This is a genomic window from Empedobacter sp. UBA3239 (assembly GCF_002362875.1).
In the GTDB taxonomy this organism is placed as follows: domain Bacteria; phylum Bacteroidota; class Bacteroidia; order Flavobacteriales; family Weeksellaceae; genus Empedobacter; species Empedobacter falsenii_B.
Map to the genome: position 1 here is coordinate 1 of NZ_DEVJ01000001.1, position 57,671 is coordinate 57,671.

The 57,671-nt window shown below is 32.7% G+C and carries 47 protein-coding genes and 1 pseudogene (1 of these 48 running past the window's edge); 27 read left to right on the forward strand and 21 right to left on the reverse strand.

Annotated features, from left to right (window positions below; all coding sequences use genetic code 11):
* Positions 1 to 118: 118 nt before the first annotated feature.
* Positions 119 to 706: a hypothetical protein gene (locus tag B4G36_RS00005; RefSeq protein WP_280062382.1), complete on the forward strand. Its 588-nt coding sequence runs from the start codon at positions 119 to 121 to the stop codon at positions 704 to 706.
* 172 nt (positions 707 to 878) lie between these two features.
* Here B4G36_RS00005 and B4G36_RS00010 read toward each other — a convergent pair whose 3' ends face one another.
* The 13 genes from B4G36_RS00010 to hisG all read right to left on the reverse strand — a co-directional run bounded on the left by B4G36_RS00010 (position 879) and on the right by hisG (position 16,817).
* Complete coding sequence (locus B4G36_RS00010) at positions 879 to 1,883, reverse strand: FAD:protein FMN transferase (RefSeq protein ID WP_219033868.1); 1,005 nt, start codon at positions 1,881 to 1,883, stop codon at positions 879 to 881.
* Positions 1,884 to 2,011: 128 nt separating this feature from the next.
* Complete coding sequence (locus B4G36_RS00015; RefSeq protein ID WP_286495328.1) at positions 2,012 to 4,201, reverse strand: PepSY domain-containing protein; 2,190 nt, start codon at positions 4,199 to 4,201, stop codon at positions 2,012 to 2,014.
* Between the two features lies 1 nt (position 4,202).
* Complete coding sequence (locus tag B4G36_RS00020; RefSeq protein WP_125349871.1) at positions 4,203 to 4,694, reverse strand: DUF2271 domain-containing protein; 492 nt, start codon at positions 4,692 to 4,694, stop codon at positions 4,203 to 4,205.
* An 8-nt stretch (positions 4,695 to 4,702) separates the two neighbouring features.
* On the reverse strand, positions 4,703 to 6,166 hold the full coding sequence (locus B4G36_RS00025) for an ankyrin repeat domain-containing protein (protein ID WP_291061083.1): 1,464 nt from the start codon (positions 6,164 to 6,166) through the stop codon (positions 4,703 to 4,705).
* Between the two features lie 160 nt (positions 6,167 to 6,326).
* Positions 6,327 to 6,956, reverse strand: coding sequence for a bifunctional phosphoribosyl-AMP cyclohydrolase/phosphoribosyl-ATP diphosphatase HisIE (gene hisIE / locus B4G36_RS00030; protein WP_221854285.1), 630 nt, complete (start codon positions 6,954 to 6,956; stop codon positions 6,327 to 6,329).
* The gene (gene hisF / locus B4G36_RS00035) at positions 6,953 to 7,705 is read right to left on the reverse strand and encodes an imidazole glycerol phosphate synthase subunit HisF (RefSeq protein ID WP_221854283.1); all 753 of its coding nucleotides are present in this window, start codon (positions 7,703 to 7,705) and stop codon (positions 6,953 to 6,955) included. Before hisF ends, hisIE begins: the two co-directional genes overlap by 4 nt.
* Position 7,706: 1 nt before the next feature.
* The gene (gene hisA / locus B4G36_RS00040) at positions 7,707 to 8,420 is read right to left on the reverse strand and encodes a 1-(5-phosphoribosyl)-5-[(5-phosphoribosylamino)methylideneamino]imidazole-4-carboxamide isomerase (RefSeq protein WP_291061086.1); all 714 of its coding nucleotides are present in this window, start codon (positions 8,418 to 8,420) and stop codon (positions 7,707 to 7,709) included.
* An 82-nt stretch (positions 8,421 to 8,502) separates the two neighbouring features.
* Positions 8,503 to 11,622: a S41 family peptidase gene (locus B4G36_RS00045; RefSeq protein WP_291061088.1), complete on the reverse strand. Its 3,120-nt coding sequence runs from the start codon at positions 11,620 to 11,622 to the stop codon at positions 8,503 to 8,505.
* A 19-nt stretch (positions 11,623 to 11,641) separates the two neighbouring features.
* Positions 11,642 to 12,220 (reverse strand): imidazole glycerol phosphate synthase subunit HisH, encoded by a 579-nt coding sequence (hisH, locus tag B4G36_RS00050; protein ID WP_291061090.1) that lies wholly within the window; start codon positions 12,218 to 12,220, stop codon positions 11,642 to 11,644.
* Between the two features lie 111 nt (positions 12,221 to 12,331).
* Complete coding sequence (gene hisB, locus B4G36_RS00055; protein ID WP_291061092.1) at positions 12,332 to 13,465, reverse strand: bifunctional histidinol-phosphatase/imidazoleglycerol-phosphate dehydratase HisB; 1,134 nt, start codon at positions 13,463 to 13,465, stop codon at positions 12,332 to 12,334.
* Between the two features lie 75 nt (positions 13,466 to 13,540).
* Complete coding sequence (gene hisC, locus B4G36_RS00060) at positions 13,541 to 14,587, reverse strand: histidinol-phosphate transaminase (RefSeq protein WP_291061094.1); 1,047 nt, start codon at positions 14,585 to 14,587, stop codon at positions 13,541 to 13,543.
* Between the two features lie 14 nt (positions 14,588 to 14,601).
* On the reverse strand, positions 14,602 to 15,888 hold the full coding sequence (gene hisD / locus B4G36_RS00065) for a histidinol dehydrogenase (RefSeq protein ID WP_291059679.1): 1,287 nt from the start codon (positions 15,886 to 15,888) through the stop codon (positions 14,602 to 14,604).
* 71 nt (positions 15,889 to 15,959) lie between these two features.
* The gene (gene hisG, locus B4G36_RS00070; protein WP_291059680.1) at positions 15,960 to 16,817 is read right to left on the reverse strand and encodes an ATP phosphoribosyltransferase; all 858 of its coding nucleotides are present in this window, start codon (positions 16,815 to 16,817) and stop codon (positions 15,960 to 15,962) included.
* Between the two features lie 404 nt (positions 16,818 to 17,221).
* Between hisG and hflX the strand changes: the two genes are divergently transcribed.
* Positions 17,222 to 18,445: a GTPase HflX gene (gene hflX / locus B4G36_RS00075; protein WP_221854272.1), complete on the forward strand. Its 1,224-nt coding sequence runs from the start codon at positions 17,222 to 17,224 to the stop codon at positions 18,443 to 18,445.
* A 356-nt stretch (positions 18,446 to 18,801) separates the two neighbouring features.
* A pseudogene (locus tag B4G36_RS00080) lies at positions 18,802 to 19,445 on the forward strand (DNA alkylation repair protein).
* Positions 19,446 to 19,503: 58 nt separating this feature from the next.
* On the opposite strand, the gene B4G36_RS00085 reads toward B4G36_RS00080, so the two are convergent.
* Complete coding sequence (locus tag B4G36_RS00085; RefSeq protein WP_125349884.1) at positions 19,504 to 20,211, reverse strand: Crp/Fnr family transcriptional regulator; 708 nt, start codon at positions 20,209 to 20,211, stop codon at positions 19,504 to 19,506.
* A gap of 75 nt (positions 20,212 to 20,286) precedes the next feature.
* On the opposite strand from B4G36_RS00085, the gene B4G36_RS00090 reads away from it, so the two are divergent.
* From B4G36_RS00090 to B4G36_RS00140, 11 genes are all read left to right on the forward strand, one after another.
* Positions 20,287 to 22,683: a heavy metal translocating P-type ATPase gene (locus tag B4G36_RS00090; protein ID WP_286495317.1), complete on the forward strand. Its 2,397-nt coding sequence runs from the start codon at positions 20,287 to 20,289 to the stop codon at positions 22,681 to 22,683.
* A gap of 79 nt (positions 22,684 to 22,762) precedes the next feature.
* Positions 22,763 to 22,927, forward strand: coding sequence for a cbb3-type cytochrome oxidase assembly protein CcoS (gene ccoS, locus B4G36_RS00095; protein ID WP_019974626.1), 165 nt, complete (start codon positions 22,763 to 22,765; stop codon positions 22,925 to 22,927).
* Entirely contained in the window at positions 22,927 to 25,194 is a 2,268-nt protein-coding gene (gene ccoO / locus B4G36_RS00100) for a cytochrome-c oxidase, cbb3-type subunit II (RefSeq protein ID WP_291061096.1), read from the forward strand. Before ccoS ends, ccoO begins: the two co-directional genes overlap by 1 nt.
* Positions 25,195 to 25,390: 196 nt before the next feature.
* The gene (locus tag B4G36_RS00105) at positions 25,391 to 26,338 is read left to right on the forward strand and encodes a cbb3-type cytochrome c oxidase N-terminal domain-containing protein (protein WP_114997968.1); all 948 of its coding nucleotides are present in this window, start codon (positions 25,391 to 25,393) and stop codon (positions 26,336 to 26,338) included.
* A 103-nt stretch (positions 26,339 to 26,441) separates the two neighbouring features.
* Positions 26,442 to 27,923 carry a cytochrome c oxidase accessory protein CcoG gene (gene ccoG, locus B4G36_RS00110; RefSeq protein ID WP_221854265.1) on the forward strand — a complete coding sequence of 494 codons (1,482 nt, stop codon included), beginning with the start codon at positions 26,442 to 26,444 and terminating at the stop codon, positions 27,921 to 27,923.
* Positions 27,924 to 27,927: 4 nt separating this feature from the next.
* Positions 27,928 to 28,371, forward strand: coding sequence for a FixH family protein (locus B4G36_RS00115; RefSeq protein WP_286495315.1), 444 nt, complete (start codon positions 27,928 to 27,930; stop codon positions 28,369 to 28,371).
* A complete protein-coding gene (locus B4G36_RS00120; RefSeq protein WP_280051212.1) occupies positions 28,356 to 29,072 on the forward strand; it encodes a sulfite exporter TauE/SafE family protein in 717 nt (238 codons plus the stop codon). The genes B4G36_RS00115 and B4G36_RS00120 overlap by 16 nt, the downstream gene beginning before the upstream one ends.
* 531 nt (positions 29,073 to 29,603) lie before the next feature.
* Positions 29,604 to 30,185: a Holliday junction branch migration protein RuvA gene (gene ruvA / locus B4G36_RS00125; protein WP_219033851.1), complete on the forward strand. Its 582-nt coding sequence runs from the start codon at positions 29,604 to 29,606 to the stop codon at positions 30,183 to 30,185.
* The gene (gene sprA, locus B4G36_RS00130) at positions 30,185 to 37,378 is read left to right on the forward strand and encodes a cell surface protein SprA (RefSeq protein WP_291061103.1); all 7,194 of its coding nucleotides are present in this window, start codon (positions 30,185 to 30,187) and stop codon (positions 37,376 to 37,378) included. The genes ruvA and sprA overlap by 1 nt, the downstream gene beginning before the upstream one ends.
* 21 nt (positions 37,379 to 37,399) lie before the next feature.
* Positions 37,400 to 37,780 carry a glycine cleavage system protein GcvH gene (gene gcvH / locus B4G36_RS00135; RefSeq protein WP_038335019.1) on the forward strand — a complete coding sequence of 127 codons (381 nt, stop codon included), beginning with the start codon at positions 37,400 to 37,402 and terminating at the stop codon, positions 37,778 to 37,780.
* Entirely contained in the window at positions 37,773 to 38,153 is a 381-nt protein-coding gene (locus tag B4G36_RS00140) for a VanZ family protein (RefSeq protein WP_221854263.1), read from the forward strand. The genes gcvH and B4G36_RS00140 overlap by 8 nt, the downstream gene beginning before the upstream one ends.
* Before the next feature lie 228 nt (positions 38,154 to 38,381).
* Here B4G36_RS00140 and nadE read toward each other — a convergent pair whose 3' ends face one another.
* Entirely contained in the window at positions 38,382 to 39,176 is a 795-nt protein-coding gene (gene nadE / locus B4G36_RS00145) for an NAD(+) synthase (protein WP_291061105.1), read from the reverse strand.
* Between the two features lie 100 nt (positions 39,177 to 39,276).
* Between nadE and B4G36_RS00150 the strand changes: the two genes are divergently transcribed.
* From B4G36_RS00150 to B4G36_RS00175, 6 genes are all read left to right on the forward strand, one after another.
* Entirely contained in the window at positions 39,277 to 40,326 is a 1,050-nt protein-coding gene (locus B4G36_RS00150) for a gliding motility protein, GldB (RefSeq protein ID WP_219033845.1), read from the forward strand.
* Positions 40,327 to 40,343: 17 nt separating this feature from the next.
* Positions 40,344 to 40,670 (forward strand): gliding motility protein GldC, encoded by a 327-nt coding sequence (gene gldC, locus B4G36_RS00155; protein ID WP_038335027.1) that lies wholly within the window; start codon positions 40,344 to 40,346, stop codon positions 40,668 to 40,670.
* A gap of 97 nt (positions 40,671 to 40,767) precedes the next feature.
* On the forward strand, positions 40,768 to 42,090 hold the full coding sequence (locus B4G36_RS00160; RefSeq protein ID WP_291061107.1) for a TolC family protein: 1,323 nt from the start codon (positions 40,768 to 40,770) through the stop codon (positions 42,088 to 42,090).
* Between the two features lie 152 nt (positions 42,091 to 42,242).
* Positions 42,243 to 42,914, forward strand: coding sequence for a tRNA (adenosine(37)-N6)-threonylcarbamoyltransferase complex dimerization subunit type 1 TsaB (gene tsaB / locus B4G36_RS00165; RefSeq protein ID WP_291061109.1), 672 nt, complete (start codon positions 42,243 to 42,245; stop codon positions 42,912 to 42,914).
* 18 nt (positions 42,915 to 42,932) lie between these two features.
* Positions 42,933 to 43,316 carry a DUF423 domain-containing protein gene (locus tag B4G36_RS00170; RefSeq protein WP_291061111.1) on the forward strand — a complete coding sequence of 128 codons (384 nt, stop codon included), beginning with the start codon at positions 42,933 to 42,935 and terminating at the stop codon, positions 43,314 to 43,316.
* A 35-nt stretch (positions 43,317 to 43,351) separates the two neighbouring features.
* Positions 43,352 to 43,885 (forward strand): hypothetical protein, encoded by a 534-nt coding sequence (locus tag B4G36_RS00175; protein WP_291061113.1) that lies wholly within the window; start codon positions 43,352 to 43,354, stop codon positions 43,883 to 43,885.
* Between the two features lie 33 nt (positions 43,886 to 43,918).
* On the opposite strand, the gene B4G36_RS00180 is transcribed toward B4G36_RS00175, so the two are convergent.
* The 3 genes from B4G36_RS00180 to B4G36_RS00190 form a co-directional block, all read right to left on the reverse strand.
* Positions 43,919 to 44,479, reverse strand: coding sequence for a cytochrome b/b6 domain-containing protein (locus B4G36_RS00180; RefSeq protein WP_280051221.1), 561 nt, complete (start codon positions 44,477 to 44,479; stop codon positions 43,919 to 43,921).
* A gap of 57 nt (positions 44,480 to 44,536) precedes the next feature.
* A complete protein-coding gene (locus B4G36_RS00185; protein WP_291061115.1) occupies positions 44,537 to 45,037 on the reverse strand; it encodes a hypothetical protein in 501 nt (166 codons plus the stop codon).
* Between the two features lie 161 nt (positions 45,038 to 45,198).
* Positions 45,199 to 45,885: a YceI family protein gene (locus B4G36_RS00190; RefSeq protein WP_291061117.1), complete on the reverse strand. Its 687-nt coding sequence runs from the start codon at positions 45,883 to 45,885 to the stop codon at positions 45,199 to 45,201.
* Positions 45,886 to 45,985: 100 nt separating this feature from the next.
* On the opposite strand from B4G36_RS00190, the gene B4G36_RS00195 reads away from it, so the two are divergent.
* Both B4G36_RS00195 and B4G36_RS00200 read left to right on the forward strand, forming a co-directional pair.
* Positions 45,986 to 46,999: an ABC transporter ATP-binding protein gene (locus B4G36_RS00195; protein WP_291061119.1), complete on the forward strand. Its 1,014-nt coding sequence runs from the start codon at positions 45,986 to 45,988 to the stop codon at positions 46,997 to 46,999.
* Positions 46,990 to 47,529 carry a GNAT family N-acetyltransferase gene (locus B4G36_RS00200; protein WP_291061121.1) on the forward strand — a complete coding sequence of 180 codons (540 nt, stop codon included), beginning with the start codon at positions 46,990 to 46,992 and terminating at the stop codon, positions 47,527 to 47,529. The genes B4G36_RS00195 and B4G36_RS00200 overlap by 10 nt, the downstream gene beginning before the upstream one ends.
* A gap of 83 nt (positions 47,530 to 47,612) precedes the next feature.
* Here the strand turns inward: B4G36_RS00200 and B4G36_RS00205 are convergent, their stop codons facing one another.
* Genes B4G36_RS00205 through B4G36_RS00215 form a run of 3 tightly spaced genes read right to left on the reverse strand, consistent with a single transcriptional unit; the run spans position 47,613 to position 50,387 of the window.
* Positions 47,613 to 48,389 (reverse strand): alpha/beta fold hydrolase, encoded by a 777-nt coding sequence (locus B4G36_RS00205; protein ID WP_291061123.1) that lies wholly within the window; start codon positions 48,387 to 48,389, stop codon positions 47,613 to 47,615.
* Positions 48,390 to 48,392: 3 nt separating this feature from the next.
* Complete coding sequence (locus B4G36_RS00210) at positions 48,393 to 49,118, reverse strand: pyridoxine 5'-phosphate synthase (protein WP_291061125.1); 726 nt, start codon at positions 49,116 to 49,118, stop codon at positions 48,393 to 48,395.
* Between the two features lie 9 nt (positions 49,119 to 49,127).
* Entirely contained in the window at positions 49,128 to 50,387 is a 1,260-nt protein-coding gene (locus B4G36_RS00215) for a mechanosensitive ion channel family protein (protein ID WP_221854250.1), read from the reverse strand.
* A 65-nt stretch (positions 50,388 to 50,452) separates the two neighbouring features.
* Between B4G36_RS00215 and B4G36_RS00220 the strand changes: the two genes are divergently transcribed.
* The 5 genes from B4G36_RS00220 to B4G36_RS00240 form a co-directional block, all read left to right on the forward strand.
* A complete protein-coding gene (locus tag B4G36_RS00220; RefSeq protein ID WP_291061128.1) occupies positions 50,453 to 50,938 on the forward strand; it encodes a DUF456 domain-containing protein in 486 nt (161 codons plus the stop codon).
* A gap of 110 nt (positions 50,939 to 51,048) precedes the next feature.
* The gene (rimP, locus tag B4G36_RS00225) at positions 51,049 to 51,510 is read left to right on the forward strand and encodes a ribosome assembly cofactor RimP (RefSeq protein WP_221854248.1); all 462 of its coding nucleotides are present in this window, start codon (positions 51,049 to 51,051) and stop codon (positions 51,508 to 51,510) included.
* 15 nt (positions 51,511 to 51,525) lie between these two features.
* Complete coding sequence (gene nusA / locus B4G36_RS00230) at positions 51,526 to 52,761, forward strand: transcription termination factor NusA (protein WP_114997920.1); 1,236 nt, start codon at positions 51,526 to 51,528, stop codon at positions 52,759 to 52,761.
* Between the two features lie 63 nt (positions 52,762 to 52,824).
* The gene (infB, locus tag B4G36_RS00235) at positions 52,825 to 55,887 is read left to right on the forward strand and encodes a translation initiation factor IF-2 (RefSeq protein ID WP_286495297.1); all 3,063 of its coding nucleotides are present in this window, start codon (positions 52,825 to 52,827) and stop codon (positions 55,885 to 55,887) included.
* Positions 55,888 to 56,126: 239 nt separating this feature from the next.
* Positions 56,127 to 57,671, forward strand: the 5' portion of a protein-coding gene (locus B4G36_RS00240; protein WP_291061131.1) for a TonB-dependent receptor. It continues 1,257 nt past the right edge of the window; the window shows 1,545 of its 2,802 coding nt (coding positions 1-1,545); it begins with the start codon at positions 56,127 to 56,129; its stop codon lies off the right edge, out of view.

Sequence of the window (57,671 nt, forward strand, 5' to 3'; positions counted from 1 at the left end):
GTTCATTGTAAATGTTTTGTGGTTAAAGCAATTTACTGATTTTCAATCAAATGAACAACTTTATTATTTAGTAATCAAAATGCACAACGGGTAAATTGTAATTATATTTAATAAAAAAATGAAATATTTGATTTATCTATCATTTGTTATATTCTCTTCATGTTTAGTTACGCCTAAATATTATTTACATACAGAAAAAAACTTAAATAATTTTTCTATAAAAGAAGAAGATAAATTTGTTTTAATAAAGAATAATTTTTATTCAGTAGGAGTTGATTTTTCTAATAAAGTAGATTCAGATTTTTCTAATATTATTAAAAATATTTTATTGAATCCAAGTTTTCTAGAATTTAGTAATGAGAAATTTATTTTTCATTTAAATGATGAACAATTGGATATAATTAGAAATGAAACAAAAAGTGAATATATATTACTAATTCAAACTATTTTAAAGCCTAGTATTTTAGCTCAAAAAAATTTCACATCTATAACTACATATGAAAAAAATAAAGAGAGAGAGTACCACGTTATTTTACAATTAATAGATATAGAAAAAAGAAAAGTATTATACTCTAAAGAGTCGATGTCTAGAATAAAAATATCATATGAATATTCAACATCGTCGACAACACAAGATGAGCAATTATTAAAAACATATAACATTTTATATAAGGATTTTAAAGAAGAATTATTAAAAATGAAATAATACTTTTTCAATAAAAATAATCTACTAAACATTATTATACACCTAAATAATTTAGGCTAAATTATTGATATTGCGAAAGTGCTGTTTTGGATAAATAAAATTGATTCAGAAACTTCTTTGTAAGGAGCATTTTTACGTTGAAACTGCATATCTAAATCACCATTTTTAAGTGTTATTTCTCAAGTTTTCGTTTAATCTTCTTGTAGTTTTTTGAACGAATAATTTTTCCTTTATCTGTAATCAAAAGAGCAGCGTAATCTTTTTGTTGATTGATAAAATTCAATCCTTTTTCTTTTCCTAAAACCATGATAGAAGTGCTAAAACCATTACACATTTCAGCATCCGTCCCAATAACTGTAACCCCTGTTAATCCTGTTGAAGGATAACCAGTTTTGGGATTAATAATGTGTGAATAGCGAACTTCATCAATCAAAATAAATTTTTCGTAATCACCAGAAGTCGTAACAGCAGCATTTTTCATTGAGAGAATATCCAACATTTTATGTCGATTAAATGGATTTGTAATTCCAATTTTCCAAGGTTCTCCATTTGGTTGATTTCCCCAAGTTGTCATATCACCAGAAGCATCAATTATACCCGCTTGTATTCCTAAGTCTTGCATGAAAGTTCGTGCTTTTTGTGCTGCATAACCTTTTCCTGTTGAACCAAAACCGATTTTCATTCCAGCTTTTTTTAAGAATATTGTTGAATTTTCTTCATCTAAAATAATGTTTTGATAACCGATTTTTTCGATGGCTTTTGAAATCTCTTCCTGAGTTGGAATCTTTTCCATTGAACCATCAAATTTCCATATTTTGTCCATTGCCGCAAAGCTAATGTCAAAAGCACCATCGGTTAGTTGCGAAAAATAAATCGCACGCTTTGTTAAGTCAAAAACTTCTCGATCTACTTTTATCGCCTTTATTCCTGCATTTTGATTGACAAGAGAAACTTGCGAAGTTGGTTTCCAGTCAGAAATCAAATTCTCAATTCTAATCATTTCATCAATTGCTTTATTGATGTTTTTTTCAACGGAAATAGAATCGGAATCAACCAATGTAATTTTGAATTTACTTCCCATTAAAATTGTATCTCTAACTCCAACCGTTTGAGCATTCATCGGAGTTAGAACATACAATAGTATAAAAGTGAATATATTTTTTAGAATGAATTTCATTTTGGTTTATTCATTTGTTATTCTGAGTTTATCGAAAAGTATAAAGCTTAAAGATACCTCGACAAGCTCGGTATGACAGGTATTAGGTTATTCTGAACTTGTTTTAGGATTGCATCAAAATTATTTTTCTAGTAACAATCCGTCAAAAATTGCCCATTTGTTTTGAATTCTTCGAATGATTTATTCAAATGTTCTTGACAGATTTGTTCCAAAACTTTCTCTACATCATGTTGCATTGTGAGAGCACCACAAATCATAAGAATTCCACCATTTTGTAATGTTTCAGCAAAGAATTTAGCATCACGATTGACTAAATCCATCACATACTGTTTATTTTCTTCACGAGAAAATGCAATGTGAAATTGACTCAAATGATTCGTAAAAATTTGTTTCGTAGCAAATTCTTGATAAGATTTTGTTGTTTCATTATCATGTCTGAAACCACAGTATAAATGCGTTTCAATATTTTTTGAATTCTCATCAATCATCCCAAGAAAAGGTGCAATTCCTGTTCCGTTTGCAATCATCACAACTTTTGAAGCTTTTGGAAATCTAAAGGCTTTATTTTTTACAATTCGAGCTTTAATCGTAGAATTTTGAACCAAATTATATAAATATTGAGAACCTAATCCAAACTCATGCAATTTTACAATTAACTGTAATTTATTATCTACTTTTCCAACCGAATATAAGCGTTCTTTGTGATCACTTTCGGGATAAATTGCTAATAAATCTCCAGATTTGAATTTCTCTTTTACATCTAAAATAACTTTAAATGTAGCATCTTCTTGTGTGATTTTAGTGGTAGAAATAACCTTAACATTTTTCAGTTCTGGTGCTTTTCCAACATACATCGCAGGCGTTGTTGCTAACGGAATATCTGTCGTTTCTTTGTATGCAATGACCCAATTTGTGAATTCTTCCGGCGATTTATCATTTACTGTTTTCAAATCCAATAATTGAGTAGCCCATTTTTGATCATTCAACCATTTGTCAACTTTAACTGCATAGCCACAATAATCTGAATATGCTCTTGATCCAAATCCTACAACAGAAAATTCGATGGATTGGTTTTGTGGAAATTGTGTGATTAATTGTTCAAATTTCTTAGCATTCGCAGGCGCATCACCAATTCCATAAGTTGAGGTAAAAATGATGAGTTGTTTTGCTTTTGGATAAATTTCATATTGATTCATCTGAGCAATGAATGATTTTTTTCCGTTTGCTAAAAATTGCTCTTGAATTTTTGAAGCAAATCCAACAGTTGCACCATTTTCTGAACCAACTAAAAGGATAATTTCAGCTTCGTTGGCTTTATATTTATTTTTGCCAATTTTCGTTTTTGTACGTTTGAACGTAATTACAAATCCTGACCAAATAAAGAATAAAATGTTAAGCGAAGCAATTCCTAAAATCGCTGCCCAAATAACATTGGTGCGACCTGTATGTAAATCGATATTGAATTTTTCTACAATTGCTGAATAAGGATTCAACGATTCTGAAATAATCGCTCCATTTACTTGATTAACCGAAACCGATTTTTTTCTTAAATGAACGATAAATGGTTCTGCTTCATCATCTGGAATAAAAGGAAATTCAATCTTTTCAACACTACTTAATTTTGTGTTTTTGAAGAATTCAATGTCTTTTAAATCTTTTGGTTGTAAATTTTCTTTGACTTGATGCTCAATTTCTTTTGGTTGACCAACTAAAGGTTCTAATCGCGCTAAGAAAATCAATGTTCCTGTTAATGCAATGATTAAAACTGGAATTAATAACCAACGTCCAGTTACAACATGAAAATATTGTGAAAAGGAGTCTTTGTTAACTTTTATAAAGAAATTTAGAATTCCTTGTTGACGTTTTACGATTAAGATTAATCCACTTATTGAAATTAACATCAATAAAAAAGATACGACACCAACAATTGCTCGTCCTGTTTCTTTTAGAAATAATGAACGGTGCAAGGCTGTGACCCAATTGATGAAATCACTTTTTGGAACAATCTCACCAATCTTTTTTCCTGTTGTAGGATCAATGTAAGATTTGATCGAATTTCCATCTTCGTCCATCGCATCAATTGTCACAAAATCATTGTGATCAACTTTTACTTCTATTATTTCAAAATAATGCTCGCGCAAAGTTGGTAAAACTTGCGCGAGTGTTATGTTATCGAAATTTTCTACTTTGTATGCGGGCGATTTTTCGTTTATTGCATCAACAGCCAAAATTACTCCTGTGATAGATAGAATAACTAAAAATGCTGAAGATAAAATTGCAAGACTCAAATGCGCATATCTCCAAATAGATAATGTCATTTTATTGAACTTTTATAAAACGTACGGCTTTAATATAAACTGAACCTTTGATACCTGCTTTGTTGTCTAAATCCGAAGAATTTAATGCAACTTCAGCATCTTTTGCGACGTATTTTTGAGTTTCTACAGCAGATTCAAAACGTAATTTGTATCCTTTATTCAATTTTGCAGTATCAAACTCGATGACACGTGTCGCTCTCGCTCCTCCAGCAACTGAAGCACCTGTAATTCCGTTTAATTTTTCTTTTTTCTTACTATTAAATTTGTGCCATTCTTTTAACGTGTTATACCACTCGTTATCTGTTCCCAAAACACCTAAAGTTTTTTCGTATTGTCCTTTTGGATTGATTAATGAAATCACTACATAGGCTTCTTTTCCCGTGTAATTATTCATCTGAATCATTGTTTTGTATTTTGTTGTTTGTGCAAAAGTGGCAGTTGCCATTAAGATTACAACTAATCCAACTAATTTTTTGATTAAGTTAAATTTCATCTCCTTTATTATTTTAAAAAGTCAATAGACACATTATTTTTCTTTAAGAATTCGTTTTCTCCAGCCAAATCATAAGCTGTTTCGTCAAATTCTGTTTTAATATCTTTTTTCGCTCCAGCAGCAACCAAAGTTTTTAAGATTGCATCATCTTTCGCAATCAAAGCTGCTTTGTGTAACGCTGTATTTCCGTCTTCATCTTGTGTATTAAGATTCACACCTAATTCAATCGCTTTTTTCACCAAATTTACATTTCCTTTATCAACAGCGATGTGTAACAAAGTTGCACCTTTGCTTTGAGTAGCTTTAAAATCAACTTTTGCATTTGTTAATAAAGCTTGTTTTTCTGCGAATGATTCATCATTTGGTTTGAAAGAATTGAACCAATAATAAGCCAAATTATTTCCATCTTTATCTACAATATAAGCTTTAGCGCCTTTTTCTAACAATAAAGAAACGATTTGAGATGTACCAGAAGCAACAGCTTTCGTTAAAGCTGACTCACCATTTTTATTAACCGCATTTACATTGTTTGCTTTTGATAAAAATGTATTGATTAAATCTGTATTTTTTCCTCCAGCAACCACCATTAATGCAGTGTTTGCTTCTTTATCAGCAATTTTCGCATCAACACCTTTTGATAAGATAAAGTTGATTGTTTCTGAGTTTCCTCTGCGAGACAAAGCGTGTAATAATGTTTGTCCGTCTGGATTTAACGCTTTCGGGTTTAATTTATATTTTGTAATTAATTCTTGGAAAACTTCTACGCCATTTTCTTTTGTTCTCGAACCTTGTGTGGCAAAAAATAAAGCTTGATCAGTAGGTTTAATTCCTTTCGCGATTAATTTATCTATGATTGATAAGTTTCCTAATTTTGCAGCATAATCTGCTACAGTACGTCCATTAGCGTCTTTATCACTTAATGATAAACCTTTTGAAATAAAATATTCTGTAACTTTTAAATCATCATCATTCGCAATCGCTTGCATGATTAAGTTTGAACCATCTTCTCCTTTAATTTTTGGATTGGCACCAGCTTTAATCAACGCATCGTAAACTGCGATATTCTGATTTCCAGCACTTGCTGCATATGTAATTACATCGTAACCATGGCTATCTTTGTAATGAACATCAGAACCTTTGGCTAATAAATAATTTACTAATTCTAAATTCCCCGCAGCAGCAGCCCATTGAAGATAAATTCTTGAGTGATGCGTTTTTTTATCAACAGAATTTCCTTCTTGTTCAATTAAAAATTTAGTCACATTAAAATCTGCTTTGTTGTTAATCGCTACTACAACTGGATCAAAGAAACCACCATTTTGAAAAGAAGGACTATTTCCTTTCGAAATTTCAGTTTTTACAGTTTCTATTGTAGGATTATTTTTCCAAAAACCAGCGTCCATCAACGTGTTCGTTTGAGCTTGAATAAATGAAGCGACAAGGATAGCAGCAGAAATGAATAATTTTTTCATATGAATAGAATATATTGTAATGATTATTTAGACTAATTTTAATTTGATTTCAAAAGTATTATTTTTATTTATATTAATTCTAATTAAATCAAATAAATTTGGCTAATTCTGCTAAACATCAGTTTTTTGAAAACAAAAAAGATTGCTAATCTGCAATCTTTTATATTTCTAAACGACTTAATTCAGCTCGTCTTGGACGGTTTTCTCTTGATTTCAAAATGTTTTCAACATCTTCTAATTTGAAACCTTTGGCTTTTAATAAAATTAAATAATGATACATTAAATCCGCGGCTTCATTAATAAATAAATCATCGTTGTTGTCTTTGGCTTCAATTACCAATTCGACTGCTTCTTCACCTACTTTTTGCGCAACTTTATTGATTCCTCTTTTGAATAATTTGTTAGTATACGAATCTGGATCGTTGTCTAAATCAATTCTATCGTTAATGGTTTGTTCTAATTCATATACAAATCCGTGGTTGGTTTCTTCTTTAAAACAAGTCGTAGAACCCGTATGACAAGTTGGTCCAAAAGGTTTTGCTTTGATTAAAATCGTATCGTTATCGCAATCAACTGCGATAGATTTTACTTCTAAAAAGTTGCCTGATTCTTCACCTTTTGTCCATAATCTATTTTTTGAACGAGAATAAAAGGTCACTTTTCCAATTTCTTGGGTTTTGTTAAAAGCTTCTTCGTTCATATAACCTAACATCAAAACCTTGTTGTTAAGATAATTTTGAATAATAACGGGAACTAATCCGTCGTTACTTTTATTGAAATCGATGTTCATCGTATCGGAATATTTTGTTCTTTTAAATAACTTTTAAGTGTTGGAATCGAAATTTCACCAAAGTGAAAAATACTTGCAGCCAATCCACCACTTGCTTTGGTTTGGGTAAAAACTTCTGTAAAATGCTCCATTTTTCCTGCTCCACCAGAAGCAATTACTGGAAGATTTACAGCATCAGCAACCGCTTTTGTAATATCAATTTTGAAACCAGCTTTTGTTCCATCGCCATCCATAGACGTTAACAGAATCTCGCCAGCACCTAATTCTTCTACTTTTTTGACCCAATCTAACGTTTCCCATTCGGTTTCAATTTTTCCACCGCTTACGAAAACTTTTTGTGTCCCATTTCCATCGCGAGTATCTACTGCAACGACTACACATTGCGATCCAAATCGAGCTGCTAAATCTGCAATTAATTGAGGATTTTTGACAGCCGAAGAATTAACGGAAACTTTATCTGCACCAGCTTTGATGACCGCCGAAGCATCTTCCACAGAATTAATTCCGCCACCAACTGTAAACGGAATATTAATCGCTGAAGCAATTTTTTCAACCATTTCAGCTAAAGTTTTACGCTTTTCTAATGTGGCTGTAATATCCAAAAACACCAATTCATCAGCGCCTTCTTCTACATATTTTTTTGCCAATTCCACTGGATCTCCCGCATCGCGTAATCCAACGAAATTTATACCTTTTACTGTTCGTCCATCTTTGATGTCGAGACATGGTATGATTCTTTTCTTCAGCATATTAGTACAATTTTTTTAAGTCTTTCAATTGAATTCTCCCTTCGTAAATCGCTTTTCCAAGAATTGCTCCTTCGCAGCCTAATTCTTTTATTTTGATTAGATCATCGATTGAAGAAACGCCACCAGAAGCAATTAATTTGACCTCCGAAGTCGCTAAAATTTCTGCATATAAATCGTTTGAAGTTCCTTCTAACATTCCGTCTTTCGCGATGTCTGTACAAATCACATAATCAATACCTTTGGTTTTATATTCTTGAATAAAATCTATCACATCTAGTTCTGACGTTTCTAACCAACCATGTGTTGCTATTTTTCGATCTTTAGCATCTGCACCTAAAATGATTTTATCGCTTCCATACTGTGAAATCCATTCTTGAAATAATGTTGGATTTTGAACCGCAATACTTCCTCCAGTAATTTGGTTTGCGCCACATTCAAAAGCAATTCTAATATCTTGATCTGCTTTAATTCCACCTCCAAAATCAACTTTTAAATTGGTTTTAGAAGCAATTAATTCTAACGTTTTATAATTAATGATTTGTTTTGATTTAGCTCCATCTAAATCTACCAAGTGCAAATATTCGATACCATAATCCTCGAACTCTTTTGCTACTTCCAACGGATTTTCGTTGTATATTTTTTTTGTATCGTAATCGCCTTGTGACAATCGTACGCATTTTCCGTCGATAATATCTATAGCTGGGATGATTCTCATAACTGTTATGTCAGATTTACGATTTTGGAATTACGAATTACGATTAAGAAACAATCGTAATTCGTAAATTAACCTTCGTAAATTATTTTAATTCTTTCATGATCTCTTGGATTGCACGTTCCAATTGTGGGTCTTTATTTTCTAATCGATCTAAGAACGTATTTTTAATATAAATGTCAGGTTTAACTCCAGTTTTTTCTAAATTTTGTCCGTCCAAAGTATAAGTTCCCCAACTTGGTAAACGATAAAATGAGCCATCAACTAATCCTTTTCCAGAAGTGAAAATGATCCAACGATACGTTTCTTGACCAATGATTTTTCCTAATTTTAAGGCTTTGAATCCTGCAGCTGTCATTTCAGCATCGCTTAATGAGTATTCGTTAATTAATAAAACAATTGGTTTTCCTGAAGGTGCAAAATTCGGTTGAACAGTTAATTGTCCTTCACGATATTTCCATTTCAAATAAGGTCTTTGCGATAAAAAGTTCAAGACTTTATCATGCACATTTCCACCTGTATTGAAACGTAAATCTAAAATGACACCATCTTTTCTATTCTCTTGTTCTACCATGTCTAATAAAAACACATCCAATTCAGAAGTAGACATATTTTTCATATACGAATAAGCGATTCTATCGTTGCTTAATTTTTTTACACGCTGACGATTTTCATAAATCCATTCATCATATAAAAGCGATTTCAATTCATTATTTGAAATAGGATGAATCTTCGTCGAAATTGTTTTTCCTTTTCGGTCAAATTCAAGAGTTAATTCTTCTAATTTTTTAGGTGTTGTAAAATAAGTTTCACGATTTTGGTTTTGATCGATTTTTTGTCCATTCACACTTACTAAAATATCACCTTCTTGAACATCAACATTTTTAAGGAAAGCAGGAGATTTTCGTAAGATTTTTTCAACTGTAAAAGGTTGATCTTTCTTGAAAATAATTCCCGTTTCGTTTGTGAAATAATTCAATTTTCGACTTTCTTCTTTTCCGAAAGATGAAAAACCTAAATGCGAAGAATTCAATTCACCTAGCATATCATTTAACAAAATTCTTAAATCATTTCGATTGTTAACATAAGGTAAAAACGTTGCGTATTGCTCTTTTTTCGCTTTCCAATCGATTCCGTGAAAATTCTCATCATAGAAATTTTCTTCTACTCCAGCCCAAGCTTCTTCGTACATTTGATTGAATTCTGAAGCCAAGTTTTTATTGAAATTATATTTAATACTAACTTTTTCAGGATTTGTAGAACTAATGCCAAATTTGTAAACAGAATTATCGATTAAAGCATAAAGATTTTTCTCATTTTTTACGATAAAATCAGCGCCTTTGTTGAATATTTTATCTGTTTTATCTTCTTCAAAATCAGTGGTTGTTTTTCTGTATAACTGAAATTTACCATTTTCTTGATTGGTTTTATAGAATAAAAATTGCTTTTTATCATCCGCAAAAACAAAAGGATTTGTCTGATATCCAAAACGGTCTGTTACCAATTCAATTCGTTCCAAGAATCCTTCTGGATTAATAGTTAATGCTTTAAAGTCGTTCTTTTCTTCTTTTTTCTCTTTCTTCTCAACCTTTTTTTCTTCTACAAATAAATTATCAAATTTTTCTGATTTATAAGCTTGGTCAAACCAATCTAAAGAAGCGCGATAAATACTTGATTCTTGCATTCCCAAAGGATAGGATGGGTTTTTTCTATCACTTGAAAAATAAATGTATTTTCCGTCTGGAGACCAAGTAGGATCGACTTCGGAAACACCAGTATTAGTTAAATTAACAGTTGTATTTTTTTTGATGTTGTGAATAAAAATATCTAACTCGAAATTGCGTTTTGCAGAGAATAACACATATTCATCATTTGGAGAAAAAGATGGTTTTGAATTTTGGAAAGCCCAAATTTCATCTTTAACAATTGTTGATGATTTAAGTGATTTCAAATCTAATAATCTTACTTCATCGCCTCCACTTAAATAAACAGCTTGTGATAAATCATTGTTGAATGTAATGTCTCGATTATTTCTTAAATCAGAAGTTAATTGTTCAACTTTTCCTTTTCCATCTGCCGAAATTTTAAACCAATTTTGGTAACCTTTATAGGTTTGGTTGAATATTAAATTTTTATTGTCTTTTAACCATTTTACTTCTAAAACACGTTCTTTTCCATCAGAAATTTGATTGATAAACTTTCCTTCATTATCCGAAACAAAAATAATTCCTCTGCTTACAAAAGCCATTTTATTTCCGTCGGGAGAAATATCAAAATAATCAATATTATTTTCAACTTCAAAATTTTGTTCTTTTTCTAAAGATTTATTAGAATTAACATTAATTGTAAGTGGTTTCGAGGTTTTAGCTTTTACATCGTAAACAAATAATTGATAATCTTTTTCGAAAACAACTTTTGAACCATCAGCCGAAACAAAAGGTTTCTTGATCGAAGTTTCAAATTTTGTTAACGCTTCTTTTTTACCATTTGTTAACTGATATAAGTTGTATTCGCCATTATTTTCGTCCGAAATAAAATAGATAATTCCATTTTTATCAACTGTTGGATTAAAATCTTTTCCGTTGTAATCGGTATATTGTTTATAACTTTTTGTGGTTGGATTATATCCTAATAAATCTGGATTATTTTCTCCTTTGTATCTTTTTCGTGTAACTTGACTTGCACTTTCAGATGAATTTGTGAAAATATATTCGCCTTGAGGAGTTTCTACTAAACCATTTGTTGTGTTGAAATAATTTGTAAAAAGCGCTTCTGGTGTTTTTCCATCTAAATCAATTTTAAAACTTCCAAATCCATTATTTTGATTTGATGTAAAATAGATCGATTTACTATCCCAGCTCCAACTTTCGACTTCGTCTTTGGCTTGATGAAACGTCAATTGCTTGATTTGTCCACCATTTATAGGCATCACATAAATATCGTAATTCCCGTATTGATTAGAACTGAATGCCAACCATTTTCCATCTGGTGAAACACGAGGATTAATTTCTTCACCTTCTAAAGCTGTGATTCTTGATGCATTCCCGCCATTTATATCGGTTGACCAAATGTCGCCATCGTAACTAAAATAAACCGTTTTAGCATCTGGACTTAAAGAAGGAGTAGAAGTGAAATACACTTTTTCCTGAGCAGAAACTTGCGAAATTGCAAAAGCACTAAGTAAAGTAAAAACTATTTTTTTCATGTGTGTGAATTTATAATTACTATAAACTTAGAAAGTTTTTTAGTATTTGTTCTCCTATTCCTGCAGATTTCTCTGGGTGAAATTGAGTTGCGTAAAAATTATCTTTATGTAAAGCTGTTGAATATTCTAAAATATAGTCTGTTTTCGCGATCGTGTATTCTGAATTCTCGCAATAAAAACTATGTACATAATAAATGTTGGAGTTCTCTTCTACTTCGTTAAACAAAGGTGTTTTTAAGTCATAAATCGTATTCCAGCCCATGTGAGGAACGATTTCTGTCGAAGGAAATAATTTCACTTGAATAGGGAAAATTCCTAAACAATCGGTATTTCCTTCTTCCGAATAAGCGCACATTAATTGTTGACCCAAACAAATTCCTAATGTTGGTTGTTTTAAGTTCTTAATGACTTTATCTAATCCTTTTTCTTTTAAATAATTCATTGCGGAACTTGCTTCTCCAACACCTGGAAAAATTACTTTATCTGCATTTTGTAAGGTTTCAAAATCGTCCGTAATTATTGCTTTGTATCCCAAACGAGTTACTGCATTGTACACCGATTTTACATTTCCTGTATTGTATTTTACTATTGCTATCATTTTTTTTGTTCTAAGTTCTAAGTTCTAAGTTCTAAGTTCTAAGTTCTAAGTTCTAAGTCGTAAGGCATAAGGATAAGAAAATCCTTAGAACTTATACCTTAAGACTTAAGTCTACAAAAGTCCTTTTGTTGATGGTAAAATCATTTTTTCTAGATCGCGCTTAACCGCTACTTTTATGGCTTTGGCAAAGGCTTTGAAAATCGCTTCAATTTTGTGATGTTCGTTTGTGCCTTCCGCTTTGATATTTAAGTTTGCTTTTGCACCGTCTGTAAATGATTTGAAAAAGTGATAGAACATTTCAGTCGGCATTTGACCAATCATTTCACGTTTAAAATCTGCTTCCCAAACCAACCAATTTCTTCCTCCAAAGTCAATTGCTGCTTGCGCTAAACAATCGTCCATTGGTAAAGTAAATCCGTAACGTTCGATACCTAATTTATTTCCTAACGCTTGCGCGAAAACTTCACCTAAAGCAATTGCTGTATCTTCAATCGTGTGGTGTTCGTCCACTTCTAGATCTCCATCCACTTTTATCACTAAATCCATTTGTCCATGACGAGCGATTTGATCTAACATATGATCGAAAAAGTGAATTCCTGTCGAAATATCCGATTTTCCTGTTCCGTCAAGATTTAAATCAATTTTAATCTTTGTTTCATTCGTATTACGAACAATTGAAGCAGTGCGATTTTGAAGTTTTAAGAACTCGTAAATCTCTTTCCATGAAGTTGTTTTTAAAGCAATCGTTTCATTCAAACCTTCATTGTCTTTGATTTCGTTAGCGCCTAAAGCCTCATCATTCGCGATAAAAATTCCTTTTCCACCAATATTTTGAGCTAATTTAACATCCGTTATTCGATCACCGATCACAAACGAATTTGTTAAATCATATTCAGGGTTATTGATATACTTTGTTAATAAAGCCGTTCCAGGTTTACGCGTTGGCGCATATTCATGAGCAAAAGTTTTATCAATGTAAATACCCTCGAATTTCACGCCTTCATTTTCGAATGCTTTCACTACGAAATTTTGTATTGGCCAAAATAATTCTTCAGGATTAGAAGGCGTTCCTAAACCATCTTGGTTGGTCACCATAACTAATTCGTAGTCCAATTCTTTTGCAATTTTACCTAAATAAGTAAATGCTTCTGGATAGAATTCTAATTTAGAAAAGCTGTCAACTTGATAATCTTCAGGCTCTAAAATTATGGTTCCATCGCGGTCTATGAATAGTAATTTCTTCATAATTTTATATTTACGATTTACAATTTTTGATTTATGAATGACAGAAATCGTCAATCGTAATTCAAGAATCATAAATTAAATTATTTTAAGTGTTTGTATTAATTTTTGGTTTTCCTCTTCTGTTCCAATCGTTATTCTTAAACAATTTTGACACAAATCATCGTTGTTTCGATTACGAATGACAATTCCTTTTTCGACCAATTGATTGTAACGTTCGTTTGCATTATCAACTTTAATCAAAATGAAATTCGCATCGCTTGGATAGATTTTTTCTACAAATGAAATTTCAGTTAAAGCAGTTTCTAAAACTTCTTTTTGTTCGATAATTGTATTTGTAACAGCTATCACTTTATCGTAATCGCTTAAAATTTCAATCGCTTTTAATTGTGTTAATTGATTAATATTATAAGGCGGTTTGATCTTGTTTAAAACATCCACAATTTCTTGTGAAGCATACAAAATTCCTAAACGGATTCCTGCCAAACCAACCGCTTTCGATAAAGTTTGTGTAACAATTACATTAGGATAATTTTTGATTTCTTTTATCCAAGAAACTCCCGTAGCGAAATCGATATAAGCTTCGTCGATAATTATTAAGCCATTGAAACGATTCACAATTTCTAAAATAGTTTCTCTTTTGATGATTTTTCCTGTTGGATTATTAGGTGAACATAAAAAAATCATTTTTGTATGTTCATCTACTTTCGAGAAAATATCTTCGATGTTTGGTTGAAAATCTTCTTTGTTTAATAACGATTTTCGGTATTCAATAGCGTTTAAATTCGCTAAAACACCATACATTCCATAGGAAGGTGAAATCGCAATAACATTATCTTGATTCGGTTCGCAAAATGCTCGGAAAATTAAATCTAACACTTCGTCACTTCCATTTCCTAATAGAATCTGATTTGCAGGAAAGTTTTTGATTTCACTTAAAATCGATTTTACATTACGTTGTAAAGGATCAGGATAACGATTCAATCCATTATTGAAAGGATTTTCGTTCGCATCCAAGAAAACGAAATCGTCATTTATTTCTTGAAATTCGTCACGAGCTGATGAATAAGCTTTTAGCGTTTTTACGTTAGGACGAATGATGTTATTTATGTTGAATGAATTCATGTACGATTTTTGATTTACGATTTTAGATCATTTAGTCTTAAGGTTACTGCATTTTTGTGAGCAAATAACTCTTCGGCTTCAGCCATTAATTCGATTGCTGGACCAATGTTTTGAATTCCTTCTGCTGATAATTTCTGAAACGTGATTTTCTTGATAAAACTATCAAACGAAACTCCTGAATAATTTTTTGCATAACCATTTGTAGGAAGTGTGTGATTGGTTCCTGAAGCATAATCACCAGCTGATTCGCACGAATAATTTCCTAAGAAAACGGAACCTGCATTAATAATTTTTTCGATGTAATTGTCAGCCGTTTCGCAAGCAAAAATTAGATGTTCTGGCGCGTAAATATTCGAGAAATTTACACATTCTTCGATAGAATTTAGAACAATTCCTCTTGAATTTTCTAGAGCTTTAGTTGCTAATTCTTTTCTTGGAAGAACTTCTAATTGAGCATTAATTTCAACAATTGTTTCGTTTAATGTTTGCTCATTCGTTGTTAATAAAATCACTTGCGAATCGATTCCGTGTTCTGCTTGTGACAATAAATCGGCTGCGACATATTTAGGAACTGAAGTTTCATCAGCAATCACCAAAACTTCACTTGGTCCAGCTGGCATATCAATAGCTACACCAAAGTTTTGAGCCACTTGTTTCGCAGCTGTTACATATTGATTTCCCGGTCCAAAAATTCTATCTACTTTTTGGATTGTTTCTGTTCCAAAAGTTAAAGCTCCAATCGCTTGGATTCCGCCAACTTTATATATTTTTTCAATTCCGATTAAGTTTGCAGTATACAAAATTGCTGGGTGAATTTTTCCTTCTTTGTTAGGAGGTGTACATAAAATAATATTTTGGCAACCAGCTAATTTAGCAGGAATTCCTAACATTAATGTCGTAGAAAATAACGGAGCTGTTCCGCCAGGAATATAAATTCCAATATTTTCTATACCGCGAGATTCTCTCCAACAATTTACACCTCTTGTTGTTTCAATAACTTTTATTTCTTCGGGTTGTTCAGCGTGAAACTTCTCAATATTAGAAGCTGCTAATTGAATTGCTTGTTTTAAATCTTCAGAAATTAAAGTTTTTGCTTCTTCAATTTCTTGAGTAGAAACTTCTAAAGAAGTTAACTTAACTTGATCAAATTTTTCTGTAAAATCAATTAATGCTTGATCTTTTTCTTTTTGAATTTTTCCAAAAATATCTAAAACTATTTCTTGTAAATCTTGTGCTTCTTTCGTTGGTCGAGCTGTTAACTTAGACCAGTCTGAAAGTTGAGGTTTGATATATGTTTGCATGTTGTTACGAATTACGATTTTAGAATTACGAATTACGATTGAATCGTAAATTGTAAATCGTCAATCAAAAATTATAAAATCATTTTTTCAATTTCTAATACTAAAATTCCTTCTGCACCCAAAGCTTTCAATTGCTCGATGATGTCCCAAAAAGTATCTTCCTTAATGACAGTGTGGATTGATGACCAACCTTTCTCGGCCAATGATAAAACTGTTGGAGATTTCATTCCGGGTAACAAAGCAATGATTTCTTCTAACTTTTCGTTTGGGGCGTTTAATAAAATATATTTGTTTTCAGAAGATTGTTTTACTGCTTCGATTCTAAATAAAAGACGATCTAAAATAGCTTGTTTTTCAGCATCGAGATTTTGATTAGAAATTAAAACAGCTTGCGATTCAACCACCGTTTCCACTTGTTTTAAACCGTTTGTTAATAGAGTAGAACCTGTAGAAACGATATCAAAAATAGCATTTGCCAAACCGATACTTGGAGCAATTTCTACGCTTCCTCCGATTTCTTCAATCTTGACATTAATTCCTTTTTCTTGGAAGAATTTCACTAAAATACGTGGATAAGAAGTTGCAATTTTTTTATCTTGAAAATAACTTAAATCTGTATAAATTTCATCTTTCGGGATCGCTAAACAAAGTTTGCAGCCAGCGAATCCTAATTGACGGATTTGAGTGACATTTTTATCTTTTTCCCAAACTTCATTTTCACCTAAAATACCAATATCAGCAACCCCTTGTTCTACATATTGCGGAATATCGTCATCACGTAAGAATAAAACTTCGATAGGGAAATTAGGAGATTCGGTTCTTAATTTTCGATTACTTGTAGAGATTTTAATTCCGCAATCTTTCAATAATTCGAGTGATTTTTCACTTAATCGACCGCTTTTCTGAATGGCTATTTTTAATTTACTCATTTTTAATATTTTATATTTTAAAGTTTGAGTAAATCGATGATTAAATCTTGAAGTAACAAAAAATCCCGTTCGATTTACTCAAACGGGATTTAGATATTGTGATAAAATCATTACATACCACTATCTGCTCGCTTGAGTGCAAGTATGATGGTGATGATGATGTAATTGATTTGGGTACATTTTACTTTTTTGCTGGAACAAATGTAGAAAGGAAATTTTAATTGACAATAGATTTTTTGAAAATTAGTAAATAAACTTGTTATTAATTATGAAAACCTTATTTTTTTCTATTTTTATCCAAAAGAACTCAAATATTTATTAAGTTTTATTGATTTGATTAATTCTCAATATTTTATAGAAAGTTCGGTTACATCCAAAACTTTCTTTTATTTTTGCAGTAATATATGTTAGAAAAACAAGAAGCACAATACGAAAAAGTAGTTTTAGTTGGATTGATTACACGTGAACAATCCGAAGAAAAACTGACGGAATATATGGATGAATTGGAGTTCTTAGCTTATACAGCTGGAGCGACAGTTGGAGAACGTTTTACACAAAGAATGGACAAACCTGATTCTAAATTCTTTGTAGGAAGCGGGAAATTGGATGAAATCACAGCTTTTGTCGAAGAATATGATATTGATACAGTTATTTTTGATGATGAATTAACGCCTTCTCAGTTGAAAAATATTGAGAAAGTTGTCAACAAAAAAATCATCGATCGTACACAATTGATTTTAGATATTTTTGCTCAACGAGCGCAAACTTCATATGCACGTACGCAAGTAGAATTGGCTCAATACCAATATTTATTACCACGATTAACACGAATGTGGACACACTTAGAGCGTCAGCGTGGTGGGATTGGTATGCGTGGTCCTGGTGAAACGGAAATTGAAACGGATAGACGTATTATTCGTGATCGAATTACGTTATTGAAAGAGAAATTGAAAGGAATAGATAAGCAAATGGCGACTCAACGTAAAAATCGAGGAGCATTGGTACGCGTTGCGTTGGTTGGGTACACAAATGTTGGGAAATCAACGTTGATGAATGTCTTATCGAAGTCCGAAGTTTTTGCCGAAAATAAATTATTTGCAACATTAGATACAACGGTTCGAAAAGTGGTGATTGGTAATTTACCTTTCTTATTAACGGATACGGTTGGGTTTATTCGCAAGTTGCCAACACAGTTGGTAGAATCGTTCAAATCTACATTAGATGAGGTTCGTGAAGCGGATTTGTTGGTGCATGTTGTGGATATTTCGCATGCGAGTTTTGAGGATCATGTGAATTCTGTGAATCAAATTTTAGCTGAAATAGAGTCGAAAGAAAAACCAACGATTATGGTTTTCAATAAAATTGATAATTTTTCTTATATCAAACAAGATGAAGATGATTTGTCTGAAAAGAAATTTGAAAATTATTCGTTAGAAGATTGGAAACGTACGTGGATGGCGAAAACAGATTATCCGACATTGTTTATTTCGGCAACGGAAAAAGATAATTTAGAAGATTTGCGAAAAACGGTTTATGAAGAAGTGAAAGAAATTCACATGAAACGTTTTCCTTATAATAATTTCCTTTTTCAATATTACGATGAGGAAGAAAATGATTCGGAAGAATAATAGTTTTAATTTTTAGATTTTTTAAGATTAAAAATTAGAATTAATATAACCATAAATAATAATCCAATTTGAATATAAAGACCCATTGAATTTTCAGGAAAATTATTATACAACTTTATAAGACCATTGATTATTATAATCAGGAAGAAGAATAATATTAGAGGCTTGTGTTTGAAATTCATAAATGTAAGTTTGTATTAAAGTTAGGAAATTTATATTTAATATTTTAAAATAAATAAGAGTTCAGTTTTTGGACTCTTTTTTTGTTAACATCAACATCTAATTGATAAAATATGATAGAGCAATTAAAATCAACTTTACAAGATTTAGCGGACGATGATAAAGCGAAGATTATGATGCGTTTTTTCAAAACTGGAAAAGGAGAATATGGCGAAGGAGATATTTTTCTCGGGATTTCTGTTCCGAATCAGCGTTTGATTGCGAAATAATTTTATCAACAAGTTTCGTTAAATGACATCGAAAATCTATTGAATTTTAATATTCACGAATACAGATTAACTGCTTTGTTGATGTTGGTTTCGAAGTACGAAAAATCAAAAGATGAAAAAGTGAGAAAAGATATCATCGATTTTTATCTTGCTCAAACTTCTCAAATCAACAATTGGATTTGGTTGACATAAGTTGTTATAAAATTTTGGGCCATTATTGTTTTCATCAAAAGCGAGAAGAATTACTTTTTGAATTGGCGGATTCTGAAGATTTGTGGGAAAAACGAATCGCAATTGTATCAACGATATATTTTATCAAACAAAAATCATTTTCAATTGTTCCAGAAATTATGTTGAAAAATCTTCATCATTCGCACGATTTAATGCACAAAGCAAATGGTTGGATGTTGCATGAAATGGGAAAAATGGACGAAGAAAAGTTGATTGAGTTTTTGGACGAATATACGTTGCAAATGCCAAGAACAACGTTGAGATATGCGCTCGAAAAAATTGATCCAATTCTCAAAAATTATTATATGAAATTGAAATAATTTGCATAAAAAAAGTCGCTCTGTGAGCGACTTTTGATTTTATATCAAGAATAAATTCTTACAAAATAACATGACCTAATTTTGTCAATTTTTGATGATCTAAAACTTTGATTTTTCGTCCTTCAACTTCGATTAATTCATCAGTTTTGAATTCAGAAATCAAACGAATTGCAGATTCTGTTGCTGTTCCAATCAAATTAGCCATTTCTTCGCGTGTCAACGAAATGTTGATAAATCCGTCTTTGTCTGTTCCTAATTTTCCTTCTAATAAAATTAAAACTTCAGCCAAACGTTCGCGAACTGTTTTTTGTGCTAAATAAGTGATTGTTCTGGCGTATTCTCCCAAATCTTTTGCAATTCTTTGTAAAATATTGAAAGCTAATTTTGGATTAACTTCTAATAATTTTAAGAAGAATTTTTCTGGAATATAATATATTTCAACTGGCGTCATTGCAGTTGCAGATGCGCCAAAAACTTCTTGACTTAAAATTGAGCGATAACCGATAATGTCACCTTCGTTGATAAAACGTAGAATTTGCTCTTTTCCATTAAAGCCAATTTTGAACAACTTAGCAGTTCCTTTCATTACGCAATATATACCTTTTGGTGTGTGACCTTCCTGTATAATTTCGTCTCCTTTTTTTAGGTTGATGATTTTCTTTTCTTGCTCAAACTCCAATAATTCTTCCTTACTAAAAACCCCGAAAGACTCTGGGTTATCAAACATCGCTTTAATCGATACTACATTCTCATTAAACTCTGACATATCTTGTTGTTATGACTTAATTCATACAAAGTTAACGTTAATTCTGATAAAAGGAAAGTAATTTTGTAAAATAGTATGGAAGAGAATTGTTTTCACTGTGGTCAACGAATTGAAGAAGAGGTTATTCAGTTCGATGAAAAGGATTTTTGTTGTCAGGGTTGTAAAACGGTTTACGAGATTTTAAACGTAAATAATCTAAAAGATTATTACGACCTTAATCGTAATGCAGGTTTGCGTCCTGATGAAAAAAGTAATCATCAATTTGATTTCTTAAACACAAAAGAAATCTTTGATAAAGTTGTCGATTTTTCAGATGACGGCGTTACAGTTGTGTCCTTTTATGTACCTGTAATGCACTGTACTTCGTGTGTTTGGTTGTTAGAAAGTTTGGATACGATTAACCCAAATATTATATCTTCTAATGTCAATTTTACACAAAAAACTGTTCAGATTACGTATCGTGATGCGGATTTGAAATTAGGTGATTTGGCAAGATTTATTACAAATTTAGGCTACAAACCTTCGATTAATCTAAAAACATTAGACAAAAAGAAAAAAAGCAAAGTCGATCGTTCTTTGGTGAGCAAATTGGTAATAGCAGGATTCTGTTTTGGGAATATTATGCTTTTATCTTTTCCAGAATATGTCGAAGTTTTTGGTAATGTAAAAGAACAATGGTTAGATCAAAACAAAGGATATTTCCGTTGGACAATGTTCGCGTTATCGTTGCCTGTTTTCTTTTATTCATCTACCGATTATTTTGTTTCGGCTTGGCAAGGTCTGAAAAATAAATATATCAATATCGATGTGCCAATTGCGTTAGGAATTATTGTGATTATGTTTAAATCGACTTATGATATCATTTTTGATATTTCGCCAGGTTACTTTGATACATTAGCGATGCTTTTATTTTTGATGTTGACAGGTAAATGGTTTCAGCAACAAACAATGCAAGCGTTGGCATTTGATCGAGATTACAAATCGTTTTATCCAATTGCAGTTGCGAAATTAGAAAATGGTTATGAACAACCAATTTTGTTGGCTGATTTGAAAAAAGGTGATCGAATTTTAATTAGAAATGAAGAAATTATTCCAGCTGATGCCATTTTGATGAAAGGTGAAGCGATGATTGATAACTCGTTTGTGACGGGAGAATCTCGCTTGATTCAGAAAAAAGCTGGAGACAAAATATTTGCTGGAGGAAAACAATCTGGTCATGCAATTGAGTTGGAAATTATTTCGGATGTTAATCAAAGTTATTTAACCCAATTATGGAACAATGATGCTTTCCAGAAAGAAGAATCTGAGTTGAATGCTTTGACGAATAAAATCAGTCATTATTTTACATTAATCATTCTTATTATTACAGCAATTTCTGCTGTTTATTGGTATTTCCACGATTCGTCAAAAATATTAGAAGTTGTTACATCTATCTTAATTATTGCTTGCCCTTGTGCGTTAGGTTTGTCTTCTCCGTTTATTTTGGGACACATGATGCGTATTTTTGGTAATAAGAAATTCTATGTAAAAAATACATCAACAGTCGAAAGAATGGAGAAAATTACAGATGTAGTTTTTGATAAAACGGGTACAATTACGGAAAGTGATGAAGCGCAAGTGCAATACGAGGGTAAAGAACTTTCTGAGTATCAAAAGCAATTGGTGAAAGCATTGATTAGAAACTCTAATCACCCTTTAAGCCGTACATTATATAAGAAGTTGACGGTTGATGATCATTTGCCAATTTCTAATTACGAAGAAATTGTAGGAAAAGGTCAGCAAGCTGATGTAGATGGACATCAAGTAAAAGTTGGTTCGAGAAGTTTTACGAATGCTATTTTTAATGAAAATAGATTAAATCAATCTCAAGTTTTTATAGCGATTGATGGAGAAGTTTTTGGTAAATTTGTGTATACCAATCGATATCGAAAAGGTTTAGATCGTTTATTGAAAGAGTTGGGTACATATCAGTTACACGTTTTGTCTGGGGATAATGATTCTGAAAAAGAATATTTAGAAACTATTTTTCCAGCCAATGCAAAATTGATTTTTAATCAATCGCCAACTGATAAGTTAGAATATATCAAACAATTGGAACAAGAAGGGAAGAAGGTGATGATGCTTGGAGATGGATTGAATGACGCTGGAGCTTTGAAACAAAGTACAGTAGGGATTTCTATTTCTGAGGATATTAACAGTTTTTCGCCTTCGTGTGATGGAATTTTGGATGCAAAAAGTTTTTCGGCAATTCCAAATTTCTTGAAGTTATCGAAGACCACGATGAAATTTGTAAAAATTGCTTTTTTCATCAGTTTCTTGTATAATATTGTTGGACTTAGTTTTGCTGTTTCTGGTTATTTACAGCCAGTTGTAGCGGCTATATTGATGCCAATAAGTTCTATTTCAGTGTTAATTTTTGCAACGGCAAGTACCCGAATTGCAGATAAATTAACAAAATGGAATTTAGATTGATTTTAAATTAGAGTTATACATACTGCTCTGACCAAAATCATTGTGATAAGAACTTAGGGCTTTGTAATTTTGTGGAGCTATGGGGATATTATTATTAATGATATTAGTTAGTGTCTCTTTGGGGGCAATTTTCCTTCTTTTATTCTTTTTAGGGTATAAGAAAGGACAATTTGATGAGGATGAATCCCCAGCAGTGAGAATGTTAAAAGATGATAAAAAAACACAAGATAAAATCGACTCATAATGCAAATGCAGACTTTTAGTTACGACAATAAGATCGTAAAGTATTTCCTTTATGCCACATTGTTTTGGGCAGTTATGGCATTTTTCTTTGGAGTATTGGTTGCAACTTTGTTGTTTTTTCCAACGTTACCAGAATACATCTTCGGATCGGATGATGGTACAATCGGAGGGAACATCCAAGGCTTAATCAATTCGCAAGGAAAACTTGGTTTTGGTAGATTAAGAATGATTCACACAACATTTGCGGTATTCGCCTTTGTTGGGAACTCTTTCTTTACTGGAGCTTATTATTCAATGCAAAGGTTGTTGAAAACCAGAATGTACAGCGATGTTTTAAGCTGGATCGTTTTCTGGGGATGGCAATTATTTATTGTATTATCATTTGTAACATTTATCTTAGGATACAACACTTCTAAAGAGTATGCTGAGCACGAATGGCCAATTGATATTTTAATCGCGTTAGTTTGGGTATTGTTTGGAGCACAAATGTTCTTAACGATTGCTAAGCGTCGTGTACGTCACTTGTACGTTGCAATTTGGTTCTATATCGGAACTTGGGCAGCAATTACAATGTTACACGTATTCAATAACTTGGAAATTCCAGTTACTTTTAGCTTAACAGCTCCAAAATCGTATTCTTTATACTCAGGAGTTCAAGATGCGTTAGTACAATGGTGGTATGGACATAATGCAGTAGCATTCTTCCTTACAACTCCAATTTTAGGTTTGATGTACTATTTTGTACCTAAAGCTGCAAATAGACCAGTATTCTCATACAAATTGTCTATTATTCACTTTTGGTCATTAATCTTCATTTATATTTGGGCTGGTCCACACCACTTGATTTATACATCATTGCCAGGTTGGGCACAAGCATTAGGGACAGGTTTCTCAATTATGCTTATTGCACCATCATGGGGAGGTATGTTAAATGGATTACTGACACTACGTGGAGCTTGGGATAAAGTAAGAGAAAATCCTATTTTGAAATTCTTTGTTGTAGCTTTAACATGTTATGGTATGGCCACATTTGAAGGTCCATTGCTAGCTACAAAAACATTAAATAAAATTGGTCACTTTACAGACTGGGTTCCTGCTCACGTACACGTAGGTACTTTAGGATGGAATGGATTTATCGCTTTTGGTATGATCTATTACTTAGCTCCAAAATTATTCAACACAAAATTAGCATCTGTTAAGATGGCTAATGCTCACTTCTGGATTGGTACTTTCGGTGTCTTATTCTGGGTAATTCCTATGTATGTTGCAGGATGGACACAAGGTTTAATGTGGAAACAATTCGCAGCAGACGGAACATTAGAATATGGTAACTTCTTACAAACAGTTACAATTCTTAAACAATGGTTATATCCATTACGTGCATTCGGTGGAACATTATACTTAATAGGAGCAATCTTAATGATTATCAATGTTTGGAGAACTGTAAAATCTGGACACTTTGTTGCAAATGAAGAAGCAGAGGCACCAGCATTAGCACCAAAAGCTTCTACACGTGCACAAGGAGAAGGTGTTCACTCTTGGATTGAGAGAACTCCATTGGTAATGACAATTGGAGCAGTATTAACTTTAGCAGTTGGTGGTTTAGTAGAGATTGTTCCTACAATCGTAGTAAAATCAAACGTACCTACAATCGCAAGTATCAAACCTTATACTCCGTTAGAATTAGAAGGACGTGATTTATATATTCGTGAAGGATGTAATGCTTGTCATACGCAAATGGTTCGTCCATTCCGTGACGAAGTAAAACGTTATGGTGAATACTCTAAAGCAGGAGAATTTGTTTACGATCACCCATTCTTATGGGGGTCTAAAAGAACTGGTCCAGACTTACACCGCGAAGGAGGTAAAAACCCAGATGCTTGGCATTACAAACACATGTGGAATCCACGTTCTACATCAGATGGTTCTATCATGCCTCGTTACCCTTGGTTAATTGATAATAAATTAGACCGTGAGTTGACGCGTGATAAAATGAAATCAATGGTTGCATTAGGTGTTCCTTATCAACAAGAAGATTTTGACAGTATGCAAGTTTCTATGAACAAACAAGCTTTAGCAATTGAGCAAACTATCTTTAAAGATGCATCTGACTTGAAAGAGTTATATGCGAAAAAAGAAGCAGAAGCTAAACAACAAGGTAAAGAGTTTGTTCCGTTAAGAGATCGTGAGATTACAGCGTTAATCGCATATTTACAACGTTTAGGAACAGATATAAAAGCTGAACAAGTAGAGACAGCAAGTAACTAATGTTAAAATATTATAAAGAATTCCTTTCTCAGTATGAGTATGCATCTTTGTTGCAGACATTAATCCTAATAGGATTTATAGCAGTCTTTGTGACGATTTTTGTTAAGGTTATGAAAAAACCAAAAGAGTATTACAAAGACAACGAGTCAGCAGCTTTAGATTTAGAACCAGAAGAGAACGAAAAAAATAATACAAAATGAGACAACGTACCCCGGCTTATATATTTATCCCATTAACGCTATTAGCAGTAATCTTAGCGTTTACAATGGTGACGCCAGTAGATGTGGTGCCAGAACCAGGTTTTCAAGGAATGATTCACAATTTATTGGAGCACTTGAAACATGTGTTTGCGCAAGGAATTTTCTGGGCAGTATTAGCAGTTGCAATCGTGATGCTTTTAATCATCAATGCTTTAAACAAAGTTGTTGAAGCAGAGAAATTTAAAAGATTATCTGAAGAAGAACAAGCTAAATATTTAGAAGATGGTAAAATAGGTTACTTCAAAAGATTGTTCAGTAGTGCTGGTAAAAAACAATCAGACGAAGAAGAAGAATCTATTATCTTAGATCACGGTTTTGACGGAATCAAAGAGTTAGACAATGCTTTACCACAATGGTGGTTATCATTATTCTACTTTGGTGTAGTATTTATGGTAGTTTACGTAATGGCATATAGCTTCACAGACTTTGCTCACATGGACAAAGAATACGAAGAAGAAATGGTTTACAAAGATGCGCAAGATAGTATTTGGGCAGTTGCAAATGATATTGATATCACAGGAGCTGTAAACAAATCTAACGATCCTGCAATCGTAGAACAAGGTAAAAAAATCTTTGAGCAAAATTGTACACAATGTCACATGGAAGGTGGTAAAGGAGGTATTGGACCAAACTTAACGGATGATTACTGGGTGAATCATGTAGAAGATAGTTTATTCAAAAATATTTATCACATTGTTTACAATGGATCTCCTCACAATCCTCAAATGCGTGCATTTGGACAACGTAAAGAGTTATCTGGATTAGCAATTGAGAAAGTAGCTTCTTACGTATATTACATCAACCAAAAAGAACCTACGAAAACAGTTGCAGAAGGTGCAGCTGCTCCTCAAGGTGACTTAATGGAAGCATGGAAACAAAAGTAATTGATTGAATAATTACAACAAATATCATATTGAAAGAGAGCTTATTTATAAGCTCTCTTTTCTTTTTTAGTCGTAAATTTGTATATATTTAAAATTCACTATAATGAGTGTTCAAAATTCTGACCCAAAAGATGAATTTAATTTAGACGATTATTTGGATGAAAACAGCCAAATGAACGAAGATGTTCGTAGTTCCATTGGAACCATGGAGCGAACCGGAGAACGTAAATGGGTTTATCCTAAAAAACCAAAAGGTAAGTTTACAAACTATAGGACGTATGTAAGTTATGTATTGTTAGCAATATTAATCTTAGCGCCTTTCTTTAAATTACCTAATGGAAATCCATTGTTCAAATTTGATGTTTTGCACAGCCAATTCATTTTATTTGGTTTTCCATTTTTTACATCAGACTTCTTCCTTTTAGCTTTAGGAATGATCACGACAATTATTTTCATCGTATTATTTACCATGGCTTATGGTCGTTTGTTCTGCGGATGGGTATGTCCGCAAACAATTTTCTTGGAAATGGTTTTTCGAAAAATAGAATACGCCATAGAAGGAGATAGAGCAAAACAAATTAGATTAGATAAACAAGATTGGGACGAAGAAAAAATTCGTAAAAAATTATTGAAATGGACCATCTTCGCTATCATTTCATTTATTATTGCTAATGTTTTCTTAGCGTATATTATTGGAGCTGATGCTTTATACGCAGTTATAAAAGAAGGGCCAGCCGAAAATGTAGGAACATTGGTTGGATTAGTTTTCTTCTCAGCAATGTTTTATTTCGTATTCGCATGGTTCCGCGAACAAGCGTGTACATTGGTTTGTCCTTACGGACGTTTCCAAGGTGTATTAATTGATTCGCATACAATCAATGTAACATACGATTTTAAACGTGGTGAAGGAACAGCTGGTCGAGCAAAATTCAAAAAGAACGAAGATCGTAAAGCAAAAGGAAAAGGGGATTGTATTGACTGTGGTCAATGTGTTGTTGTTTGTCCTACTGGAATTGATATTCGTAACGGAATCCAATTAGAATGTGTTAACTGTACAGCTTGTATTGATGCATGCGACGAAGTAATGGAAAAAGTCGGTTTACCAACAGGATTGATTCGTTATGCTTCGGAAGATGATATCAAACGTGGCGAAAAATTCAAATTCACAAAACGATTAGCTGCTTATACATTTGCTTTATTATTATTAATTGGAGCAATGACAGCTTTCTTGTTCTCTCGGTCTGATGTAGAATCTAAATACCTTAAAGTTCCTGGAACAGATTACAAGGTAGAAGGTAAATATTACGTTAATCAATTCGAGTATACATTGTACAATAAAACAAATGCAGACCAAATTGTAACAGTTCAATTGCTATCACACAAAAACTCAAAAGTAGAAATGTACGAAGGCGAGAATAAATTGAACATGGAAAAAGGTCAAATCATCCAAGGAAAATTCTTCTTGAAAATTCCAATGGATGAAGTTAAATCGTACAAAGAAAAAGTAGTGATTGGATTAGTCAATCAAAAAGGAAAAGTAATCGATAAATACGAAACGAGCTTCTCAGCTCCATTCAAATATTAATCATATGAAGTTAAATTGGGGACATTATGTAGCAATTGCTTTGGGATGTTTTATGATATTCATTCTATCGTTGTTATATTTTGCAGGAGATACAGGCGGAATGGTAACCGAGGATTATTACGAAAAAGAAATTCATTTTCAGGATGAAATAAATGCAGAAAAACGAGCAAATGCTTTGACCGAGAAACCAGAAGTTATTGTACAAGCAAATGGATTTTTATTTAAATTTCCAGCAACTACTGCTTCCGATTTTAAAGGAGATATTTTTTTGATGCGTAATGATGACGAAACAAAAGATGTCAAAATGCCGATTAAATTATCTGATAAAAAGAATTTTTTAGTACCATCTGTTAAGTTAATTGATGGAGAATACGAATTAACTTTAAGCTGGAAAGAAAATAATCAAACTTATTTGATTAAAAAGTCCATTCGATGGATTTCACAATAGTTATAATAGCATTATCCATAGGTCTTACATCGTCCCTGCATTGCGTGGGGATGTGCGGACCTATTGCTTTATCTTTGGGATTAGAATCTCAAAACAAACTAAAATTTACACTTCGTAATTTGACTTATCAATTAGGACGTGTAACCACTTATACAATTTTAGGTGCAATTTTAGGATTGATTGGCGAATCATTTTCATTTGTTGGATTACAAAATTATCTAAGTATTTTGATTGGAGTTTTGATGATTATTATGGTCATGATTCCAAAATTTTACGAAAATGGTGCTACGCAACTTCGTCCTGTAAACGCCTTGATGGTAAAAGTAAAACTCTCTCTTGGTAAATTCTTAATCAAGAAAGATTCTTCCTCTCTTTATATAGTTGGTCTATTAAACGGACTTTTACCTTGCGGAATGGTTTACGCTTCACTTACAGCAGCCATTGGTTTAGGATCAGTTTACAAAAGTGCACTATTCATGTTCTTCTTTGGACTTGGAACCTTGCCTTTAATGTTTGCCACCGTTTTATTTGGTAATTTTTTATCAGTGAAACAACGTCAAACTATCTTAAAAATCTTACCAATTATCACACTTATTTTGGGTGTATTATTTATCCTTCGCGGATTAGAATTAAACATTCCTTTCATTTCACCAGCCAAAGAAGCACTTCAGCTAAATGGAATGGATGAGCATTGTATGTAAATTTATTTGTAATTAATTGAATTTTTGAATTTGAAAAATTCAAAAATTATTATTTTATCCTTATTAATTTCAATAATAATATTATTTATAGTTCAACATTTTGGAAAAGTATTTGAACAAAGTCCATTAGAATCTGACGGATTATATCCTTGTGAAAAAATTATGAGGGTTATTTTGAACCATTACCTTATTCATTTGATAAAAATTATGATGATAAATTAAGATGTTCTAGTCTTAAAACGAGAGTAACGTTTAATAATCCTATTAGTGAGTGATAAAGGGTATTCAAACGATTATTTTAAAACTGTATTTACATTTCCTCCGTTTAGTACTGACGGTTATATTTCAAACCAACAACAATATGAAAAACTAAAAATTGATTTCTCAAAATATTTAATTCAAATCAATTGAAGCCCTGTCAAGATTTAAATCTTGACAGGGCTTTCATTAAAATCAATACTTTCATCCTTACAAAATAAATCGTATTTTTGACGTTATCACTATATGTAGTGTAACTAAATAAACATCAAAATGATAACACAATTAAGAGGTAAATTAATCGAGATTTATCCAACAAATGCTGTAATAGATTGTAATGGGGTCGGATATTGGGTCAATATTTCACTAAATACATATTCTACTTTAGAACACGAAGAATTGGTTACAATTTTTACACATTTGATTGTTCGCGAAGATGCACATATACTTTATGGGTTTGCTACAAAACTAGAACGAGAAATTTTTCAGAAATTAATTAGTGTTAACGGTGTTGGTCCAGCTTCTGGAATGATGATTATTTCGACACTTTCTTCCAAAGAAATTGCAACTGCAATCGCTCAAGAAGATGCCAGATTATTGCAAAGTGTAAAAGGAATTGGAGCTAAAACAGCGCAAAGAATCATCATTGACTTGAAAGATAAATTGGATCAAAATTTAATATTAGATGTTAATTCTACTTCGGTTAAAAATAAATCTAAGAATGAAGCGTTATCTGCTTTAGAAGTTTTAGGAATTCCTAAAAAATCTGCAGAGAAAATAATGGACAAAATCCTACAAGATCAGCCAGATGCAGACGTGGAATTCTTAGTAAAAGAAACATTGAAGAAAATTTAATGAAGATTCATAACGAACCAAAAACTATTCGTAAAGGCTCTACTATAGCAGCTTTGTGTTTCCTTTTTGCAATGGGAACTATGAGCGATGTGATGGCTCAGGAAAGTGATACGCTTAAGTTTCCTATCCGAGATCAAAAAGGTGGATTGTTTTTAGATAATCAAATAAAATACGATGTACAATATGATGCGATAAAGCGTCAGTATATTTTATATCCTCAAATTGGAACAAGTTTAGTTTCCGAACCTATCTATTTGACACGTCAAGAATACCTGACTTTGGTTCAGAATCAAGACATGAAAAATTATTTCCGAGTAAAATCTCAAACCAACGATCAATTTTATCGTGAAGAACGTTTTGGAGATAAGGGAGGAAAAAAAGAAGGAAGTATTTTACCAAGTTTTAAGGTGAAATCCAAAGCTTTCGAAACTATTTTTGGTGGATCAGAAATTTCATTGATTCCGCAAGGTTATGCAAATTTAGAATTGGGTGTTTTCTTGCAAAAGATAGATAATCCAATGTTGTTGCCACAAAACCGTCAAACGCTTACAATGGATCTTAACCAACGTATGCAATTGAGTATTTTGGGTAAAGTCGGAGAAAATCTTCAGATGAAAGTGAATTATGATACGCAAGCTGGTTTTGGCTTCGAAAATCAAATGAAACTTCAGTGGAGAAAGGCTTTAGGGAATAAATTAGATCCATTTGGTGGAGAAGATGATATCCTACAAAATATTGAGGTTGGTAATATTTCGATGCCGCTTAGTACTTCGTTGATTACAGGGGCGCAATCACTTTTTGGAGTTAGAACAGATCTTAAATTTGGTCGTACAAATGTATCGGCTGTCTTTTCAGAGCAACGTTCAGAATCTAAAAATATCGTGGTTCAAGGAGGTGGTGTGATGACTGATTTTAAAGTCGCTGCCGAAAAATATGAATACAATAGACACTTTTTCTTAGGTCAATTTTTTAGAAATAGTTACGATAGAGCGTTAGCAAATTATCCTGCAGTTAACAGTAATATCAATATCAGTAATATTGAGGTTTGGAAAGTTGATAAATCTGGAGGGAATCAACAGAATAGACGTTCTATTATCGCTTTGCGAGATATTGCAGAAGGTGATACAGCGCCTCAAAATAGTAGTAATGCCTTATTTAATGAGATTAATTCTCAAGGTTTTACTAAGATTAGTGATGCAAGAAGTTATTTGAACGGATATTCTTTCAATGGAGAACAATTTCAGGATGGAGAAAACTTTATCGTCAACGAAAATGTTCGTAAACTTGATGCTTCCGAATTCACTTTTTATCCAAAATTAGGATACATTTCCTTGAATACGCCTTTGGTTGATGGTGAAGATTTATTAGCGGTTTCGTTTCAATATTCGTTAAGCTCTGATCCGACAAAATTATACAAAGTTGGACAAATGTCGAGCGAGACAGATAAACCAATTATTGCGAAATTAATCAAACCAAATTCTGCAGTTAATGTGGCTTCGCCAATGTGGGATTTGATGATGAAAAATATTTATTCGTTAAATGCTTATGGTGTTTCGAGTGAAGATTTTTTGATGAATATTAATTTCAAGGATAATGGAGAACAATCTTCTGGAAAATTAAATTACTTACCAAATTCTGCTGTTTCAGAGCAATCGTTAATTCAAGTTCTGAACATGGATAGATTAAATTCGAACGGACAATTACAACAAAATCCTGACGGAAGTAAAGGTGATGGTTTATTCGATTTTCAACCAGGGTTAACAATTGATACAGAAAGAGGAAACATTATTTTTACTTCTGTAGAACCTTTTGGTAAATATTTGAGCAATAAATTACAAGGTCAAAATCAAGAATACGTTTTCAATCAAATTTATCGTCAATTACCAAATACTCTTTCTGGCGAAAAATTAGCTAATCGTTATACGTTAGAAGGTCGTTACAAAGGAACAGTGACAGATGGTATTCCATTAGGAGCTTTTAATGTGCCGCAAGGTTCTGTTAAGGTAACTTCAGGTGGAGCAACATTGACGGAAGGCGTAGATTATACGGTAGATTATCAGTTGGGGCGTGTAAAAATCATTAATGAACAATTGAAAAATTCTGGAGCACCAATTAATGTTTCTTTAGAAAATCAATCTACATTTAATTTACAGAAAAAACGTTTCATGGGAATTAATGTCGAGCATAAATTTAGTGATAAGTTTATGTTAGGTGGAACTTTAATTAATTACCAAGAACGTCCAGTTACGCAAAAAACACAATTTGGTTCAGAACCTGTGAATAACACAATTGTTGGACTTAATACACAATATAACTCAGAAGCTGAGTGGTTAACTCGTTTAACAAATAAAATTCCGGGAATCAAAACGGACCAAATGTCGAACATTAGTGTTCAGGCAGAGGCGGCTTATTTGATGCCAGGAATGAACAAAGTGACAGGAGGTTATTCTTATATAGACGATTTCGAAGATGCACAATCGCGCATTAGTTTATTAGATGTTGGTTCATGGAAATTTGGATCAACACCAGGAAAACCTGCTGGATATTCTGCTTCTGGTTACCACCCGTTCTTCCCAAATGGAATGAAAAATGACGATTTATCATTCAACAATGGTCGTCGTATGTTATCGTGGTATTCTATCGATCCTCGTTTTTATGGGATGGGAGGAAGCTCGCCTTTAACAGATCAACAAATGTCAACGCATATGGCGCGTCGCATTAAGCTGAAAGAGCTTTTCGATCAACGTGATGTAATGGCTGGTACAAATTCATACATCAGCACATTAGATATGACATTCTATCCGCAAGAACGTGGACCTTATAATGTTAATCCAAATGCAGTAGATACGAAAAACTGGGGAGCAATTATGCGTCCTATTTCAGTTTCTAACTTCAAAGATTCGAATGTGGAATACATCGAGTTTTGGATGATGGATCCTTATGCAGATGGAAAAGGTGGAGAAGGAGAGCTATTGGTACATTTAGGAAATGTTTCGGAAGATGTCTTAAAAGACGGCGAAATGATGTACGAAAATGGATTGCCTCATTCTGGAAATGGTGCGGCGACTGTTGCTTCTAAATGGGGATTAACACCTCAGTTAAATCCAATTTTATATGCTTTTGATACGGAAGGAGCTGCCCGAAAACAACAAGATTTGGGTTATAATGGATTAACAGATGAGGAAGAAGCACAACGTTATGGAATAACGAGTAATAATTTAGTAACAGGAGAATTAGATCCTGCGAATGATAATTATTTATTCTTCTTAGATGATCGCTTTAGAGGTGCATCAATCGGGAATACGGTTCAAGATCGTTACCGTTATTTCAGAAATCCACAAGGAAATAATTCAACTGATAATCCTTTACATGCATCATCTTTAACGCCAGATACAGAAGATATTAATGGTGATTTCAATTTAGATCAGACAGAAAACTATAATCAGTATACGTTAAAAATTAACCGTCAAACGTTAGAAGATCCAAACAATAAATTTATTGTTGCAAGAAAAACGGTTCAAGGAGAATTTCCAGACAAAACGAAACATGATGTTAAATGGTATCAAGTTCGTATTCCTGTTGACAACTTTGATTTAGATCTTGACGGAGATGGAGTAGAAGAGTTAAACAATGATGCGTCTATTGCGCAAGCAGAAAGCGTATTAACAGCTGCTCGTTTTATGCGTATGGTGATGCGAGGTTTCGAGGAAGAAACAACTCTTCGTTTTGGTACGTTTGATTTAGTTCGTTCTGAATGGCGTCGTTATACCAAAAACATTTATCCTTATATTATTAGTAATCAAGAGGGTTACGAAGACGATAAAAATATTGATGATTTAGAAGTTGGTGAGGTTAGTATCGAACGAAATGGTACTGATCGCCCTCGTTATATGATTCCTCCTGGAGTTTATCGTGAACAAACACAAGGAACAACGGGATATCAATCTCAGAACGAAGCTTCGATGACATTGAAAGCGAAGTTTAAACCAGGAAGTACTTCAAAAGCTATTTTTAAGAATACAAATTTAGATTTGCGTCGATACAAAAAATTACAAATGTTTGTATCTGCTCAAAACTTATTAGATAGAGCTTCAAATGCGATTGATAATGGTACAAAATTATTTATTCGTGTAGGTAGTGATTATACAGATAATTACTATGAATATGAAATGCCGTTGAAATATACGCCACAAAGTTCTGCAACAGAAAGCACAGTTTGGCCAGATGAAAACTTTATCGATCTGAATACAGATTTGTTTACAGATGCTAAAAAACAAAGGGATGCTGATGGTTTCAGTACATTGCAACGTTTCAATTTTGCTTTTGATCAAGAGAATCCAAACAAAACGGTTTATGTAAAAGGACGTCCAACATTGGGGAATGTATCTTCGATTATGATTGGGGTTCGTAATACTTCTGGACCATCTGATAAAGAAGTTTTACTTTGGGTAAATGAACTTCGTCTGAGCGAAATCGATAACCAAGGAGGTTATGCAGCTTCCGCAAATGTGCAGTTCAATTTAGGTGACTTCGCAAATGTACAAGTCTCAGGAAGCACAAGTTCTGTAGGTTTTGGTGCGATAGACCAAGGTCCTGCAAATCGTAATCAGGACGAATCATTACAATACGCGTTGAATGCACAAGTAAAATTAGATAAATTCTTACCAAAGAAATGGGGAATGGAAATTCCGTTCGATTTTACAATTCAGGAAAGTTTTGTCGATCCAAAATATAATCCGTTAGACAACGATATTATTTTTGATGAAGCGCCTAATAAAGCCGAATTAGAAAAAGTTGTTCGTACTTATACACAGTTTAAAAGTTTTGCTTTTAATAACATTCGAAAAGTTAGATCAACAAATAACAACAATCCTGTTCGTTTTTACGATCCTTCTAACTTTTCAGTTTCGATGATGTATTCGGATAATTATTACCGTGATATTTATACGCAATACAATGTAAATCAGCAATTAAGAGCGTCGATTAATTATAATTTCGGATTTAGAGGAAAATCGTACGAGCCTTTCAAAAAATGGCGTGCGGTTCAACCAAAAGAGGAATCAGGAAAATATTTACAATTTATTCGTGAATTTAATGTGAATCCTTTGCCAACACGTTTCTCTTTCCGTACAGAGATTGCGCGTACATATAGCGAAAGACAATATCGAGATATCAGTCAATATTTAGGAGGAGGAAGTTCTTCGAGCTTAATGCGTCCGACATATAGTAACAATTTCTTGTTCAATTGGCAATATAATTTAGGTTTTGATTTGACAAAATCGTTGCGTTTAGATTTAACATCTTCGACAATGACGTTGAATGATGGAACAACTTTCCAGCGTGCAGATCAAGATATGATTTGGCAAAATATGTTTACAATTGGACGTCCAGTTCAGTATGATCAACAATTTCAGGTGAATTATAAATTACCTTTAAAATTCTTCCCATATCTAAATTGGATGAATGTTGAAGCTAGATTTACTTCGAATTATAACTGGATTGCAACTTCTACTGCTTACAGAAATTTTGAGACAGAAGTTACAAATCCTGATGGTTCTACATCAACACGAATTGCGAATTTAGGTAGAGGTACAGCTCAAAACTCGAATTCGATCAACTTGATGGGAGATTTAGATTTTGCAAAATTTTATCCGGAATTTAAAGGATACAAACGTTACGATTCGATCTTAAAAGGACGTCGAGCAGAGATTGATTCGTTGAATACAGTTTACACAAATTTATTTGCTAAAAAACGTCGTACAAACAAGAAATCAGCTTATAAATTCAAACATAAATTTACAGCAAAAGATTATGGTTGGATGGTTTTATCATCGTTAAAACGAGCTAATTTTACATTTAATCAAACAAATGGAGCTGTAATTCCAGGATTATTATACGAGCCAGGTTTCTTTGGTGTTGATGGTAAAAATGGACCAAGTTTAGGTTTCGTTTATGGAACACAATTCGATATTAAACGACAATTAGTTGAAAGAGGATTGATTGTTGGCGATGAATTGATGACGGATGCGTATCAAATTACAAAAGGTTCTGATTTTAATGGAACTGCTTTGATTGAGCCAATTCCAGATTTACGAATTGATTTGAGTGCAAAACGTACAAAAGATCGTCGTATTTATCATTCAGGATTCAATTTAGCAGTCGAAAATCCTTACATTGATGAATTAGCAAATCTTAATATTTCGACCGTAAATATCAAAACAGCTTTCAAAGATGGAGATGCAATTTTTGAGCAATTCCTAACAAATACTAAAACTATTTCTGGACGTTTAGCACAAAAAAGAGGTAGCGGAAATGTAGATGGACTTGGTTATTACGAAGGATTTAATGCAAGAAGTTCTGATGTACTTTTACCAGCATTTTTAGCGGCGGTGCAAGGAAAAGATGCAGGTTCGTCTAAATTAGGATACAATCGTTCTATTCCGGTTCCGAACTGGCGCGTAACGTACACAGGATTGAAATCTGTTCCAATTATCAATAAATATTTTGATAATGTTGAGGTTTCGAGTTCATATAATTCGACTTACACAACAACAGGAATTCAGTCTAATCCAAACTTCATGTTAGATACAGGAATTATGGGTGGTGGACAAGTGACTGGTAAAGATGAAAATGGAAACTTCTATACGCAGAATTTATATGGAGCCGTTACGATGATCGAATCATTTTCACCATTATTGGGAGTGGATTTAACATTCCGTAACAGTATGCAATTACGTGCGCAATATAACAGAGATCGTTTATTATCATTAAGCACAACAAATTATACGTATACAGAAGATTATGGATCTGAATATATTGTTGGATTTGGATATATTTTCAAAGATTTCAAAATGAAAATTCGTTACCAAGGAAATCAGAAAACAATCAAAGGTGACTTAAATATTCGTGGAGATTTCTCATTAAGAGATAATCAAACAACAATTCGAAAAGTAATTTATAACTTTGATGACGTACAAAATCCAAACGTACCAACAAGTATTTATGGAGATTCGCAAATTACAGGTGGACAGCGAATTATGACGTTTAAGATAACGGCAGATTATAACGTAAGTAAGAATTTGAACTTGAGATTCTATTGGGATCAGATGATGAGTAAATATAAAATTTCAACAGCTTTTCCAATTTCTCAAATTCGTGCCGGATTTAGTGCTACCTTTACATTCGGAAATTAAAAAAACAATAAAACAAACATTATGAGCATTCCAAACAATTTAAAGTACAGTAAAGATCACGAGTGGATTTCTGTAGAAGGAGATGTAGCAACAATCGGTATTACAGCTTTCGCACAAGGAGAGTTAGGAGATATTGTTTATGTTGACGTAGAAACAGAAGGAGAAACTTTAGGTCAAGAAGAAGTATTTGGAACAGTAGAAGCAGTAAAAACAGTTTCTGACTTATTTATGCCAATTAGCGGTGAAGTTGTAGAATTTAACACTGAATTAGAAGGTGAGCCAGAATTAATCAACACTGATCCTTACGGAAAAGGGTGGATTATCAAAGTAAAAATTGAAGATGCTTCTCAATTAGATGCTTTATTAGACGCAGCTGCTTACGGAGAATTAATTGGTGCATAAGACAAAAAAAATAATATTCTTTGCATATGTAGCGTTGGTGTTTTATCTGACGCTACTTCCACAAGAAAATTTCTCGAAATTAAGCACAATCAAAGAATTAGAAATCTTTTTGGAGATTGATAATTTAGATAAAATTGTACATTGTGGAATGTTTGGGATGATGACGATTTTGTTATTTGTCGCATACAAAATAACAACTCTGCGCTTGATGATAATTCCGTTTTTGGTAAGTTTTCTTATCGAAATTTTGCAAGGTATTTTAACATCACTTCATCGTAGTTTTGATTTTGTCGATTTAATGGCAAACTTATCCGGAATCTCCCTCGCATATATCGCAATAGCATATTATTTACAACATAAAAAAACTCAGTAGTATTACTGAGTTTTTTGTTTTTCTTATCTTTTTGACTTATTCAAGTGTAAACTAAGAAAATGTCATTCCGACGTTAGGAGGAATCTTCGATTCTTCATTCTACTAACGTTTTATTCAGAATGACATTTATACGTAAGTCATATTGAACTCGTTTCAACATCACATCAAAATAAAAAAAAGCAACCTTTCGCTTGCTTTTATATTGAAAAAATTAATTGTGCTTACCGCTTAGTTCATCAACTCCTCAGGAATATCACATATCGGAATTGGAACCATTTTATGTTGGTTAATACGATTTAATCTGGAATAAATCTCGAATACTTCTTTTTCTCTACCTTCAAATTCATTTGCAGTTTTTCCAGCTTCTTTCGCTTTCATTGCCCATTCTAATTCATCGTAATTTGCACCTAATTGATCTTCATCCGAACGATCATCACCAAACAAACCATCTGTTGGTTTTGCTTTTTGAATATCTGTATTAATACCTAAAAATTCAGCAATTTTATACACTTCCGATTTCATCAAATCAGCAATAGGACTAAGATCTACACCGCCATCACCATATTTTGTATAAAAACCAACGCCAAAATCTTCAACTTTATTTCCAGTTCCTGCAACCAAATAATTGTGTAAACCAGCAAAATAATAAAGCGTTGTCATACGCAAACGAGAACGTGTATTGGCCAAAGCTAAATTCACTTTATCCGTCGTTTCCGTTTCTGGTAAAGCCGAAACCATTGCATCAAAAGTTGAGGTTAAATCAACTTCTATTGAATCAATTGGCGAAGAAAATTTATTTTTTAACCATTCAATATGACGTTTTGCTCTATCCGCTTGATTTTTTTCTTGATGAATTGGCATTTCCAAATTAAGTAAAGGGGAGCCTGTCATCGCACAAAGTGTTGAGGTTACAGCCGAATCAATTCCGCCCGAAATTCCAATCACAAAGCCTTTTTGGTGCGCTGTTTCCAAATAATCTTTCAACCAAGAAACAATATATTCTACAACTTTTTCAGTTTGCATAGTTTAATAATTTATTTCAAAGATAGCAGATTATGAAAAAAATTAGGGTTGAAAATACTACAGATTATTTTACTATTTTTGTTAGCTAAATAACCAAGCAATGAAATTTGTATATGGCTTAGCTTTTGCGAGTTTAATTTTATTTACTGCGTGCAAAAAAGAAAAATCGTGGGAAGTGGATGTCAAAGAACAAAATGTTCAGTTGAATATTCATGATATCAGCCAAGATTTTTTTAACGATTCGATTCCTTTAGCGACTTTACGAAAAGATTATCCTTTCTTTTTTGATGCAAAAACTGCGGATGATGTATGGGAAAGTCAACGTCGTAATAAAGAAGAATTAAGTATTTATGGACAATCTCGAAAGGTTTTTGGAGATTTTAAAAACTTAAATGAATCGTTAACTCCGATGTTTCAACGTTACCAATTTTATTTTCCAGAATATAAAATTCCGACGGTTTATACCTATTCATCAGGTTTACAAAATATAGATTATCCTGTGATGTTTAGTCAGCAATCTGGCTTGATGTTTATTGCGATGGATGCGTATTTGGGGTCAAAGAATAAATTATATGATAGCATTGGCGTAGAACGTTATTTACGCACAAATTTAGATTTTAATCGTTTGCCTTCTCAAGCTGTTGATGCAATTGCGAATGATGTGGTAACATTTAGCCCAAGAAATCAATTATTTATTGATAAAATGATTTATGAAGGGAAGAAATTGATTTTGCAAGATGCATTGTTAACAGATACACCAGACGAATATAAAGTTGGTTACACGCCAGAACAAATTCAGTGGTGTATTGAGAACGAAGGTCAAATTTGGAACTTTTTTGTGGAGCAAAATTATGTATTCAGTTCAGATGCTTCTTTGGATAAACGCTTTTTAGCAGTTAGTCCATTTTCAAAATTTAATAATGAAATAGAACAAGATTCTCCAGGAAGAATTGCGGCTTGGATTGGTTTGCAAATTATTCGCCAATACATGAAAGAGAATCCGAAGGTAGAATTGAAAGCTTTGTTAGATGATATGGATGGTCAAAAAATCTTCAAAGATTCTAAATATAAGCCAGCTTTAGAAAGTAATAATTCAACAAATTATACAACAAAAACAATTGATGGTAAAGTTTACCATTTTGTGAAATAAACTAATAATTAGAAGTTATGAGAACAACAAATATTACGGTAGAGATTGAATTGGACGAAAATCACGTACCAGAAAAAATGACTTGGAATGCACCAGACGGTGGAATTAGTCACGAAGAAACAAAAGCAATGTTACTTTCTGTTTGGGATGATAAAGCAAAAGAGGCTTTGCGTATCGATTTGTGGACAAAAGAAATGACACAAGATGATATGAAACGTTTCTTTCACCAAATTTTAATTTCAATGTCTAGTTCTTACGAAAGAGCAACAGAGGAAAAAGAAGTTGCAGAAAGAATCGCTGCTTTTGCAGAAGAATTCGCAATTGCTTCAAAAATTAAAGGTTAAGATTTTAACCAAATAAAAACTTTAAGTCGAATTTCGTAACATTTTGGTTAGAAATTCGACTTATTTTATATCTTTAATTTTCTGACAAGAATAGTCTATGAAACAATTATTTTTTACTTTACTATTTATTACTTCTCTTCCTTCGTTTGCCCAAGAAGGATGGACAATTGAAAAATGTATTGAATATGCTTCGAAAAATAATTTGACTGTTCAACAGAATACCATCAACCAAGAAATTTTTAATAAAAATTTAGAATTAACCTATAACGCTTGGTTGCCAACGGTTTCGGGTTATGTAGATACTAACTTTACAATCGGAACTTATAATCCAACAATAGAAAAGGGATATTATCAATTTGCGCATTCATTTGGCGTACAATCTAGCATCAATATTTACAATGGTGGAGTTGTTCAATTGAATAAAGACAAAGCTGCTTTGGAATTAGAAGCGTCGAAAGTACAAACTGCGATGACGATAAATGATATTTCGTTACAAGTTGCAAATTATTATTTGGCGGTTTTATTGAACAAAGAATTGAAACAAGTTGCAGTAGGAAATCTAACTATTTCGAAACAATTATTGGATCAAAATCAAAAGAAATTCAAAGCTGGTTCAGTAGCTCAATCTGTTGTTGCTCAATCTGAATCTGAAGTCGCGACAAATACACGTGAAGTGGTAAATGCACAAATCGAAATAGAGCGTGCATTGTTCAATTTAGCGATGTTGTTGCAATTAAATGATTACCGAAATTTTGCTGTAACTGATGTCAAAATTCCAGATAATGTAACGTCTCAATTGTATAATTTGGATGATGTGGTAGAAACGGCTTATCAAAATCAGCCTTCTGTAAAACATGCCGAATTGCAAATTGATGTTGCTGCGAAAGAAACTCAAATCGCGCGAACTTCATTATTTCCAAAAGTGACAGGAAGTTTCAATTTCGGAACGAATTATCTACAATATTTCAATAAAAGATTACGTCAAGATGCATTATTAGAGCAATTAGGACATAATGTAACAGGCGTTTTTGGAGTTGGTGTGAGTATTCCAATTTGGAATCAATATTCCTATAAAATTAATATTCAGAAAGCATTAATCAACGAGGATTTAGCAAAAGTTGACCTTCTACAATCGAAACAAGAGGTGTTGAAAAACGTTCAGTCTGCTTATTTTGAAGTAAATAGCTCTTATGCATCATATGATTCGTCGAAAGAAGCGGTAAAATATGCGAAAATTTCATACGATTTTGCACAAAAATCTTACAATGCTGGAGTCATTAATCAATACGATTTTAACCGTTCGCGTAATGATATGATGGTTGCAGAATCGCAAATGTTGCAAGCGAAATACAATTACATTTTTAAACAAAAAGTATTAGATTTCTATGCTGGCGTTCCAATAACGTTGGAAGGAAAATAGAGGTTAAATGAAGTAAATAGAGAAAATATTAATCAAATTATTGAAAATTATTTTCATAAAAGAGTTTCAGAGTGTAATAAATATTTCTAAATCTATTCTAAAATCATAAATTCAAACTTTATACATCAATTTTCCTTGTGTATCTTTGCAACATGGCAACAATCTTAAATTTAGAAACTTCAACAAAAAATTGTTCGGTTTCGATTGCTAAAGATGGCGTTCAACTATGTTTGGTTGAAGAAAGTGATGAAAATTATGCACATGGTGAAAAACTGAATCAGTTTGTGGATTGGTGCGTGGAAGGCGCGCAAATAAATTGGAAAGATATAGAGGCGGTTTGTGTTTCAAAAGGCCCAGGTTCTTACACAGGTTTGCGTATTGGCGTTTCGTCTGCCAAAGGTTTTGCGTATGGTTCTGATATTCCGTTGATGGCGATTAATTCGTTGCAAATTTTGGCGGAATCACAATTAAATCAAGAGGTCGATTATATCATTCCGATGATTGATGCTAGACGAATGGAAGTCTATACAGCTTTATTCGATAAGCAAGGAAATCAGTTGACAGAAACTGAAGCGAAAGTAATCGACGAAACTTCTTTTGAAGAATTGAAAGGAAAGAAAATTATTTTTGTGGGTGATGGAGCAGAAAAATGTCAAGAAGTTTTAGCGCATTTGGATGCTACGTTTATACAAATTTTTCCATCGGCAAAAGATATGATTCGTGTTGCGGAAGAAAAATTTAACCAAAAATCATTTGAAGATGTTGCGTATTTCGAGCCATATTATTTGAAAGATTTTGTGGCTGGAAAAAAGAAATCTGAATAAAATAAAAAGAGATTATTTATGAAAAATCTTGTGTTGACAATTGCTTCATTATACGGAATGATTGCGGTTATATTAGGCGCTTTTGGTGCTCATGCATTCAAGAAAATTTTGCCTGCCGAAAAATTAGCAAGTTTTGAAGTTGGAGTACGTTACCAAATGTATCACGCAATTGTTTTGTTAGCTGTTGGAATGTATTTTCAATTTAACAACGGTTTAGAACGCTCTGCCGCTTGGTGTTTAATTGCCGGAACATTTGTTTTTTCTGTGAGTATCTATTTGTTGTCATTCGCAGAACATTGGAATGCAAACCTTAAATTTTTAGGACCAATTACGCCACTTGGAGGATTATTCATGATTATGGGTTGGGGTTTATTGGCTTGGATTTTTTTGAAAGGAAGATAATTTTCTTTAAATTTATATAATTGTTAATCAGTTATATGAATTTGTGGAATAAATTATTGGTTGGATTATTATTTTTACTTGCAATTAATACAAAAGCGCAAGATAAATTAGTATTGACCACTCCTTTAATCTTTAAATTAGAAGGTTTTAATAGCAACTTTGAATTGAAATTGTTTAACAATAATCAATTCCAATACAAGTCTGTTTTTCTTAGCTGTTTTGGAGAGATTGATAAAAATGGTAAACTAAGGAGTGATGCTAATTATGGTTTTGCAAAAGGAACTTATCAAGTAAAGGATAATAAATTAATCTTAACTGTAAAATCATCAAGTAGCTATTATTCGTTGCAAAAAGAATATTATTTTTTGATTCTTGATAAAAAGACTTTTTTGATATCTAACAAAGATCGAAAAAATCTCAAAGAAGCAAGAATGAGAAGACCAAATAAATCTTTTCCGAATTATATTATAGATACGGATAATCGTAAAGAATATACATTTTATAGTATTGATCAAAAAGTAACTATCGAAGGTTACGAAAAAGATAAAATATATCAAATGTTTAAATAAAAAAGACACTTTATAAAGTGTCTTTTTCTATTTTTAATCTTTACCATTTATCATCTTCGAAACAATTCCAGAATTTTTATTGACTTCATCGATAATAACTCCAATGAGATGAATAAGAAAAAAGATAGGAAACCAATAAATTGCAGTTTTATGCAGTTCTTCCATTGGGTCTTTGTAAGTTCCATTTCCCCACATTAAATAAAATCCTGTCACAATATTAATTAGCATTAACAAATAGAAAATCATATAAATTATTCCCTGAAACTTTTCGGATGTTGAATGACTTTTCAAAGGATTAGGAAATCGGATTCCCTTTACCAGCATATAAACAATTCGGGCAGTAAAAAGACCTAAAGCGATATAAGCAAATATTTCGTGCCATTGCCACATTGGTTCTAAAGAACTTCTTCCAATTGTTTTTAAAGTAGCGTCAGAAATGTTTAAACCTTCTTTTGAAACTTCATTGGTAATTAAAGCAGAAAGATTTTTCTTGCTCATCCATTCCATTCTCAAAAAGCCAGTTAAGAAAAGCATTATCATCGATATTCCGATTGTCCAATGTAATAATCGATGAGTTAAAGTAAACTTTTTCATAATTTATAGTGATTAAAAAAAACCTCTCTAAATTGAGAGGTTTTTGTTGTATTTTTTTTATTCAAAATCGTCTTCCGTGAATTCGAATTCTTCAAATGTACATTCTATTTCGAAAGGAATATCATTTTCAGATTCTTCTACAAAATCTTGCACTTCACCTTTCCAATTCAAGGTCAAAATTCCTTTGTCGTTTACACTAAAAGTTAATTCGTTGTTTACCGTTTCGTAATCTTCTTCCGAAACATTCAACGTTGTATAATATACTTCTACAGTTTCACCTTCTTCGTCTTCTTCCTCGGCAAAACCGTAAGGAATAGAAACTTTTTTACCGTTTAATTCTTCTACAGATTCTACATCCAAAGGAAAATCATCAATAAATAAAGAAAGTTGAGGAAAATCGTTTTGTAACGAATCGCCTTCTACGTGTTCTAAGTCATCAGTCGAATGTATTTCGACCAACAAACATTTTTTATTTCCTTGAAAAACGACTTTGCATAACGATTTTTCAATATTATAATTAAATGTTTCATCCGGATGGAAGAACTTAATTGTTTTCATTGTTTTGTTAATGTATGTTATTAATTATGAGTACGAATATAATTAAGTTCAATTAATTATCACAAAAAAAATGAGAGAAATTATATTTTTTCGCCTCTAAAACAAAAAAGCCATCTATCTAAGATAAATGGCTTCTATTATTTTATGAATATTCAATTCGATTATTTTGCAGCTTCTTCAGTTGCAGCAGCTGGTTTAGCTGATAAATCTACTTGTAATAAAACTTCGTCTTTTATGATAGAACCTCCAGCACCTACGAATGCAATTCCGAAATCTTTACGGTTAATTCCGAATTCTTCAGATTTGATTGTTACACCATTCGCATCAACAGTTACATTAGCTTTGAAAGTAACATTTTTAGGAACTCCACGGAAATCTAAGTTTCCAGAAATTTCTGAATTGTAATCTCCACCTTCTAAAGCTTTAACTCCTGTAATTTCGAAAGTTGCAGTTGGGAATTTTTCAACGTCTAAGAAATCAGCAGATTTTAAGTGTCCGTCTAATTTTCCTTTGCTTTCTGCATCAGCATCTAAATCTTTAGATTCGAAAGAAGCAAAATCAGCAACAAATTTCCCTGATTCTAAAACTCCGTCGTGTACTTTTACAGAACCTTCTTTTAATTTTACAACTCCGTAGTGACCTTCTTCTGGTTTGTTGATATCGTCAAAAGTTTTTCCACCTTTCCAATTTACAACAGATGCAGTTGTATCAACAGTATATTCTGCCGCTCCTTCAGTTGATGTTGCTCCTTCTTGAGCTTCAGTTGCAGCTTTAGTTTCAGTTTTTCCTCCACAAGAAGTTAATGCAACAGCAGAAACAACAGCCAATCCTAAGAATAATTTTTTCATATTGCTTTTTTTAATTTTTTCTTTTACAAAACTATAATATAAATTAATAGTTGATATTGATTTATATCAATAAATGAAATAATTAAACAATTATTTCATATTGAATAAATCTAATACCTTAGCCAAACATAAGAAAAATTATTCAATCGTGCTAAACGTAAAACAACTCAGTTATAATTATCCAGATTTCGAAGAAAAAGTACTCGATAACATCAATTTTGCAGTTAACAAAGGCGAAGTGATAAGTATTATTGGGGAAAGTGGAAGTGGAAAATCAACTTTACTGAAATTGATTTATGGATTGTTGGATTTTAAAGAAGGAGAAATTTACTATCATACCAAAAAATTACGCGGTCCTGCTTATAACTTGATTCCAGGTCATAAAATGATGAAATACGTAGCGCAAGATTATGATTTGTTAGATTTTGTAACGGTTGGTGAGAATGTTGGGAAATTTTTAAGCAATTTCGATTTAGAGCTTAAACAACAACAAATTGACGAAGCGTTAACGGTGGTTGAAATGTTAGATTTTAAACATATTTTTCCAAATAAACTGAGTGGAGGTCAGCGACAGCGTGTGTCTATTGCACGAGCTTTGGCACAACAACCCGAAATTTTGTTGTTGGATGAACCTTTTTCTAATTTAGATCAAACATTAAAATTAACCATTCGAGAAAAAATTATGGATTGGTGTAAAGTGCATCAAATTACAGTGATTTTTACAACGCATGATTTGAATGATGCTTTTTATACTTCGGATAAAATTTTAGTTTTGCAAAACGGAAAAATGATTCAGTATGATGAGGTCGAGAATGTGCGAAATTCTCCTGCGACAGCTTATGTGGCCAAACTTTTTGGTTATGTAAATGTGTTGGATGATTCGCAAGATTTAGGAATTGATTCGTCTAAAATTGTCATTTATCCAGAAGAAATTACAATTTCTGAAAATGGAAAATTTGAAGGAAAAGTAATTTCATCAAAATTTCAGGGAAGAGATTATTTGGTAAGATTTACATTCAAAAACATTGAATTGTTGACTTATTCTTCTCAAAAATTAATGAAAGATGAGTTGATACATTTTGAAGTTATAAAATTTCATCAATTATGCATTTAGAAAGTTTACAAGTAACGGAATTGTGTAGCGAACGATTAATTTTGATGCCGTTCACGATTTCCATTTGCGAAAATATATTACAGAATAATTATACCGAATTAGAGCAATTAAATTTGATTAGAGGAAAAGGTTGGCCAGATGCAGATGTAATCGAAACATTGCCTCGAATTATTGTAAACTTGTCTAAAGTTGACGCACCAACAGGTTTCGAATCGTGGATGATTATCAAGAAATCAACACGAGAAATAATTGGTGACATTGGTTTTAAAGGTTATAATTTTGTTGGAAGAAGTTGTGATATTGGTTATGGAATTATCGAAGCAGAAAGAAAACAAGGTTTTGCCGCTGAAGCAGCTGCGGAATTGATAAATTGGGCATTTACAAAAGAAACTTTAGAAGAAGTAACCGCTTGTTGTTTGATAGAAAATATTGGTTCAACGAAACTTTTGACAAAACTAAATTTCTCTGAATTGAGTCGAGATTCAACTATGATTTATTGGTCGTTGTTGAGAGAAAATAAATTGAGTTAAAGAATAGATTTCTCGATAAACTTGGAATGATAATCTGATATAAAAAAAGCGCAATTCAAATTTAGAATTTCGCTTTTTTGTTTTTATTTATTCAACAAGAAATCTAAAACTTCTGCTGTAAAATCTTTCGGATTTTCGGCATGTAACCAATGTCCTGCATTTGCAATTTTCTTGATTTCCGCATTTGGAAAACGCTCTTTGATAATCATTTCATCTTCTGGCATAATGTAATTAGAATTTGCACCACCCAAAAATAAAGTTGGACCATCAAATTTGCCTTTTAACAATTCAGAACCAATCATCTCTTGGTAAAATTTCTCCAAAATAGCTAAATTGAATCGAAAAGCATATTTTCCATTATCGGCGTGATACACGTTTTTCAACAAAAATTGTCGCACACCAATTTCAGGAATATATTGTTCTAAAGTCGTTTCTACATCTTTTCGAGTTTCAACTTGATCAAAATTGACAGATTTCAATGCTTTGAAAATTGCATTATGATGAGGTTGATACGCTTTAGGCGCCATATCCGCAACAATCAAATGATCTAATCTATTTTGATGAGTCATTGCAAAATCAATCACAATTCTTCCGCCAAGAGAATGTCCCAACAAATGTGCTTTTTCGATAGAATTTGCATCCATATAATTCACGATATCTTGCGTCATCGCTTCCAAAGAAGAATCTTCGCTATGAAAGCTACGTCCATGATTGCGCAAATCAATCAAATGTGTCGTAAAATATTCACCAAAATGTTTTCCTAATGTGCTCCAATTATCCAATTGCCCGAATAATCCATGAAAAACCAATAAATGTTTTTCACCAGAACCAACAATTTTACTATGTAAGATTTCTGCCATTTTTTACAAATTTGCTAATTCAATTTTACGTAAATACGCTTGTATTGTATTTTCTAAACCTAAATATAGAGCTTCAGAAATTAATGCATGACCAATAGAAACTTCTGCAATTGTTGGAATTTCACGAATAAAATATTCAATATTATCTAAACTCAAATCGTGTCCAGCATTTACAGCCAAGCCGTTTTTGATTGCCAATTTAGCTGTTTCTTTATATGGATTGATTGCTTCAAGATTTCCTAAACCATATTGCGTTGCAAATTCTTCTGTGTACAATTCGATTCGATCTGCACCAGTTTTTGCAGCACTTTCAATTAAAGCAGGATTTGGATCTAAGAAAATAGATGTTCTGATTCCAGCGTCTTTAAAGGTTTTAATTACATCAGTTAAATAATCAAAATGTTTGACTGTATCCCAACCAGCATTTGATGTAATCGCATCTTCTGCATCAGGAACCAAGGTAACTTGTTCTGGTTTTGAGTTTAAAACCAATTCCATAAAACTATCAATCGGTTTTCCTTCAATATTAAATTCAGTTGTTACAACAGGTTTCAAATCGTACACATCTTGGTAACGAATATGACGTTCGTCTGGACGTGGATGAATCGTAATTCCTTGCCCTCCGAATTCCTGAATTTTGATTGCCGCTTCTACAAGATTTGGCGTATTTCCACCACGCGCATTACGAATTGTGGCAATTTTATTTATATTAACACTTAATTTAGTCATGATTTTATATTATAATTTTTTTATATCAGAAAGCGAAATGCTTTGCATAATTTCTAAGTCAAATTTACGACAAGCTGTTAACAAATGATCGAAAATATCGGACTGAATTCTTTCAAATTCCAAATTGCTTGCCGAAGTTGTAAAACAACCAATTTCTAACGGCATTCCAAGCGGCGAAACAGGTAATTGTTTTACGATAATTGGATCATTTTGCGAAACTGTTTTTAAACTTTTTAAATAATGTTCAACATAAATTCTAAAAACACCAATATTGGTTAAGTTTTTACCATTAATATCTAAATCAGAATTTTCAATGTTTTGATTATAGATAGAGATTTCGTGACGTTTTTGTTGAATATAATGATGAATTAAAGTAATATTTTCGAAACGATTTAACATTTCTTCGTTACAAAACTGAAACGAATTTACATTAAACGAAACAGAACGTTTTATTTGACGTGTTCCAGTTGCCAACATCGCCATATGATTGGTTACCTGAGACGATACCAAATCTACAGTAGGAACAGTTGCAATAGATTTATCAAACTTCTCAATTTTCACCAAATTGATGTTAATTTCTTTTACTATTCCTTCAATATCGCCTTTGGAAACGGTAATCCAATCGCCAACTTTTACAATTTTAGAATAGGAGATTTGCAAACCAGAAACAAATCCGAAAATTGCATCACGAAAAATCAATAAAACAGCTGCGGTTAAAGCTCCGAGAACGGTAATAATTGTATTTTTATCAACCGTAAACAAAATCATTATTCCAGAAATAATCGCAAAAAATGTGATAATAAACTTCAACATTTGCCCAAAAGTTCGCACTCCAACTGTTGTATAACTATTTTCTTCGTTGTACACATCAATAATTGTATTGATAACTCGGAAAATAAGTTGCGTAAAAACGATTAATGAAATAAGTTGTGTAATGCGTTGAACAACATGAAAAATATTTCCTTCATTCTTGAACAAAATAACATTCATGCTTAATGCAAAACTGATTGGAACAAGATGAATAGCTGAAAGAAAGACTTTGTTTTTGTACAAAAACTTCAACCAATCGTTTTCGGTGAAATTCTTTAATTTTTTTAGAAGCGGAAGAATAATAACTCTTAGCACAAAATCTATCACAAAAAGAATAGCTATCCAAGTAACAATTTCTAAAAAGGTAAAAAGATTTTCGGATAAATCAATTTTGAAATATTGATTGAAAAAAAATTTTACACCATCAGAAAATTCTTCATAAAAAGATTTATCTTGCATAAGCTGTTAATTGAGTTTAAATAGATTTGTTTGTGCAAAGTTACAGTTTTAAAAATACTAAAATATTGGATAACGATAGTATACTAAATCTTATTAGTGGAATTTTATTGGTTGTTGGTTTGGTCGGAACTGTTTTGCCAGCTTTACCAGGAGCACCTTTGGCATTGGTCGGATTATTGGTTTTTAAATTCAGTAGTGATTGTAGTTACAATTGGGGAACGATAATTATTGCAGGACTTTTTGTGTTATTAGGTGTGCTTTTAGATTATTTATTACCAGCTTACATGACCAAGAAATTAGGTGGAACCAAATACGGGATTTGGGGATCTATTGTAGGATTAATCATCGGATTATTTTTTCCACCAATCGGGTTTATCGTAGGTCCTTTTCTGGGAGCATTATTAGGCGAATTGGTTTTTACTGCGGCTTCGCCTAAAGTTGCATTAAAATCTGCTTTCGGATCTTTTGTCGGATTTATTTTAACAACAGGATATGATGTTATTTTAACATTAATTTTTATAGGAATATTTGTTTATCACTTAATGAATTAGTCAGATTAAATGATTGAAATTAGGTCAATAAAAAATATTTAACTATATTTGCAAAGAATTTAAAGGAATAAATGGAGGAGGGCTGGTTATAGCTCTCTTTTTCGTTGTATATGGATTCAAATAAAGTAAAACAGCTGATAGACGAAGCAATAGCGGAAAATCCGTCATTGTTTCTTATCGATTGGAAAATCACTCCAGATGATAAAATTGTAATTTTAGCAGATGGAGACGAAGGTCTTTCAGTCGAAGAAATTGTAAGAATAAGCCGATATGTAGAGCACAATCTTGATAGAGAAGAATGTGATTTTGCATTAGAGGTTTCCTCTCCTGGTGTAGGAAGTAACCTAACCATGCCACGCCAATTTGTCAAAAATGTAGGAAGAACTTTAGAAGCTACATTAAGCGACAAAGTGATGGAAGGCGAAATTGTAGAAGCCGATGAAGAAGGTGTTACAATTTTTTGGGAAGCGCGCGAACCAAAACCTGTAGGAAAAGGAAAAATTACAGTAGAACACAAAGAAAAAATAAATTACGCTGACATCAAGAAAGCGATTATAAAAGTCACCTTTTAAAAAAATAAAAGTTTAATGGACAATCTTGCATTAATTGAATCTTTTGGAGATTTTAAAGACGATAAGAACATCGACCGTATTACGCTTATGGCAATCTTAGAAGATACCCTGAAAAGTGTTTTGAAAAAGAAATATGGTACAGATGATAACTTTGATATTATTGTAAATCCTGATAAAGGAGACTTAGAGATTTGGCACAACCGTATCGTTGTAGAAGACGGTTTTTCAGAAGACGACGCAACAGATATCGAATTATCTGAAGCACGTAAAATTGAGCCAGATTTTGAAGTAGGTGAAGAAGTATCGGAAAAAATTCCGATCGAAGCATTAGGTCGTCGTGCAATTTTAACTTTACGCCAAACATTGGTGTCTAAAGTAATGGAGCATGATAATTCTAATTTATACGAAAAATTTAAAGGTTTAATCGGAGAAGTAGTTACGGGAGAAATCCATTATGTACGTCACAAACAAGTGATTATAATGGATGACGAACAAAACGAAATGATTTTACCAAAAGAAAATCAAATACCATCAGATTTTTTCAGAAAAGGAGATACATTACGTGCTGTTGTAGATGACGTAAAATTGAGAGGAGCAAAACCTCAAATTATTTTATCTAGAACATCACCAAAATTTTTAGAGAAATTATTTGAACAAGAAATTCCAGAGATTTTAGACGGATTAATTACAATCAAAAATGTAGTTCGTATCCCTGGAGATAAAGCAAAAGTAGCAGTAGAATCTTACGACGATCGTATCGATCCAGTAGGAGCTTGTGTTGGAATGAAAGGATCTCGTATCCATTCAATTGTACGCGAATTACGTAACGAGAATATCGATGTAATCAACTACACAAACAACATGAGTTTGTTTATTCAACGCGCTTTAAGCCCAGCTAAAATTTCGAATATCGAAATTAATGAAGAAGAAAACAAAGCCTTAGTTTACGTAAATGCAGACGAAGTTTCGAAAGCAATTGGTAAAGGAGGTTACAATGTTCGTTTAGCTTCTAAATTAGTTGGAATGGAAATTGATATTTTCAGAGAAGGCGCCCAAGACGAAGACGTAGAATTATCAGAATTCTCAGATGAAATCGATGCATGGGTAATCGAAGCATTCAGTGCTATCGGGCTAGATACTGCCAAAAGTATTTTAGAACAAGATGTTGATGACTTAATCAAGCGTACGGATTTAGAAGAAGAGACAATCTTAGACGTTATCCGTGTCTTAAAAGAAGAGTTTGAAGATTAATTCATACTCAAGTCATAAACAATTCATACATTTGCAAACATTAAAATAAGAGATTAGCTTCATATGTCGGAAACAATAAGATTAAGTAAAGTATTAAAAGAATTAAATATATCAATAGATAGAGCTGTTGACTTTTTAGAAGGGAAAGGTAAAACTGTAGAGAAAAATCCGAACTCTAAAATCGATGTGCCAACTTACGATATTTTAGTTAATGAGTTCCGATCTGATGCTAAACAAAAGCAAGCTTCCGGTGAAGTAGTCATTAACAAAATTTCAGATATCAAAGCCGCTGAGAAAAAAGAAGCAGAAGCAAAAGCTGCAACTGAAAAACCAGTAGAAAAGAAACCTGAAATCATTGAAACGACGAAAGTTGAATTGGAAGGACCAAAGACTGTTGGAAAAATAGACTTAGATGCTTTGAAACCTAAAGCCAAAGTAGAAAAAACTGCGGTAAAAGAAGAGGTGAAGAAAGAAGAAATCAAGAAAGAGGAAGCACCAAAAGCTGAACCTAAAACTGAATCAAAAGAGGAACCGAAAGGACCGAAAGTGATAAAAGTTATTGATCTTGATAAAATAAATAATACAGGTAAACCTAAAAAGCAAGATTCTCCAGCTCCTAAAAAAGAGCAAGCAGAACCTAAAAAGGCGGAAGCACCTAAGGCGGAAGTTAAAAAAGAGGTGAAGAAAGAAGAACCTAAAAAGGTGGAAGAGGTTAAAAAGCCTGAAATAAAAACGGAAGCGAAGCCTGAAGTGAAGAAAGAAGAAATTGAAGAAGTAGCAGCAGTTGAACCTCAAAAAATTGAAACTGTCTACACAAAATTAGATGGACCTAATTTTACAGGTGCAAAGATTGACTTATCTAAATTTGATAAGAAAAAAACTGACGATAAAAAAGGGAATCAAAAAGGTGCTAATAACGCTGCTGACAAGAAAAAGCGCAAACGTATCCAGAAAAACGTTAAACCAGAAGATGTAGCAAAAGCTGGAGAAAACGGAGGAAACAATAACAATCGTCAAGGTGGTAACAACAACCACGGAGGAGGAAATAATAATAACCGCCAAGGTGGTAATAACAACCACGGAGGAGGAAATAATAACAACCGTCAAGGAGGTCAAGGACAAGGAGGTAATCGCCCAGGTGGACAAGGTGGTAATCGTCAAGGTGGTGGAAACTTTAGAGGTGGAAACAACCGTGGACCAAGAGTTCCTCAAGTAGAACTTTCTGACGAAGATGTTAAAAAACAAATTAAAGACACTTTAGATAAACTTACTAATAAAGGAAAAGGATCTAAAGGGGCTAAACACAGAAGAGACAAACGTAAAGAGCGTCGTGAGTTTGCTGAGCAAGAGCAAGAAGCAATAGACATGGACAAAACTTTACATGTAACAGAATTTGTAACGGTTAACGAATTAGCTTCTTTAATGGATGTTTCTGTTACAGAAGTTATATCTGCATGTATGTCATTGGGAATCATGGTTACCATGAACCAACGTCTAGAAGCGGATACAATTCAATTAGTTGCAGATGATTTCGGATTCGAAGCAGTATTTGCTAATGCTGAAGAAGAAATCTCAACTGAAGAAGAAGAAATCGATAACGAAGAAGATTTAGTAACTCGTGCGCCAATCGTAACTGTAATGGGACACGTGGACCATGGTAAAACATCTTTATTAGATTATATTCGTAAAGCAAACGTAATTGCTGGTGAGTCTGGAGGTATTACACAACACATTGGTGCGTATAACGTAACATTGCCAAGTGGTAAGCGTGTAGCGTTCTTAGATACACCAGGTCACGAGGCCTTTACAGCGATGCGTGCTCGTGGTGCTCAAGTAACGGATATTGCAATTATTGTAATTGCGGCCGATGATCAAATCATGCCACAAACACGTGAAGCAATTTCTCATGCTCAAGCAGCTGGAGTACCAATGGTATTCGCTATCAATAAAGTTGATAAACCAGCAGCTAACCCAGAAAAAGTAAAAGAGCAATTAGCTCAAATGAACTTATTAGTTGAAGACTGGGGTGGTACTTACCAATCTCAAGAAATCTCGGCTAAATCTGGTTTAGGAGTAGAAGATTTATTAGAAAAAGTATTATTAGAAGCTGAGGTATTAGACCTTAAAGCGAATCCAAAACGTAAAGCATCTGGTACAGTTGTAGAAGCTGCATTAGACAAAGGACGTGGATATGTTTCGACAATTATCGTACAAACAGGTACATTACACATCGGAGATTATGTATTAGCAGGATCTCACCATGGTAAAGTTCGTGCAATGTTAGATGAGCGTGGGAACAATATCAAAGTTGCTGGACCATCAACACCAGTTACAATATTAGGATTAGCGGGTGCGCCAACAGCAGGTGATAAGTTCAAAGTTTACGAAGATGAACGCGAAGCGAAACAAATTGCAACTCGTAGAGATCAATTACAACGTGAGCAAACTATTCGTACACAAAAACATATTACGCTTGATGAGATTGGACGTCGTATCGCTTTAGGAGATTTCAAAGAGTTGAATATTATCTTGAAAGGGGACGTGGATGGTTCTGTAGAAGCATTAACAGACTCTTTACAAAAACTTTCGACAGAAGAAATTATTGTTAACATCTTACACAAAGGAGTTGGACAAATTACAGAATCTGACGTATTATTAGCTTCTGCTTCAGATGCGATTATTATCGGATTTAATGTTCGTCCTGGTGGATCTGCTCGTGATATTGCAGAAAAAGAAGAAGTTGAAATTAGAACTTACTCAATTATCTATGCTGCGATCGAAGAGATCAAAGAAGCGATGGAAGGTATGTTATCTCCAGAGTTGAAAGAGCAAGTAACAGGTAATATTGAGGTACGTGAAACATTCAAAGTAACGAAAGTTGGTACTATTGCTGGATGTATGGTGTTAGACGGTAAAGTTTACAGAAACTCTAGTATTCGTATCATTCGTGACGGAGTTGTGATCCACGATGGTGAATTAGCTTCATTGAAACGTTTCAAAGATGACGTGAAAGAAGTTAGTAAAGGTTACGAATGTGGTCTTAACATCAAAAACTTCAACGATATTCAAGTAGGTGACATTATCGAAGCTTACGAAACTGTAGAGGTTAAAAAGAAATTGAAATAATCAATTCTCAACAAATATTTTAAAAGGAGCTCAATTTGAGCTCCTTTTTTTATGAAATTTTATTTAATAAAAATCAATACTCTACTTGTTATATAGAATTATATTCTATTATTAATCTTATTTTTAGAATAGAATCTCTATTTAATATTAATTTAAAGTTTTCTTTTATTTTATTTAAAAACGAGTTGTTTTATATTCTATAAAGTCTATAAATTTGCTAGACTTTTAAAATTGTAAATATGAACAAGAAATTATACTCACTCAAAAAAATATTTTTTCTAACTGCTCTTTTCGGTGGAACATTTTTATTCGCTCAAACTAAAGTCACAGGTACGGTTGAAGATGTAAATGGACCAATCGATCAAGCAACGGTTAATGTAAAAGGAACAAATATCACGACGATAACAGATGCAGATGGTTTATATCAACTAACGTTAGAACCAGGGAAGTATGAAATTATTGTTTCAAAAATAGGTGAGCCAACTACGACGCAAACGATTAATGTGCTTGATGAAAATGAAGTTTCTTTAGATTTCTTTTTACAATCAATCAATTCAGAGACTGATCTTAGCGAAGTTGTTTTAATTGGTTCGCGCGCAGTGGGACGTACACAATTAGACTCTTCAACCCCAGTTGATGTGATAGATATAAAAGAGGTTACAAAAGATGTAGGACAAGTTTCGTTGAATCAAATCTTAAATTATGTTGCGCCATCTTTTAGTTCGAATACGCAAGTTATTTCTGATGGAACAGATCATATAGATCCTGCTTCTTTGCGTGGTTTAGGACCAGATCAAGTATTAGTTTTAATTAACGGAAAGCGTCGTCATACAACATCATTGGTTAATATTAATGGGTCGTTTGGTAAAGGTTCTGTTGGTACAGATTTGAATGCAATTCCTACTTCTGCGATTAAACGAATTGAAATTCTTCGAGATGGAGCCGCGGCTCAATATGGTTCTGATGCGATTGCAGGTGTGATTAATATTGTGTTGGAAGATTCGACAGATAAACTACGTGCGTCAATTTCGTATGGAGGAAATCTTTCTAAAAATGCAGAAGATAATTTTGATGGTGAAACTTTTCAAGCGAATGTGAATTATGGTGTAAAAGTGGGAGAAAAAGGAGGGTTTGTAAGTGTTGCAGGATCCTACGACAAGCGTCAACCATTCAATCGTCAAAAAGAATTTACAGGAACAATTTTTTCAGATTATAATCGACCAGATTTATATCCAAATCCAACTGGAAAAGATATTACAGATGAGGAATTAGCACGTCGTGGAGAAACGCGAGCAGATTATGTTTCGCGCATTGGCCAATCAAAAAATGAAGGAGGTGCAATTTTTATTAATTCACTTTTTCCAATTTCAGATAAAACCGAAATTTATGCATTTGGCGGATTAAATTATCGTTTGGGTGAATCGGCGGCTTTTCGTCGTCAGCCTGCTCAGTTACATCAAACAGTAGCATCAATTTATCCAAATGGATTTTTACCATTGATTCAAACCAATAATTACGATCGCTCTTTAGCAGCGGGAATTCGTAGTGAAATTAACGGTTGGAAAGTTGATTTTTCGAACACATACGGAAATAATACCATCGATTTTGGTGTAAAAAATACAGTTAACGCATCGATGAAAGAATCTTCACCAACATCTTTTGAAGCTGGTGGATATCGTTTTACGCAGAATACAACCAACCTAGATTTTACGCGTTTTTTTGATGATGTTTTAGCTGGAATTAATGTCGCTTTTGGTGCAGAATTTCGTTATGAAAATTATCAA

Excerpts from the sequence above, each read along its gene's own strand:
- gcvH (WP_038335019.1), top strand. The coding sequence starts at position 37,400 with ATGAGCATTCCAAACAATTTAAAGTACAGTAAAGATCACGAGTGGATT.
- hisD (WP_291059679.1), bottom strand. The coding sequence starts at position 15,888 with ATGCAAACATATATCAAACCTCAACTTTCAGACTGGTCTAAGTTAACA.
- B4G36_RS00175 (WP_291061113.1), top strand. The coding sequence starts at position 43,352 with ATGAATTTGTGGAATAAATTATTGGTTGGATTATTATTTTTACTTGCA.
- rimP (WP_221854248.1), top strand. The coding sequence starts at position 51,049 with ATGGATTCAAATAAAGTAAAACAGCTGATAGACGAAGCAATAGCGGAA.
- sprA (WP_291061103.1), top strand. The coding sequence starts at position 30,185 with ATGAAGATTCATAACGAACCAAAAACTATTCGTAAAGGCTCTACTATA.
- tsaB (WP_291061109.1), top strand. The coding sequence starts at position 42,243 with ATGGCAACAATCTTAAATTTAGAAACTTCAACAAAAAATTGTTCGGTT.
- B4G36_RS00150 (WP_219033845.1), top strand. The coding sequence starts at position 39,277 with ATGAAATTTGTATATGGCTTAGCTTTTGCGAGTTTAATTTTATTTACT.
- ruvA (WP_219033851.1), top strand. The coding sequence starts at position 29,604 with ATGATAACACAATTAAGAGGTAAATTAATCGAGATTTATCCAACAAAT.
- B4G36_RS00120 (WP_280051212.1), top strand. The coding sequence starts at position 28,356 with ATGGATTTCACAATAGTTATAATAGCATTATCCATAGGTCTTACATCG.
- hflX (WP_221854272.1), top strand. The coding sequence starts at position 17,222 with ATGTTAGAAAAACAAGAAGCACAATACGAAAAAGTAGTTTTAGTTGGA.
- hisG (WP_291059680.1), bottom strand. The coding sequence starts at position 16,817 with ATGAGTAAATTAAAAATAGCCATTCAGAAAAGCGGTCGATTAAGTGAA.
- nusA (WP_114997920.1), top strand. The coding sequence starts at position 51,526 with ATGGACAATCTTGCATTAATTGAATCTTTTGGAGATTTTAAAGACGAT.
- B4G36_RS00205 (WP_291061123.1), bottom strand. The coding sequence starts at position 48,389 with ATGGCAGAAATCTTACATAGTAAAATTGTTGGTTCTGGTGAAAAACAT.
- hisF (WP_221854283.1), bottom strand. The coding sequence starts at position 7,705 with ATGCTGAAGAAAAGAATCATACCATGTCTCGACATCAAAGATGGACGA.
- hisIE (WP_221854285.1), bottom strand. The coding sequence starts at position 6,956 with ATGAACATCGATTTCAATAAAAGTAACGACGGATTAGTTCCCGTTATT.
- B4G36_RS00115 (WP_286495315.1), top strand. The coding sequence starts at position 27,928 with ATGAAGTTAAATTGGGGACATTATGTAGCAATTGCTTTGGGATGTTTT.
- B4G36_RS00180 (WP_280051221.1), bottom strand. The coding sequence starts at position 44,479 with ATGAAAAAGTTTACTTTAACTCATCGATTATTACATTGGACAATCGGA.
- B4G36_RS00025 (WP_291061083.1), bottom strand. The coding sequence starts at position 6,166 with ATGAAAAAATTATTCATTTCTGCTGCTATCCTTGTCGCTTCATTTATT.
- hisC (WP_291061094.1), bottom strand. The coding sequence starts at position 14,587 with ATGAATTCATTCAACATAAATAACATCATTCGTCCTAACGTAAAAACG.
- B4G36_RS00160 (WP_291061107.1), top strand. The coding sequence starts at position 40,768 with ATGAAACAATTATTTTTTACTTTACTATTTATTACTTCTCTTCCTTCG.
- B4G36_RS00105 (WP_114997968.1), top strand. The coding sequence starts at position 25,391 with ATGAGACAACGTACCCCGGCTTATATATTTATCCCATTAACGCTATTA.
- B4G36_RS00085 (WP_125349884.1), bottom strand. The coding sequence starts at position 20,211 with ATGTCAGAGTTTAATGAGAATGTAGTATCGATTAAAGCGATGTTTGAT.
- B4G36_RS00190 (WP_291061117.1), bottom strand. The coding sequence starts at position 45,885 with ATGAAAAAATTATTCTTAGGATTGGCTGTTGTTTCTGCTGTTGCATTA.
- B4G36_RS00045 (WP_291061088.1), bottom strand. The coding sequence starts at position 11,622 with ATGAAAAAAATAGTTTTTACTTTACTTAGTGCTTTTGCAATTTCGCAA.
- ccoG (WP_221854265.1), top strand. The coding sequence starts at position 26,442 with ATGAGTGTTCAAAATTCTGACCCAAAAGATGAATTTAATTTAGACGAT.
- B4G36_RS00020 (WP_125349871.1), bottom strand. The coding sequence starts at position 4,694 with ATGAAATTTAACTTAATCAAAAAATTAGTTGGATTAGTTGTAATCTTA.
- B4G36_RS00090 (WP_286495317.1), top strand. The coding sequence starts at position 20,287 with ATGGAAGAGAATTGTTTTCACTGTGGTCAACGAATTGAAGAAGAGGTT.
- hisH (WP_291061090.1), bottom strand. The coding sequence starts at position 12,220 with ATGATAGCAATAGTAAAATACAATACAGGAAATGTAAAATCGGTGTAC.
- B4G36_RS00210 (WP_291061125.1), bottom strand. The coding sequence starts at position 49,118 with ATGACTAAATTAAGTGTTAATATAAATAAAATTGCCACAATTCGTAAT.
- B4G36_RS00010 (WP_219033868.1), bottom strand. The coding sequence starts at position 1,883 with ATGAAATTCATTCTAAAAAATATATTCACTTTTATACTATTGTATGTT.
- B4G36_RS00215 (WP_221854250.1), bottom strand. The coding sequence starts at position 50,387 with ATGCAAGATAAATCTTTTTATGAAGAATTTTCTGATGGTGTAAAATTT.
- B4G36_RS00015 (WP_286495328.1), bottom strand. The coding sequence starts at position 4,201 with ATGACATTATCTATTTGGAGATATGCGCATTTGAGTCTTGCAATTTTA.
- hisA (WP_291061086.1), bottom strand. The coding sequence starts at position 8,420 with ATGAGAATCATCCCAGCTATAGATATTATCGACGGAAAATGCGTACGA.
- nadE (WP_291061105.1), bottom strand. The coding sequence starts at position 39,176 with ATGCAAACTGAAAAAGTTGTAGAATATATTGTTTCTTGGTTGAAAGAT.
- gldC (WP_038335027.1), top strand. The coding sequence starts at position 40,344 with ATGAGAACAACAAATATTACGGTAGAGATTGAATTGGACGAAAATCAC.
- ccoO (WP_291061096.1), top strand. The coding sequence starts at position 22,927 with ATGCAAATGCAGACTTTTAGTTACGACAATAAGATCGTAAAGTATTTC.
- B4G36_RS00200 (WP_291061121.1), top strand. The coding sequence starts at position 46,990 with ATGCATTTAGAAAGTTTACAAGTAACGGAATTGTGTAGCGAACGATTA.
- B4G36_RS00170 (WP_291061111.1), top strand. The coding sequence starts at position 42,933 with ATGAAAAATCTTGTGTTGACAATTGCTTCATTATACGGAATGATTGCG.
- B4G36_RS00005 (WP_280062382.1), top strand. The coding sequence starts at position 119 with ATGAAATATTTGATTTATCTATCATTTGTTATATTCTCTTCATGTTTA.
- hisB (WP_291061092.1), bottom strand. The coding sequence starts at position 13,465 with ATGAAGAAATTACTATTCATAGACCGCGATGGAACCATAATTTTAGAG.
- infB (WP_286495297.1), top strand. The coding sequence starts at position 52,825 with ATGTCGGAAACAATAAGATTAAGTAAAGTATTAAAAGAATTAAATATA.
- ccoS (WP_019974626.1), top strand. The coding sequence starts at position 22,763 with ATGGGGATATTATTATTAATGATATTAGTTAGTGTCTCTTTGGGGGCA.
- B4G36_RS00185 (WP_291061115.1), bottom strand. The coding sequence starts at position 45,037 with ATGAAAACAATTAAGTTCTTCCATCCGGATGAAACATTTAATTATAAT.